General features: G+C 61.0%; 52 protein-coding genes (2 of these 52 cut by a window edge). 23 read left to right on the forward strand and 29 right to left on the reverse strand.

Features of this window, described 5'->3' with window-relative positions:
- A protein-coding gene (gene lnt / locus AC0Z4S_RS18645; protein WP_253496129.1) for an apolipoprotein N-acyltransferase crosses the window boundary here: on the forward strand, positions 1-168 show its 3' portion. 1,356 nt of this gene lie to the left of the window's left edge; 168 of the gene's 1,524 nt are visible here — the last part of the coding sequence; the start codon falls outside the window, past its left edge; it ends in the stop codon at positions 166-168.
- A gap of 87 nt (positions 169-255) precedes the next feature.
- On the opposite strand, the gene AC0Z4S_RS18650 is transcribed toward lnt, so the two are convergent.
- Together AC0Z4S_RS18650 and AC0Z4S_RS18655 are read right to left on the reverse strand one after the other, a co-directional pair.
- The gene (locus AC0Z4S_RS18650) at positions 256-1,017 is read right to left on the reverse strand and encodes a YdcF family protein (RefSeq protein ID WP_485624106.1); all 762 of its coding nucleotides are present in this window, start codon (positions 1,015-1,017) and stop codon (positions 256-258) included.
- A 105-nt stretch (positions 1,018-1,122) separates the two neighbouring features.
- Positions 1,123-1,446, reverse strand: a complete 324-nt coding sequence (locus AC0Z4S_RS18655) for a hypothetical protein (RefSeq protein WP_024014441.1) — start codon at positions 1,444-1,446, stop codon at positions 1,123-1,125.
- A gap of 255 nt (positions 1,447-1,701) precedes the next feature.
- Here AC0Z4S_RS18655 and leuS point away from each other — a divergent pair, with 255 nt between their 5' ends.
- The 5 genes from leuS to AC0Z4S_RS18680 all read left to right on the forward strand — a co-directional run bounded on the left by leuS (position 1,702) and on the right by AC0Z4S_RS18680 (position 7,803).
- The gene (gene leuS / locus AC0Z4S_RS18660; RefSeq protein WP_485624108.1) at positions 1,702-4,308 is read left to right on the forward strand and encodes a leucine--tRNA ligase; all 2,607 of its coding nucleotides are present in this window, start codon (positions 1,702-1,704) and stop codon (positions 4,306-4,308) included.
- A gap of 88 nt (positions 4,309-4,396) precedes the next feature.
- Positions 4,397-5,002, forward strand: a complete 606-nt coding sequence (locus AC0Z4S_RS18665; RefSeq protein WP_485624110.1) for an LPS-assembly lipoprotein LptE — start codon at positions 4,397-4,399, stop codon at positions 5,000-5,002.
- 39 nt (positions 5,003-5,041) lie between these two features.
- On the forward strand, positions 5,042-6,079 hold the full coding sequence (holA, locus tag AC0Z4S_RS18670) for a DNA polymerase III subunit delta (protein WP_485624112.1): 1,038 nt from the start codon (positions 5,042-5,044) through the stop codon (positions 6,077-6,079).
- 175 nt (positions 6,080-6,254) lie between these two features.
- Positions 6,255-6,419, forward strand: coding sequence for an alternative ribosome rescue factor ArfA (arfA, locus tag AC0Z4S_RS18675; protein ID WP_016773035.1), 165 nt, complete (start codon positions 6,255-6,257; stop codon positions 6,417-6,419).
- A gap of 61 nt (positions 6,420-6,480) precedes the next feature.
- On the forward strand, positions 6,481-7,803 hold the full coding sequence (locus AC0Z4S_RS18680; RefSeq protein WP_485624114.1) for a lytic murein transglycosylase: 1,323 nt from the start codon (positions 6,481-6,483) through the stop codon (positions 7,801-7,803).
- A 100-nt stretch (positions 7,804-7,903) separates the two neighbouring features.
- Here the strand turns inward: AC0Z4S_RS18680 and AC0Z4S_RS18685 are convergent, their stop codons facing one another.
- From AC0Z4S_RS18685 to AC0Z4S_RS18745, 13 genes are all read right to left on the reverse strand, one after another.
- On the reverse strand, positions 7,904-8,851 hold the full coding sequence (locus AC0Z4S_RS18685) for a S66 peptidase family protein (protein ID WP_485624116.1): 948 nt from the start codon (positions 8,849-8,851) through the stop codon (positions 7,904-7,906).
- Between the two features lie 171 nt (positions 8,852-9,022).
- Positions 9,023-10,021, reverse strand: a complete 999-nt coding sequence (gene lipA, locus AC0Z4S_RS18690) for a lipoyl synthase (protein ID WP_160768663.1) — start codon at positions 10,019-10,021, stop codon at positions 9,023-9,025.
- A 25-nt stretch (positions 10,022-10,046) separates the two neighbouring features.
- Positions 10,047-10,694, reverse strand: a complete 648-nt coding sequence (lipB, locus tag AC0Z4S_RS18695) for a lipoyl(octanoyl) transferase LipB (protein ID WP_024014445.1) — start codon at positions 10,692-10,694, stop codon at positions 10,047-10,049.
- Positions 10,694-10,969, reverse strand: a complete 276-nt coding sequence (locus tag AC0Z4S_RS18700; protein ID WP_039761816.1) for a DUF493 domain-containing protein — start codon at positions 10,967-10,969, stop codon at positions 10,694-10,696. Before AC0Z4S_RS18700 ends, lipB begins: the two co-directional genes overlap by 1 nt.
- Before the next feature lie 86 nt (positions 10,970-11,055).
- Positions 11,056-12,213: a D-alanyl-D-alanine carboxypeptidase family protein gene (locus AC0Z4S_RS18705; protein ID WP_016773028.1), complete on the reverse strand. Its 1,158-nt coding sequence runs from the start codon at positions 12,211-12,213 to the stop codon at positions 11,056-11,058.
- 187 nt (positions 12,214-12,400) lie between these two features.
- Positions 12,401-13,411, reverse strand: coding sequence for a septal ring lytic transglycosylase RlpA family protein (locus AC0Z4S_RS18710; protein WP_016773027.1), 1,011 nt, complete (start codon positions 13,409-13,411; stop codon positions 12,401-12,403).
- Positions 13,411-14,421, reverse strand: coding sequence for a lytic murein transglycosylase B (mltB, locus tag AC0Z4S_RS18715; RefSeq protein ID WP_253496145.1), 1,011 nt, complete (start codon positions 14,419-14,421; stop codon positions 13,411-13,413). Before mltB ends, AC0Z4S_RS18710 begins: the two co-directional genes overlap by 1 nt.
- A 17-nt stretch (positions 14,422-14,438) precedes the next feature.
- The gene (gene rodA, locus AC0Z4S_RS18720; protein WP_051600793.1) at positions 14,439-15,542 is read right to left on the reverse strand and encodes a rod shape-determining protein RodA; all 1,104 of its coding nucleotides are present in this window, start codon (positions 15,540-15,542) and stop codon (positions 14,439-14,441) included.
- Between the two features lie 31 nt (positions 15,543-15,573).
- The gene (mrdA, locus tag AC0Z4S_RS18725; RefSeq protein ID WP_253496147.1) at positions 15,574-17,469 is read right to left on the reverse strand and encodes a penicillin-binding protein 2; all 1,896 of its coding nucleotides are present in this window, start codon (positions 17,467-17,469) and stop codon (positions 15,574-15,576) included.
- Between the two features lie 10 nt (positions 17,470-17,479).
- Positions 17,480-17,947 carry a 23S rRNA (pseudouridine(1915)-N(3))-methyltransferase RlmH gene (gene rlmH, locus AC0Z4S_RS18730; protein WP_485624119.1) on the reverse strand — a complete coding sequence of 156 codons (468 nt, stop codon included), beginning with the start codon at positions 17,945-17,947 and terminating at the stop codon, positions 17,480-17,482.
- Between the two features lie 9 nt (positions 17,948-17,956).
- A complete protein-coding gene (gene rsfS / locus AC0Z4S_RS18735) occupies positions 17,957-18,451 on the reverse strand; it encodes a ribosome silencing factor (protein WP_016773024.1) in 495 nt (164 codons plus the stop codon).
- Between the two features lie 72 nt (positions 18,452-18,523).
- On the reverse strand, positions 18,524-19,198 hold the full coding sequence (gene nadD, locus AC0Z4S_RS18740; protein ID WP_485624210.1) for a nicotinate-nucleotide adenylyltransferase: 675 nt from the start codon (positions 19,196-19,198) through the stop codon (positions 18,524-18,526).
- A gap of 16 nt (positions 19,199-19,214) precedes the next feature.
- Positions 19,215-20,486 (reverse strand): glutamate-5-semialdehyde dehydrogenase, encoded by a 1,272-nt coding sequence (locus tag AC0Z4S_RS18745; RefSeq protein WP_485624120.1) that lies wholly within the window; start codon positions 20,484-20,486, stop codon positions 19,215-19,217.
- 177 nt (positions 20,487-20,663) lie between these two features.
- On the opposite strand from AC0Z4S_RS18745, the gene AC0Z4S_RS18750 reads away from it, so the two are divergent.
- The 4 genes from AC0Z4S_RS18750 (at position 20,664) to AC0Z4S_RS18765 (ending at position 28,693) form a co-directional block, all read left to right on the forward strand.
- Positions 20,664-21,359, forward strand: coding sequence for a DNA-3-methyladenine glycosylase (locus AC0Z4S_RS18750; protein WP_485624212.1), 696 nt, complete (start codon positions 20,664-20,666; stop codon positions 21,357-21,359).
- Between the two features lie 126 nt (positions 21,360-21,485).
- Positions 21,486-22,802: a bifunctional DedA family/phosphatase PAP2 family protein gene (locus tag AC0Z4S_RS18755; RefSeq protein ID WP_485624122.1), complete on the forward strand. Its 1,317-nt coding sequence runs from the start codon at positions 21,486-21,488 to the stop codon at positions 22,800-22,802.
- A 452-nt stretch (positions 22,803-23,254) separates the two neighbouring features.
- Positions 23,255-25,129 carry a hypothetical protein gene (locus AC0Z4S_RS18760; RefSeq protein WP_485624123.1) on the forward strand — a complete coding sequence of 625 codons (1,875 nt, stop codon included), beginning with the start codon at positions 23,255-23,257 and terminating at the stop codon, positions 25,127-25,129.
- 66 nt (positions 25,130-25,195) lie between these two features.
- On the forward strand, positions 25,196-28,693 hold the full coding sequence (locus AC0Z4S_RS18765; RefSeq protein ID WP_485624125.1) for a calcium-binding protein: 3,498 nt from the start codon (positions 25,196-25,198) through the stop codon (positions 28,691-28,693).
- Between the two features lie 206 nt (positions 28,694-28,899).
- Here AC0Z4S_RS18765 and AC0Z4S_RS18770 read toward each other — a convergent pair whose 3' ends face one another.
- The 5 genes from AC0Z4S_RS18770 to AC0Z4S_RS18790 all read right to left on the reverse strand — a co-directional run bounded on the left by AC0Z4S_RS18770 (position 28,900) and on the right by AC0Z4S_RS18790 (position 31,617).
- A complete protein-coding gene (locus AC0Z4S_RS18770; RefSeq protein WP_485624126.1) occupies positions 28,900-29,472 on the reverse strand; it encodes a hypothetical protein in 573 nt (190 codons plus the stop codon).
- A 58-nt stretch (positions 29,473-29,530) separates the two neighbouring features.
- Positions 29,531-29,794, reverse strand: coding sequence for a hypothetical protein (locus AC0Z4S_RS18775; protein ID WP_485624127.1), 264 nt, complete (start codon positions 29,792-29,794; stop codon positions 29,531-29,533).
- A gap of 143 nt (positions 29,795-29,937) precedes the next feature.
- Positions 29,938-30,528 carry an LON peptidase substrate-binding domain-containing protein gene (locus tag AC0Z4S_RS18780; protein ID WP_253496162.1) on the reverse strand — a complete coding sequence of 197 codons (591 nt, stop codon included), beginning with the start codon at positions 30,526-30,528 and terminating at the stop codon, positions 29,938-29,940.
- 10 nt (positions 30,529-30,538) lie between these two features.
- Positions 30,539-31,255, reverse strand: coding sequence for an LrgB family protein (locus AC0Z4S_RS18785; RefSeq protein WP_016773013.1), 717 nt, complete (start codon positions 31,253-31,255; stop codon positions 30,539-30,541).
- The gene (locus AC0Z4S_RS18790) at positions 31,255-31,617 is read right to left on the reverse strand and encodes a CidA/LrgA family protein (RefSeq protein WP_485624129.1); all 363 of its coding nucleotides are present in this window, start codon (positions 31,615-31,617) and stop codon (positions 31,255-31,257) included. The genes AC0Z4S_RS18785 and AC0Z4S_RS18790 overlap by 1 nt, the downstream gene beginning before the upstream one ends.
- A gap of 193 nt (positions 31,618-31,810) precedes the next feature.
- Here AC0Z4S_RS18790 and AC0Z4S_RS18795 point away from each other — a divergent pair, with 193 nt between their 5' ends.
- From AC0Z4S_RS18795 to AC0Z4S_RS18805, 3 genes are all read left to right on the forward strand, one after another.
- A complete protein-coding gene (locus AC0Z4S_RS18795) occupies positions 31,811-32,266 on the forward strand; it encodes a MaoC family dehydratase (RefSeq protein ID WP_485624131.1) in 456 nt (151 codons plus the stop codon).
- Positions 32,267-32,368: 102 nt separating this feature from the next.
- Positions 32,369-34,096: a C13 family peptidase gene (locus AC0Z4S_RS18800; RefSeq protein WP_485624132.1), complete on the forward strand. Its 1,728-nt coding sequence runs from the start codon at positions 32,369-32,371 to the stop codon at positions 34,094-34,096.
- Between the two features lie 27 nt (positions 34,097-34,123).
- Complete coding sequence (locus tag AC0Z4S_RS18805; protein WP_064364048.1) at positions 34,124-34,765, forward strand: oxidoreductase; 642 nt, start codon at positions 34,124-34,126, stop codon at positions 34,763-34,765.
- A 95-nt stretch (positions 34,766-34,860) separates the two neighbouring features.
- Here the strand turns inward: AC0Z4S_RS18805 and AC0Z4S_RS18810 are convergent, their stop codons facing one another.
- From AC0Z4S_RS18810 to AC0Z4S_RS18825, 4 genes are all read right to left on the reverse strand, one after another.
- On the reverse strand, positions 34,861-35,145 hold the full coding sequence (locus AC0Z4S_RS18810) for a YceK/YidQ family lipoprotein (protein ID WP_485624134.1): 285 nt from the start codon (positions 35,143-35,145) through the stop codon (positions 34,861-34,863).
- The gene (gene ubiX, locus AC0Z4S_RS18815) at positions 35,138-35,785 is read right to left on the reverse strand and encodes a flavin prenyltransferase UbiX (protein WP_024014462.1); all 648 of its coding nucleotides are present in this window, start codon (positions 35,783-35,785) and stop codon (positions 35,138-35,140) included. Before ubiX ends, AC0Z4S_RS18810 begins: the two co-directional genes overlap by 8 nt.
- Positions 35,782-37,131: a UDP-N-acetylmuramate:L-alanyl-gamma-D-glutamyl-meso-diaminopimelate ligase gene (gene mpl / locus AC0Z4S_RS18820; protein ID WP_485624135.1), complete on the reverse strand. Its 1,350-nt coding sequence runs from the start codon at positions 37,129-37,131 to the stop codon at positions 35,782-35,784. Before mpl ends, ubiX begins: the two co-directional genes overlap by 4 nt.
- 266 nt (positions 37,132-37,397) lie before the next feature.
- Positions 37,398-39,299, reverse strand: coding sequence for a sigma-54-dependent Fis family transcriptional regulator (locus tag AC0Z4S_RS18825; protein WP_485624137.1), 1,902 nt, complete (start codon positions 39,297-39,299; stop codon positions 37,398-37,400).
- A 383-nt stretch (positions 39,300-39,682) separates the two neighbouring features.
- Here AC0Z4S_RS18825 and exaC point away from each other — a divergent pair, with 383 nt between their 5' ends.
- From exaC to AC0Z4S_RS18875, 10 genes are all read left to right on the forward strand, one after another.
- Complete coding sequence (gene exaC / locus AC0Z4S_RS18830; RefSeq protein ID WP_024014465.1) at positions 39,683-41,203, forward strand: acetaldehyde dehydrogenase ExaC; 1,521 nt, start codon at positions 39,683-39,685, stop codon at positions 41,201-41,203.
- A gap of 233 nt (positions 41,204-41,436) precedes the next feature.
- Entirely contained in the window at positions 41,437-42,885 is a 1,449-nt protein-coding gene (gene eat, locus AC0Z4S_RS18835; protein WP_485624138.1) for an ethanolamine permease, read from the forward strand.
- Between the two features lie 52 nt (positions 42,886-42,937).
- A complete protein-coding gene (locus AC0Z4S_RS18840) occupies positions 42,938-44,332 on the forward strand; it encodes an ethanolamine ammonia-lyase subunit EutB (RefSeq protein WP_485624139.1) in 1,395 nt (464 codons plus the stop codon).
- A 5-nt stretch (positions 44,333-44,337) separates the two neighbouring features.
- On the forward strand, positions 44,338-45,162 hold the full coding sequence (eutC, locus tag AC0Z4S_RS18845) for an ethanolamine ammonia-lyase subunit EutC (protein ID WP_485624140.1): 825 nt from the start codon (positions 44,338-44,340) through the stop codon (positions 45,160-45,162).
- A 115-nt stretch (positions 45,163-45,277) separates the two neighbouring features.
- A complete protein-coding gene (locus AC0Z4S_RS18850) occupies positions 45,278-45,739 on the forward strand; it encodes a GNAT family N-acetyltransferase (RefSeq protein WP_485624141.1) in 462 nt (153 codons plus the stop codon).
- A 226-nt stretch (positions 45,740-45,965) separates the two neighbouring features.
- Entirely contained in the window at positions 45,966-46,616 is a 651-nt protein-coding gene (locus tag AC0Z4S_RS18855) for a DedA family protein (RefSeq protein ID WP_253496188.1), read from the forward strand.
- Positions 46,617-46,620: 4 nt separating this feature from the next.
- The gene (locus tag AC0Z4S_RS18860; RefSeq protein ID WP_485624142.1) at positions 46,621-47,433 is read left to right on the forward strand and encodes a M90 family metallopeptidase; all 813 of its coding nucleotides are present in this window, start codon (positions 46,621-46,623) and stop codon (positions 47,431-47,433) included.
- 112 nt (positions 47,434-47,545) lie between these two features.
- Positions 47,546-48,073, forward strand: coding sequence for an inorganic diphosphatase (gene ppa, locus AC0Z4S_RS18865; protein WP_003205933.1), 528 nt, complete (start codon positions 47,546-47,548; stop codon positions 48,071-48,073).
- A 320-nt stretch (positions 48,074-48,393) separates the two neighbouring features.
- A complete protein-coding gene (locus AC0Z4S_RS18870; protein WP_471878779.1) occupies positions 48,394-49,140 on the forward strand; it encodes a S24 family peptidase in 747 nt (248 codons plus the stop codon).
- Between the two features lie 436 nt (positions 49,141-49,576).
- Positions 49,577-49,747, forward strand: a complete 171-nt coding sequence (locus AC0Z4S_RS18875) for a hypothetical protein (protein WP_485624143.1) — start codon at positions 49,577-49,579, stop codon at positions 49,745-49,747.
- A 74-nt stretch (positions 49,748-49,821) separates the two neighbouring features.
- Here the strand turns inward: AC0Z4S_RS18875 and AC0Z4S_RS18880 are convergent, their stop codons facing one another.
- The 5 genes in view from AC0Z4S_RS18880 to AC0Z4S_RS18900 are tightly spaced (at most 3 nt apart) and all read right to left on the reverse strand, a layout consistent with a single transcriptional unit that may run on beyond the window.
- On the reverse strand, positions 49,822-50,634 hold the full coding sequence (locus AC0Z4S_RS18880; protein WP_485624144.1) for a YfaP family protein: 813 nt from the start codon (positions 50,632-50,634) through the stop codon (positions 49,822-49,824).
- Positions 50,635-50,637: 3 nt separating this feature from the next.
- The gene (locus AC0Z4S_RS18885; protein ID WP_485624146.1) at positions 50,638-52,257 is read right to left on the reverse strand and encodes a DUF2300 domain-containing protein; all 1,620 of its coding nucleotides are present in this window, start codon (positions 52,255-52,257) and stop codon (positions 50,638-50,640) included.
- Position 52,258: 1 nt separating this feature from the next.
- A complete protein-coding gene (locus AC0Z4S_RS18890; protein ID WP_485624147.1) occupies positions 52,259-56,833 on the reverse strand; it encodes an alpha-2-macroglobulin family protein in 4,575 nt (1,524 codons plus the stop codon).
- Entirely contained in the window at positions 56,830-57,480 is a 651-nt protein-coding gene (locus AC0Z4S_RS18895; protein WP_485624214.1) for a DUF1175 domain-containing protein, read from the reverse strand. Before AC0Z4S_RS18895 ends, AC0Z4S_RS18890 begins: the two co-directional genes overlap by 4 nt.
- A protein-coding gene (locus tag AC0Z4S_RS18900) for a DUF2138 domain-containing protein (protein ID WP_485624148.1) crosses the window boundary here: on the reverse strand, positions 57,465-57,671 show its 3' end. Its footprint extends 1,506 nt past the window's final position; only the last 207 of its 1,713 coding nucleotides appear in the window; its start codon lies beyond the right edge, outside the window; the stop codon is at positions 57,465-57,467. Before AC0Z4S_RS18900 ends, AC0Z4S_RS18895 begins: the two co-directional genes overlap by 16 nt.

Below are 57,671 nucleotides of genomic sequence, written 5' to 3' on the forward strand. Positions count from 1 at the left end.
ATCACCGCGCAGATTCCGCAGTTCGAACAGGGCGTGCTGTACGGCGAAGTGGTGCCGATGCATGACCTGACGCCTTATCTGCAATGGCGTTCGTGGCCGCTGATCGTGTTGTGCCTGCTGCTGTTTGGCTGGGCGCTGATGGCCAACCGCATGTCGAAGACTCTTTAAAGCAAAAGATCGCAGCCTTCGGCAGCTCCTACAGGGAAAACGCAAATCCCCTTGTAGGAGCTGCCGCAGGCTGCGATCTTTTGATCTTCAGCGGTAAAACAACGAATACCCCACCTGCCCCACCGCCTCATTGAGCAATTGCCCGCTCTGCCAGATCGACTTGAATTCCGGCAGCCAGCCGCCAAACGGTCTTGCGTTATCGGTACCGAGAAACCCGACCGGTGCCGGCACCACCTCAAATCCCGCCTGCTCAAAGCTCCACACCGCCCGCGGCATGTGCCACGCCTGCGTCACCACGACGACCCGCTTGATCCCCTGCGGCAAGAGAATATCCGCCGTCATCTTCGCGTTCTCCCACGTGGTGCGGCTCGCCCCTTCCTGCCACCGTACCGTCACGTCGAAGTCATCGCGCAATGAATCCGCCATCAACTTCGCCTCGGTCGGGGGCGTGCCGTAATGCAGGCCGCCACTGGTCAGGATCGGTAACCCGGAGGCCTTGGCCAAGCGCGCCGCGTAACGTTGACGCTCGAGCCCGACGCCGGTTGGCTGGTCTTCGCCCCAGGCCAGATCACCGCGCTCGCGACCCGAGCCCAACACCACAATGGCATCGGCGCGTTGCGCCAGCGTCGCCCATTCCTGCCGGGCCAGCGGCGGCTCGCGTTCCAGTGCCTTGGCGCCCCACTGCACCACCACCGGCAGGCTCATCAGCCACATACCGCCGAAGCCAAGGGCAAAGCACACGCCAGCCAAGCGCGGTCGCGAGCGGCGCAGCCACCAGGCGGCCAGCAACAGCAGCAAGAGAATGCCGGGCGGCAAGAGCAGTTGTTTGATGAAGTATCGAAAGGGCATCGGGCATCTCCAAAAGATGCCCGAAGCCTAAGAGTGTTAATCAAGGGTTACAACCAATAGGCGGGATCCTGTTGCAAAAGATCCGTTTACCGACCTGCCATGCGCTTACTTGGCCTGTACAGAGCGAACCTTGCCGGTGTCTCTGCGCGGCGCCTTGTCCTTGAGCCAGATGACCTTGGCCGAATGTGCTGCATCGAGCTGCTTCACTGCTTGAGACAGGCATCCCTGCGTTTCACGTTCACTGCGATCCAGATAGGCCTTGACCAGTTTGAACTCGGCGGGGCTCAAGCCACGCAATTCCAGTTCCAGGGGGCGCTCGTCGCGCAGCCGGTCAGCGGTTTTCACGGCGTCCAGCGCCATGCCCAGACGATCGATCAACCTTTCGTACAACTCGGGTTTCGTTACGTTTTTTTTCCGTTGCTCCACCATCCCTCACCTCATTGAAGATAAGACTCACTCCCCAGTTAGAGCTTAGCTTCGCTGCACGAACCGGCTACACGCCGCGACCAACGGCCCTCGCCACCTGAACCCTCAGGCATTCAGCTGTAATCAGGGTTTCCCTCGGCCAAGCGCGGTCATGTATGCTACGGCGCTTCCTGTCATTCCACTTCCAGCGCACCCGGGCCATCCCGGATGCCGCCGTCGAAGCGGACTAGGCCACCCCTATCCAGTACAAAAGTAGCCATGCACGAACAATATCAGCCCCGTGAGATCGAAGCCGCCGCCCAGTCGTTCTGGGATGAGCAAAAGTCCTTTGAAGTCAGTGAACAGCCAGGCAAGGAAACCTACTACTGCCTGTCGATGTTCCCTTACCCCAGCGGCAAGCTGCACATGGGCCACGTGCGCAACTACACCATCGGCGACGTGATCTCGCGCTACCAGCGCATGCAGGGCAAGAACGTTCTGCAGCCAATGGGTTGGGATGCGTTCGGCATGCCGGCGGAAAACGCCGCAATGAAAAACAACGTAGCGCCCGCCAAGTGGACCTACGAAAACATCGCCTACATGAAGTCGCAGCTACGCAGCCTCGGCCTGGCGGTTGACTGGTCACGTGAAGTGACCACCTGCAAGCCGGACTACTACCGCTGGGAACAATGGCTGTTCACGCGCCTGTTCGAAAAAGGCGTGATCTACCGCAAGAACGGCACCGTCAACTGGGACCCGGTCGACCAGACCGTGCTGGCCAACGAGCAAGTTATCGACGGACGCGGCTGGCGCTCCGGCGCGCTGATCGAAAAGCGCGAAATCCCGATGTACTACTTCAAGATCACCGCCTACGCCGACGAGCTGCTGGAAAGCCTCGACGAGCTGACTGGCTGGCCGGAACAGGTCAAGACCATGCAGCGCAACTGGATCGGCAAGTCCCGCGGCATGGAAGTGCAGTTTCCGTACAACGTCGACTCGATCGGCGAAGCCGGCACTCTGAAAGTCTTTACCACCCGTCCGGACACCCTGATGGGCGCGACCTACGTCGCCGTGGCTGCCGAGCACCCGCTGGCGACCCTGGCCGCGCAGAACAACCCTGAGCTGCAAGCGTTCATTGCTGAATGCAAGGGCGGCAGCGTCGCTGAAGCCGACGTCGCCACCCAGGAAAAGAAAGGCCTGCCGACCGGCCTCTTCGTCGAGCATCCGCTGACCGGCGAGAAACTGCCGGTGTGGGTCGCCAACTACGTGCTGATGCACTACGGCGACGGCGCAGTCATGGCGGTGCCGGCGCACGACGAGCGCGATTTCGAATTCGCCCACAAGTACAACCTGCCGGTGAAATCGGTGGTGCGCACCAGCTCCGGTGACAGCAACCCGGCGCCGTGGCAGGACGCCTATGGCGAGCACGGCACGCTGATCAACTCCGGTGAATTCGACGGCCTCGACTTCGCTGGCGCGTTCGACGCCATGGAAGTGGCCCTGATCAAGAAAGAGCTGGGCGCCTCGCGCACCCAGTTCCGCCTGCGCGACTGGGGCATCAGCCGCCAGCGCTACTGGGGCTGCCCGATCCCGATCATCCACTGCGCCGCCTGCGGTGACGTACCGGTGCCGGAAGATCAACTACCTGTCGTTCTGCCGGAAGACGTGGTGCCGGACGGCGCCGGTTCGCCGCTGGCGCGCATGCCCGAGTTCTACGAGTGCAATTGCCCGAAATGCGGCGCGCCGGCCAAGCGTGAAACCGACACCATGGACACCTTTGTCGAGTCCTCCTGGTACTACGCGCGTTACGCCTCGCCGCACTTCGAAGGTGGTCTGGTCGAGAAGTCCGCGGCCGATCACTGGCTGCCGGTGGATCAGTACATCGGTGGTATCGAACACGCCATTCTTCACCTGCTTTATGCGCGCTTCTTCCACAAACTGATGCGCGACGAAGGTCTGGTCAGCTCCAACGAGCCGTTCAAGAACCTGCTGACCCAGGGCATGGTGATCGCCGAGACTTACTATCGTCGCGAAGCCAACGGCGCTTACACGTGGTTCAACCCGGCCGACGTAGAACTCGAACGCGACAGCAAGGCCAAAGTCATCAGCGCCAAACTGAAATCCGACGGCCTGCCGGTGGAAATCGGCGGTACCGAGAAGATGGCCAAGTCGAAGAACAACGGCGTCGACCCACAGTCGATGATCGACCAGTTCGGCGCCGACACCTGCCGCCTGTTCATGATGTTCGCTTCGCCGCCTGACATGAGCGCGGAATGGTCCGACTCCGGCGTTGAAGGTTCGCACCGTTTCCTCAAGCGCGTCTGGCGTCTGGCGCAAGCCCACGTCACCCAGGGCTTGCCGGGCAAACTGGATATCGCCGCGCTGAGCGACGAGCAGAAAACCGTACGTCGTGCGATTCACCTGGCGATCAAGCAGGCCAGCCATGACGTCGGCCAGAACCACAAATTCAACACTGCCATCGCCCAAGTGATGACGCTGATGAACGTGCTGGAAAAAGCCGCGCAAGCCACCGAACAGGACCGCGCACTGCTGCACGAAGGTCTGGAAGCGGTGACCCTGCTGCTGGCGCCGATCACCCCGCACATCAGCCACGAACTGTGGAAGCAGTTGGGTCACGCCGATGCGGTGATCGATGCAGGCTGGCCGGCGGTGGACGAAAGTGCACTGGTGCAGGACAGCCTGACCCTGGTCATTCAGGTCAACGGCAAGCTGCGCGGGCAGATCGAAATGCCGGCCAGCGCCACCCGCGAAGAGATCGAAGCCGCCGCGCGCATCAACGAAAACGTGCTGCGCTTCGTCGACGGCCTGACCATTCGCAAAGTGATCGTGGTACCGGGCAAACTGGTCAACATCGTCGCCAGCTAAATTGGATCGGCTGTCAGGCTCGCCTGGCAGCCAGTAAAACCTTTCGGGCCGCAGAGTCGGCTCACCTGGTTTCAAGGGGAGCAACACAATGATCAAACGCAATCTGCTGGTGATGGGCCTCGCCGTTCTGCTGGGCGCCTGCGGTTTCCAGTTGCGTGGTACCGGCACCAACGAACTGTCGATCAAGGAAATCGACCTGAGCGCGCGCAACGCGTACGGCGAAACCGTGACACAGCTGCGTCAGACGCTGGAATCCAGCGGCGTCAAGGTTTACAGCGGCGCGCCTTACAAGCTGTACCTGGCTGACGAGCAGGAAAGCCAGCGCATCCTCAGCTATGCCGGTGCCGGCCGCACAGGCGAGTATCAGGTCAATACCGTGCTGAGTTATGACATCCGCGGCGAGAAGAACCTGTCCCTGCTTAGCGACAAACTTGAAGTACAGAAGGTGTTCATTCACGACGGCAACAACCTCGTCGGTTCCGACCAGGAAGCCAATGATGCCCGTCATGAAATTCGCCGCGAGCTGGTCCAGCGCATGATGCTGCGCCTGTCGCAACTGACTCCGAGCCAGTTGCAGCAACTGCAGCAAACCGCCAATGACCGCGCCAAGGCTGAAGCCGATGCGCTGGAAGCGGCGCAAAAGGCTGAGGCGGAAACGCCGCGTCAGTCTCCGCTCGAAATCCCGCAGCAGTAAGCCGGCCGGGGCGCTCAGGCGCCCCGCTCGCCCTTCCTTATGAAGCTCGCTCCCGCGCAACTCGGCAAACACCTGCAAGGCGCCCTCGCGCCGGTCTACATCATCAGCGGCGATGACCCGCTGCTGTGTCAGGAAGCCGCCGACGCCATCCGCACCGCTGCTCGTCAGCAAGGTTTCGACGAACGCCAGGTATTCGCCGCCGACGCCAATTTCGATTGGGGTACGTTGCTGCAGGCCGGTGCGAGCATGTCGCTGTTCGCCGAAAAACGCCTGCTGGAACTGCGCCTGCCCTCAGGCAAGCCCGGCGACAAAGGTGCTGCGGCGCTGATCGAATATTGCTCGCGCCCCGCCGAGGACACGCTGCTGCTGATCAGCCTGCCCAAGCTCGATGGCAGTGCGCAGAAAACCAAGTGGGGCAAGGCGCTGGTCGAAGGCCAGCAAACCCAGTTCGTGCAGATCTGGCCGGTGGATGCCAATCAGCTGCCGAGCTGGATCCGTCAACGTCTGTCGCAGGCCGGCCTGTCGGCCAGTCAGGACGCGGTCGAGTTGATTGCCGCGCGTGTCGAAGGCAACCTGCTCGCCGCCGCCCAGGAAATCGAAAAGCTCAAGTTGATGGCCGAAGGTGGGCAGATCACCGTCGAAACCGTGCAGGCCGCCGTGGCCGACAGTGCGCGGTTCGACGTGTTCGGCCTGACTGACGCGGTACTCAACGGCGAACCGGCCCACGCCTTGCGCATGCTTGAGGGTTTGCGCGGCGAAGGCGTCGAGCCGCCGGTGATTCTCTGGGCACTGGCGCGGGAGTTGCGCCTGCTGGCCAACATCTCCCTGCAATACAGCCAGGGCGCTCCGCTGGACAAGTGCTTCAGCCAGTCGAAACCGCCGGTCTGGGACAAGCGCAAGCCGCTGATGAGCAAGGCTCTGCAACGCTACTCGGCGCCACGCTGGGCGCAATTGTTGCTTGAAGCCCAGCGCATCGATGCGCAGATCAAGGGCCAGGCGGCGGGTTCGCCGTGGATGAGCCTGAGTCGTCTGGCTTTATTGATGTCAGGCCAGCGACTGACTTTGCCTGCCGAATAAGATCAAAAGATCGCAGCCTTCGGCAGCTCCTACACCGACCCCTGTAGGAGCTGCGGCACGCTGCGATCTTTTGATCTTGTTTTCCTACAAACACTGCCCATATTTGTCTTATAGACAGATGCCCGACATCGGCAGATTATTCCCCCCGCAAAACTCACCTCACCGAGAGAAGCTCATGAGCAAAAAGCCAGCAAAGCATGGCCCCAACAAGGCCAAATCCATCGTCGCCCAGCCCTTGTTCCGCAGTCGTCAGGAACGACCAGCCAAGGGCAAAGGCAGCTACCGCCGCGAAGCCTTCCGGTCTGACAACCGGGAGGCTTTTTACTTTCTGGCTGCCTGAAGCGCACCACCCCCCGCTCATGTTAAGGTCTGCACCTGATTCGTTTCCCCTGGAACTGTGCATGCCCCCAAGTCTTTCCCGTCGTTGGCCCGTGCGCCAATTGATCGCTGCCTCCAGCTTCATTCTGCTTGTCGCCTGCGCGGAAAAACCCACCGCCGCCGATGCACAACCGCTTCAAGCCGCTCCCGTGCCTACGGCCCCAGCGATTATCCCGCCGGTAGTGCCGTCCGCCGATCCGCTCGATATTCAACCGACCCAGACTTTTGCCGAATGGCAGGCGGGTTTTCGCAAGGACGCCCTCGCCGCCGGGGTTCGCCCTGAGCTGTTCGATCAGGCATTTGCCAATGTCAGCTTCGACGCCAGCGTGATTCGTGCCGATCGCAGTCAGCCGGAGTTCTCGCGGCCAGTATGGGAATACCTCGATGGCGCGCTGTCGCCGCTGCGCGTGCGCAAAGGCCAGGCATTGATCAATCAGTACGCCGACATTCTGCAAAGTATTGAGCAACGGTACGGCGTTGATCGCCAGGCACTGGTGTCGGTGTGGGGCATGGAAAGCAATTTCGGCCAGTTCCAGGGCAGCAAGTCGGTGATCAACTCGCTGGCCACCCTCGCCTACGAAGGGCGTCGCCCGGGCTTTGCTCACGCGCAATTGATCGCTGCCCTGCAGATTCTGCAACAGGGCGATATCACTCCGGAAAAAATGCTCGGCTCCTGGGCCGGGGCAATGGGCCAGACCCAGTTCATCCCGACTACTTACAACACCCACGCCGTGGATTTCGACGGTGATGGTCGCCGCGATATCTGGGGCAGCCCCGCCGATGCCCTGGCCTCGACCGCACATTATCTGCAAAGCTCAGGCTGGCAGCGTGGTCAGCCGTGGGGTTTCGAAGTGCAACTGCCGAGCAGCTTCAACTACACCCTGGCGGATGGCACGATTCGTAAAAGTGTTGCTGAATGGCGGCAACTGGGCGTGAGCCTGCCCAATGGTGCGCAGGTGCCAGCCGGTTCCGAGCAACTGTCCGCTGCCCTGCTCTTGCCAGCCGGTTATCGTGGCCCGGCGTTTCTGGTCCTCGATAACTTCCGGGCGATCCTCAAGTACAACAATTCGTCATCGTATGCGTTGGCGGTGAGTCTGTTGTCGGAGCGATTCGAAGGAGCAGGCCTGATCAATGGCAACTGGCCGAAAGACGATCTGCCGCTAAGCCGCACCGAGCGCATCGAACTGCAAACGCTGTTGAGCGCGCGTAACTACGATGCCGGCACGGCTGACGGGATTATTGGCGCCAACACCCGCAAAGCGATTCGCAGCGCGCAGCAGGCGCTGGGGTGGCCGGCGGATGGTTATCCGACGCACAAGTTGCTTGAGAGCCTGCGTAGCCAATAGAACAAATCAAAAGATCGCAGCCTTCGGCAGCTCCTACATGGGATTGACGAGCGTCCTGTAGGAGCTGCCGAAGGCTGCGATCTTTTGAGCCTCACCCGAATTATCGGATGACCACATCCTGCTCCAGCAGCAACTCCTGCTTCCCCGCATCCAGGCGCACCAGCGCGCCCAACGGCAGCGTCAGGTTCGGGTCGCAATGACCACTGCGCCAGCCCGACAACACTGGGATCCGCAACGGCTCAAACGTCTGCTTGAGCAAGCGATTCAACGCGTCGACATCCACCCCGGCGATATCACCGACCAGCACACCGCGCAGCCTGGCCAGCTTGCCGGCCAGACGCATCTGAGTCAGCAGGCGGTCGATACGGTACAGCGGCTCGTTGATGTCCTCGATAAACAAAATCGCCCCTTCGACATCAATCTCGTAGGGCGTGCCGAGAGTTGCAGCGATCATCGCCAGATTGCCGCCAAGCAACCGCCCGTGAGCAATGCCCGGTTCGACGGTTGATAGCGGATACGCCGCGGGATGGCTGAGCACACTGCCTGTTTTCAATTGCCCGCGCAGCATGGCGAAAAATGACGTAACGGTCGGCGGTTCCTTGTCGCCCAGCAGGTCGGCATTGAGTAGCGGGCCGTGAAAGGTCACAAACCCAGCATAGCGGCTGATGGCCAGATGCAGCGCGGTGATGTCGCTGTAGCCGACAAAGGGTTTGGCATGACGGCTGAGCAGGTCGTAATCGATTCGGTCCAGCAGGCGCGGCGTGCCGTAGCCGCCGCGCAGGCAAATAATGGCGTCGACTTGGGGATCAGCGAACGCCGCGTGCAGATCGCGCAGACGCACGTCATCACTGCCGGCCAGATAGCCGTCCTTCTCGTAGACGCCCGGAAACACCTTCAGCCCATAGCCGCGGGCGCGCATCCATTGCAGCGCCTTATCGGTGTCCAGAGCACCCGGGCCGGCCGGTGCAATGACGCCGATCAGCCCTTCCGAGGGCAATGCGGGCACGGCCTTGTGCGGGCAGAGTGTATGGGTCGGTCGAATGGTCATCCTTGGATCTCCCTGTGAATTGATGCTCACACATTAGTCAGGAACGTGAACAAACAGAAGAGGATCAGCCACGCCGTGCATTGAAGGAAAAATCAGCAGCGAATGTAAGTCGGGCAAAAAAATGCCCGCCGGGCTATCAGACCTCGGCGGGCATTTTTCCTCGGCGCTGAATCAGGATCCCAGCAGCTCGGCCTTGACCAGCTTCGCCTGCTCGTCGGCGTGGTACGAGGAACGTACCAGCGGGCCCGACGCAACGTTCTTGAAGCCCATCTTGTAACCTTCTTCGGCGAACCAGGCGAAGGTGTCCGGGTGCACGAAACGCTGCACCGGCAAGTGGCTGCGCGACGGTTGCAGGTATTGGCCGAGGGTCAGCATGTCGATGTCATGTTCGCGCATGCGCTTCATGACTTCGATGACTTCCTCGTCGGTCTCGCCCAGACCCAGCATCAGGCCGGACTTGGTCGGGATATGCGGCATCATCTGCTTGAAGCGTTGCAGCAGGGTCAGCGACCACTGGTAATCCGAACCCGGGCGCGCAGCCTTGTACAGGCGCGGCACGGTTTCCAGGTTGTGGTTGAACACATCCGGCGGCTCGGCGGCGGTGATTTCCAGGGCGATGTCCATGCGGCCACGGTAGTCCGGGACCAGGGTTTCGAGCTGCACGTTCGGCGACAGTTTGCGGATTTCGCGGATGCAGTCGGCGAAGTGCTGGGCACCGCCGTCACGCAGGTCATCGCGGTCAACCGAAGTAATCACTACGTACTTGAGCTTGAGGTCGGCGATGGCGATGGCCAGGCTTTCCGGCTCGTTGACGTCCAGTGGCTTCGGACGACCGTGGCCAACGTCGCAGAACGGGCAGCGACGGGTGCAGATGTCGCCCATGATCATGAACGTGGCGGTGCCGCCGGAGAAGCATTCGCCGAGGTTCGGGCAGGACGCTTCTTCGCAGACGCTGTGCAGCTTGTGCTTGCGCAGCAGGCTCTTGATGCGGTCGACTTCCGGCGAAACCGGGATGCGCACGCGGATCCAGTCGGGTTTCTTCGGCAGTTCGGTGGTCGGGATGATCTTGACCGGGATGCGTGCAACCTTCTCGGCGCCGCGCAGCTTGACGCCGGCTTCGACCTTGGGACGCGGGGCCGGGCGCTCGGTCACGTCGAGCGTCGGGATCATGGTTTGCACTGCATCAGTAGTCATATCAGTCGATTCCGCCCGTGAGGGTCGTCTGCTCAGCATAGTCGAGGTGTTTGACGAGCTGCGCGCGCAGCCGGGCACTTACCTCGGCAAATTCAATCGATCCTGCGTGATCGCTCAGCTGGGTCATGGCCAGCCCGGCGTAGCCGCAGGGATTAATCCGTCGAAACGGTTCCAGGTTCATATCCACGTTCAGGGCCAGGCCATGAAAGGAACAACCGTGGCGAATGCGCAAACCCAGAGAAGCGATTTTCGCTCCATCGACATACACGCCGGGAGCATCTGGCTTGGCCGCGGCGGTGACGCCGTAGCTGGCCAGCAGTTCGATCAGGCAGGCTTCCATGCGGCTGACCAGATCACGCACGCCGAAACCCAGCTTGCGCACATCCAGTAACAGATAGGCCACCAGCTGCCCGGGGCCATGATAAGTCACTTGGCCGCCACGATCGACCTGCACCACCGGAATATCTCCCGGCAGCAACAGGTGTTCAGCCTTGCCGGCCTGGCCCTGGGTGAACACCGGCGGGTGTTCGACGAGCCAGATTTCGTCGGCGGCAGCATTGCCGCGTTCGTTGGTAAAGCGTTGCATGGCATGCCAGACCGGCTCGTAAGCCATCTGGCCCAGCTCGCGAAAGCCCAGCGTGCCGTGCATCACAACACCATGTGCACGAAGCCGGTCGCCCGCAGTTCGCTGTTGATGTTGTACAGCTGATCCTGATCGGTGGCGACGATGTGCAACTGAATGGTGGTGTATTTGCCGTTGGTGCTTTGACGCTCGTCGATGCGCTCATCATTGATGGTCGCGTGTTTCTTGACGATGTCGATGATCTTGTCTTTGTTGCCTACACCGGTATCGCTGATCACCTTGACGGGATAGTCCGTGACAGGGAATTCGATCTTTGGCGCCTTTACTTCGGTATCGGTCATGGCGTAACGGCCTCTAGAGTGCAAGCCGTGGTAACGCACATGGCCCCGCACCGGTTCGGGGCGGGGCCATGCAGGTCAACACTGAATCAGTTGAACAAGCCGTAGAAGAATAGACGGATGCTATCCCACATGCGGCGGAAGATACCACCCTCCTCGACGCCATCCAGAGCGATCAGGTCGGCGCTGTGCACCACCTTGTCTTCCAGTTTGACTTCGACTTTACCGATTACGTCGCCCTTGGCGATTGGCGCAACCAGTTGCGGGTTCATGGTCATGCTGGCAGCGAGCTTCTTCAGCTGGCCTTTTGGCAGAGTCATGGTCAGGTCCTGCGCCAGGCCGGCCTTGACCTGGCTGGTGGTGCCTTTCCACACCGGCGCCTGCGCCAGTTCAGTGCCCTTCTGGTAGAAGGTCTGGGTTTCGAAGAAGCGGAAACCGTAGGTCAGCAGCTTCTGGGTTTCAGCGGCGCGAGCCACTTCGCTGTTGGTGCCGAACACCACGGCGATCAGGCGCTGGCCGTCACGTACCGCCGAGGACACCATGCAGTAGCCGGCTTCATCGGTGTGGCCGGTTTTCAGACCGTCAACGGTCTTGTCGCGCCACAGCAGCAGGTTGCGGTTAGGCTGCTTGATGCCGTTCCAGAAGAACTCTTTCTGCGAGTAGATCGCATAGTGAGCCGGGTCTTCGTGGATGATCGCACGGGCCAGAATCGCCATGTCGTGCGCCGACGAGTAGTGCTCAGGGTTTGGCAGACCGGTCGGGTTCATGAAGTGGGTATTGGTCATGCCCAGTTCGGTGACGGTCTTGTTCATCAGATCGGCGAAGGCGTCTTCGCTGCCGGCGATGTGCTCGGCCAGGGCGACGCTGGCGTCGTTACCGGACTGGATGATGATGCCGTGCAGCAGGTCGCTGACAGTAACCTGCGAACCGACCTTGATGAACATCCGCGAACCGCCGGTGCGCCAGGCGTTTTCGCTGACGGTCACCGGATCGTTTTCACCGATCTGACCGCGACGGATTTCCAGGGTCGCGATGTACGCGGTCATCAGCTTGGTCAGGCTGGCCGGTGGCAGACGCTGGTCGCCGTTGTTTTCGACCAGCACGTTGCCGCTGCTGGCATCCATCAGAACGTAGGCCTTGGCGGCCAGTTGTGGTGGCGACGGCATCATCTCGGCCGCGAAGGCGGCTGGCGAGAGGAGCAGCGGGACTAGCAGACACAGGCGTTTGGCAAAGGTGGTGATGTTCATCCGTCTCTCGAAATCGCTAATGGAAACTTGCCCGAAGGCAAAACTTGTTCAGACAGCCTTCTAACGGGCCATCGCGTGTTCAGTTGCTCACTCCAGTCACCCTTGCCGGGCTTTTGTTCTTCGACGAGCCAGCAACCTGGTTCACCCCCCGAATACCGCAAGTGAACCGTCAATCAAGGTCTACGTGTTACTCGGTGACCACGCTGGGCGAACCCAGATTGGCCAGCCGCACACTGTTCTGCACCTGGGCGATTTCACCCGGCGAGCCGATCGGCCCCAGGCGCACCCGATGCAGGGTCTGCTGATTGCGCACGATCGAGCTGATGAACACCGGCGCGCTCACCATCCCGCTGAGCTTCGACCTCAGCAGTTCGGCAGCGTCCGGGTTGGCGAACGCGCCCACCTGCAGATACTGGCCAGACGCTGGTGCAGAAGCGTTTTTTTTTGCATCGATCTGCACGGGCACCACGGCCGCGGCGTGCTGCTGCGGCGGCGGCGTCCATTGCTCGACGGTGCCAGCCGAAGCCGTAATCACTGGCGCGCTATTCTGCGCCACTTGCGGCTCGTTGAGCATCAGCGGCGCCGGACGGCCCTTGGCCGCCCACCACTGCTGCGGATCGATGCCTTCGACCTTGACCCGTGCGGTACCGGTTTCGGCATAGCCGAGTTTCTTCGCCGCCGCGTAGGACAAATCGATGATGCGATCGGAGTAGAACGGCCCACGGTCGTTGACACGCAGGATCACGGTCTTGTTGTTGTCCAGGTTGGTCACCCGAACGTAACTTGGCAGTGGCAAAGTCTTGTGCGCGGCACTCATGCCGTACAGGTCATACACTTCGCCATTGGCGGTGTTCTGGCCATGGAATTTGGTGCCGTACCAGGACGCCGTGCCCGAGGCCACGTAGGTCTTGGATTCCTGCAAAGGAAAATAGGTCTTGCCCAGCACGGTGTACGGGTTGGCCTTGTACGGGCCGGTGTGCAGCGTCGGTGTCGCATCAGGAATGCGCGAGACATCGACATCCCACCACGGCGCGCCGTCTTTGTGCGCGCGGTTGATGTCCAGGCCCGGTTGGGCGCGGACCGCGGTGGACGGGGTTTTCTGCGTCGGCGTGCGGCTGGTCGTGCAACTGGCGACCAGGACTGCCAACGCAGCGAAAGCCACCAGCTTCAGGGGTTTATTGTTAGGCAATGCCTGCATTACTTGACGCCCCGTGCTTGTACCAGCTGTTCAGACAGTTGATGTACGGCCATGGCGTACATCACGCTGCGGTTATAACGCGTGATCGCGTAGAAATTCTGCAGGCCCATCCAGTATTCAGGGCCGCTGTCGCCTTCGAGTCGAAATGCGGTAACCGGCATATCATCGCGCAGCGCATCATGACTTGACCAGCCCAGCGCCCGCAACTCTGCGACCGTTTTCACCGGTTCGATCCCAGTGGTCAGGCCTTCATCGACCTGCTCGCCGCGCACATCGGCGCGGCTGACCACCGGCTCACCAGCGACCCAGCCATGACGCTTGAAATAGCTGGCGACGCTGCCAATGGCATCGTCCGGGTTGTTCCAGATATTGATGTGGCCGTCCCCGTCGAAATCCACCGCGTAGGCGCGAAAGCTGCTCGGCATGAACTGCGGCAGGCCCATGGCCCCGGCGTACGAGCCTTTCAGGGTCAGTGGATCGACCTGTTCTTCGCGGGACAGCAGGAGGAACTCACGCAGTTCCTTGCGGAAAAATTCGGCACGGGGAGGATAGTCGAAGCCGAGGGTCGATAAAGCATCGATCACGCGGAAATTGCCGGTATTGCGTCCGAAAAAGGTCTCGACGCCGATGATCGACACGATGACTTGTGCCGGCACGCCGTATTCCTGCTCGGCGCGGGCCAGGGTCGCCTCGTGCTGACGCCAGAAGTCCACACCACGTGCAATGCGCGCGTCGGTGATGAACATCGGGCGATATTCGTTCCACTGCTTGACCCGTTCGGCGGGTTTGGAGATAGCGTCGAGAATCGACTGCTTGCGTTGCGCCTCGCGGAACACACCCATCAGTTGTTCACCGGCGAAACCGTAGTCGCGGGTCATTTCGCCGACGAATTCGGCCACCTGCGGCGAGCCTTCATAGTCGCCGGCCAGCGCTTCCTGCACGCTCCCCAGCAGGCCCATCAGGCCAACCAGCGGCGCGCATCGAGTCGCCCAGCCACGCATTGCTTGCATTGCACTCTTCACCTTATTCAAACCTGTGCGATCCACTTGCGATGGGTATGGATCGACATCAAAACCCCAAACGCTGACAGCAGCGTCACCAGCGAAGTTCCTCCGTAGCTAATGAACGGCAACGGCACCCCCACAACCGGCAGCAGGCCACTGACCATACCGATGTTGACGAAAACGTAAACAAAAAAAGTCATGGTCAACGCGCCGGCGAGCAATTTGCCGAACAGCGTTTGCGCCTGGGCGGTGATTACCAGCCCGCGACCGATCAACAGCAGATAGATCAGCAGCAGCGCACAAATCCCCACCAGACCGAACTCTTCGCCAAGCACGGCGATGATGAAGTCGGTATGGCTTTCCGGCAGAAAGTCGAGGTGCGACTGGGTGCCGAGCAGCCAGCCTTTGCCGAATACGCCGCCGGAACCGATCGCCGCCTTCGACTGAATGATGTTCCAGCCGGTGCCGAGCGGATCGCTTTCCGGGTCAAGGAAAGTCAGTACGCGCTGCTTCTGATAGTCGTGCATGACGAAAAACCACATCGCCACCGACACTGGCACCGCTGCGGCCAATACGCTGAGAATCCAGCGCCAGCGCAGACCGCCCATGAACAGTACGAATGCGCCACCGGCCAGAATCAGCAGTGAGGTACCGAGATCCGGCTGGCGCACGATCAGAATGAACGGCACGCCAATCAGCATCAGGCTGATGCCGACGTGCTTGAGCTGCGGCGGCAAGGTGCGTTTGGACAGATACCAGGCGATGGTAGCCGGCATCAGGATCTTCATGAATTCCGAGGGCTGGAAGCGGATCACCCCGGGGATGTTGATCCAGCGCGTGGCGCCCATGGCGTTGTGGCCCATGATGTCGACGACAATGAGCAAGACAACACCGATCACGTAACCGAGCGGTACCCACCGAGCCATGAAACGCGGCTCGAACTGGGCGATGACGATCATCGCCACCAGACCGATGCCGAACGACGTGGCCTGCTTGCCGAGCAGGTCCCAGCTCTTGCCACTGGCCGAATACAGCACGAACAGACTGCCGGCGGCGAGGATCAGCAACAGGATCAACAGCGGGCCATCGATATGCAATCTTTGCAGCAACGTCGCGCGGCGACGCATCACATCCTCGCTGGAGAGCATGCGATCAAAGTTATTCATCACGGGCCGTGGCCTCCGCAGTGATTGGGCTGGCGTACTCGGCTTTCAGATGGCCATCCTTGTCGAGCAACCAGGCATCCATGACCTGGCGCACCACGGGCGCGGCAACGCCGGAGCCGGATTCACCGTTCTCGACCATCACCGAGACGACGATCTTCGGATCATCGGCCGGGGCGAAGCCGACGAACAGGGCGTGGTCGCGGTGGCGCTCCTGGACCTTGGAGCGGTCGTATTTCTCGCCCTGCTTGATCGCCACCACCTGCGCGGTACCGGACTTGCCGGCGATACGGTATTGCGCGCCGATCGCCGCTTTGCGCGCGGTACCACGGGCACCGTGCATCACCTGCTGCATGCCGTGGTTGACCTTGTTCCAGTCGGACGGGTCGCGCAGGACGATATTCGGCATCGGATTGTCATCAACCGGTTTGACTCCGTCGAGGGACTTGGCCAGGTGCGGACGGTTCCAGATACCCTTGTTGGCCACCAGCGCTGTGGCCTGGGCCAGTTGCAGCGGTGTCGACTGCATGTAGCCCTGGCCGATCCCGAGAATCAGGGTTTCGCCGGGGAACCACGCCTGTTTGCGCGTCGCCCGCTTCCATTCGCGGGAGGGCATCAGGCCCGGAGATTCTTCGAACATGTCCAGCGAGACCTTCTGGCCGATGCCGAACTTGTTCATGTAGGTCGACAGCCGATCGATGCCGAGCTTGTGCGCCAGGTCATAAAAGTAGGTGTCGTTGGACCGCATGATCGCCGTGTCGAGGTCGACGAAGCCGTCCCCGGTACGGTTCCAGTTGCGGTACTTGTGATCGTAGTTGGGCAGCATGTAGTAGCCCGGGTCGAACACCCGACTGGAAGCCGTGACCACGCCAGCGTCGAGACCGGCAATTGCCACCGCCGGTTTGATCGTCGAGCCCGGCGGATACAGACCACGCAGCACGCGGTTGAACAGCGGCCGATCGATGGAATCACGCAACTCGGCGTAGGCCTTGAAACTGATGCCGGTGACGAACAGGTTGGGGTCGAAACTCGGCTGACTGACCATCGCCAGCACTTCGCCGGTTTTCGGATCGAGCGCCACCACCGCGCCACGTCGCCCGCCCAGTGCGGCCTCGGCGGCTTCCTGCAATTTGATGTCGAGGCTCAGGACGATGTCCTTGCCGGGAATCGGATCGGTGCGCTTGAGCACGCGCAACACGCGGCCCCGGGCGTTGGTCTCGACTTCCTCGTAACCGACCTGACCGTGCAATTCCGGCTCGTAGAAACGCTCGATGCCGGTTTTGCCGATGTGGTGGGTGCCGCTGTAGTTGACCGGATCGAGGCTTTTCAGCTCTTTCTCGTTGATCCGCCCCATGTAGCCCACCGAGTGGGCAAAATGCGCACCCTGCGGGTAATGCCGGACCAGTTGCGCGACCACTTCCACCCCGGGCAGGCGGAACTGGTTCACCGCGATCCGGGCGATCTGTTCTTCGGTCAGCTCGAACAGGATCGGCACCGGCTCGAACGGCCTGCGCCCCTGACGCATGCGCTTCTCGAAGATCACCCGGTCCTCGGGCGTCAGCTCCAGCACCTCGACAATGACGTCGAGCACCTGTTGCCAGTCGCCGGAGCGCTCGCGGGTCATGCTCAGGCTGAAACTTGGCCGGTTGTCGGCCACGACCACGCCGTTGCGGTCGAAAATCAGTCCGCGCGTCGGCGGAATCGGCTGCACATGGACGCGGTTGTTTTCCGACAGGGTCGAGTGGTACTCGTACTGGATCACCTGCAGGTAATACAAGCGCGCGATCAGCACACAGATCAGCGACACGATCACGATCGCACCGAACACGACACGGCTGCGCACCAGACGGGCGTCCTTTTCGTGGTCCTTGATGCGGATCGGCTGAGACATGAGGGCAGGCTTACTTGTGGTAAGGGTGGCCGGACAACACGGTCCAGGCACGGTACAACTGTTCGCCGATCAGAATCCGCACCAACGGGTGCGGCAAGGTCAGCGGCGATAACGACCAGCGCTGGTCGGCGCGGGCACAGACTTCCGGTGCCAGCCCTTCCGGGCCGCCGACCATGAAGTTGACCGTGCGCGAATCCAGGCGCCAGCGATCGAGTTCGACCGACAGTTGCTCGGTGCTCCAGGGCTTGCCGTGAACCTCCAGCGTGACGATCCGCTCGTTGTGCCCGACCTTGGCCAGCATGGCTTCGCCTTCCTGGCGGATGAAACGGGCCACGTCGGCATTCTTGCCACGGGTGTTGAGCGGAATTTCCACCAGTTCCAGCGCCAGCTCGGACGGAAGACGCTTGGCATATTCATGCCAGCCTTCTTCCACCCACTTGGGCATGCGTGAACCGACGGCGATCAGGCGCAGTCGCACAGCAATCCCTTAGAACTGGTCTTTGTTGAGCTTGGTGAAATGCTCGTGGGTGTTCTCCGGGCTGTGATGCTTGGCATCGGCCGCACGGCTTTGCTCGGCACCGGCCCACAGGCGCTCCAGGTCGTAGAACTGACGCGCCGAGGCGGTCATCATGTGCACGATCACCAGATCGAGGTCGAGCAGCACCCAGTCGCTGTCGCCCTTGCCTTCTTCGCCCAGCGGCTTGGCGCCCTGCTTCTTCACTTCCTCGCGGACCTTGTCGAGCATCGCGTTGATCTGGCGATTGGAGGTACCGGTGGCGATGATCATGTAGTCAGTGATGCTCTGCTTGTCGCGCACATCAATGATCTGGATGTCCTGGGCCTTGACGTCTTCCAGCGCAGCGACGGCAATCTTGACCAGTTCGTCGCCCTTGAGCGGTTCATTGGTGTTGACGGCTTCCGGCAGTGGCGCGCTCTTGAACGTGCCTTTGCGCTTTACTTTCGGTAGATCTTTATCAGTCATATGAAACTCGTTTTGCTCATGTATTCGGCGACTTGGGGATACGGTGATCCGTATCAGTGAAGCACGCCTTGTTCAGTTCGACGCACGGTACAGACCGTGCGCATCGATGTAGGCCAGGACCGCGTCGGGCACCAGGAAACGTACCGACTTACCGCTGGCCAGCAGTTGACGGATCTGGGTGGCGGAAACCGCGAGCGGTGTCTGCCAGACGAATGCAATCTGTCCGCTCGGCCCTTTCAGGGCCAGCGGGTCGCTCACCGAACGCGCTGCCAGCAGGTTGCGCAAGGCATCCGGCGGTTCGCTGTCGGCGTCCGGGCGCTGTAGCACCAGGATGTGGCAATGCTGGAGCAACTCTTCCCAGCGGTGCCAAGTGGGCAGGCCGCAAAATGCGTCCCAGCCCAAAAGCAGAAAAACCTGGGTCTCGGCGGGCATCTCTGCGCGCAGCGACTCCAGGGTATCGATGGTCCAGGACGGTTTGTCCCGCTGCAATTCGCGGGCGTCCACCACCAGCGGCGGCAATCCGGCCACCGCGCACTGGACCATCGCCAGCCGATCCTGCGCCGACACCTGCGGCGTACCGCGATGTGGCGGCCGCGCGTTCGGCATCAGGCGCAACTCGTCCAGCGCCAGCGCTTCGACGACTTCCAGCGCGCCACGCAAATGGCCGATGTGCACCGGGTCGAACGTACCGCCCAGTACGCCAATGCGTTGCGGGCGCGACTCGCTGCCGGTGTGCGGCGCTGTCAGGTCGAGGTCGGTCAAGTCAGACCGTCGCCTGGCCGCGCAACTGGCCGTCGCCGACCACGATGTACTTCTCGCAGGTCAGCCCCTCAAGCCCTACCGGCCCGCGGGCGTGCAGCTTATCAGTAGAAATGCCGATCTCGGCACCCAATCCGTATTCAAATCCATCGGCAAAGCAGGTCGGCGTGTTGATCATTACCGAGGCCGAGTCGACTTCCGCTACGAACCGGCGGGTGTCGGCGAGGTTTTCGCTGACGATCGAGTCAGTGTGATGGGAGCCGTAATGGTTAATATGTTCGATCGCCTGCTCCAGACCGTCGACTACGCGGATCGACAGAATCGGCGCCAGATACTCTGTGTGCCAATCGTGCTCGGTGGCCGCTACAGCCTCGATGATCGCCCGGGTACGTTCGCAACCACGCAGCTCGACGCCTTTTTCGCGGAACTGCGCGGCCATTGCTGGCAGAAAGTCATTGGCAACAGCCTGATCGACCAGCAGGGTTTCCATCGCGCCGCAGATGCCATAACGGTAAGTCTTGGCATTGAAGGCGATGCGCTGGGCTTTGGCCAGATCGGCGTGTGCGCTGACATAGACGTGGCAGATGCCGTCCAGGTGCTTGATCACCGGAACGCGGGCATCGCGACTGATGCGTTCGATCAGGCCACGGCCGCCCCGCGGGACGATGACGTCGACGTATTCAGGCATGCTGATCATCGCGCCGACCGCGGCACGATCAGTGGTTTCGACCACTTGCACCACGGCGGCGGGCAATTCGGCCTCGGCCAGACCGCGCTGGATGCACGCGGCAATCGCCCGGTTGGAGTGAATCGCCTCGGAGCCACCGCGCAGAATTGTCGCGTTGCCGGACTTCAGGCACAGGCTGGCGGCATCGATGGTCACGTTCGGACGGGATTCGTAGATGATCCCGATCACGCCCAGCGGTACGCGCATCTTGCCGACCTGAATCCCCGACGGACGGAAGCTCATGTCGCGGATCGCGCCGACCGGATCCGCCAGTGCCGCGACCTGGCGCAAGCCGACGATCATGCCGTCGATACGTGCCGGGGTCAGTTCCAGACGCTCCAGCAATGCCGGTTCCAGACTATTGGCGCGGCCAGCAGCCAGATCCAGCTCATTGGCTGCGGCAAGCTCGGCACGCGCAGCGTCCAAGGCATTGGCGGCAGCCTGCAAGGCGCGGTTTTTCTGCGCGGTGCTGGCGCGACCGATGACCCGGGAGGCAGCGCGGGCGGCGCGACCCAATCGGGTCATGTAGTCAAGAACGGACTCAGTCATGGTCTGCTGGGGTCTTGGCAAAGAGGAAAGCGGCAGATTATAGCTGCCGCGTCCCGGGACTAACAGCGGTGACGGGCGGATGGTCGAAATGAGCTGCGTTTGCCCGTCGTTCAGACGTAATTAAGCTCAGCATTGCTATCATCACGGCCTCTTGAGCCTGGATAAACCTTGCCCATCATGACCACCGTGCCCCTTTGTCCCGAGTCCGCGCGCCTGCCCGTGGGCCTGCCGGACAGTTTTTTCGACCGCGACGCCCAGGTGCTGGCGCAGGCGCTGCTCGGCAAAGTCATCCGTCACCGCGTCGGCGACCTGTGGCTGAGTGCGCGGATCATCGAGACCGAAGCGTATTACTTTGCGGAAAAAGGCAGCCATTCTTCATTGGGCTACACAGAAAAACGTAAGGCTTTGTTTCTGGATGGCGGGCACATCTATATGTACTACGCCCGCGGCGGTGATTCGCTGAACTTCAGCGCGCAGGGTCCGGGCAATGCGGTGCTGATCAAATCCGCCTATCCGTGGGTCGATGAGGTGAGCGGGCCGGCGAGTCTGGCGCAAATGTTGCTGAACAATCCCGATGCCCAAGGCCGGCCGCGTCCGACGCAGAAGCTGTGCGCCGGGCAGACGTTGCTGTGTAAGGCGCTGGGTTTGAAGGTGCCGATGTGGGACGCCAAGCGTTTCGATCATGAATTGTTGCTGGTCGAGGACGCGGGGCCGGCGCCTGCACACATTATCCAAACCACCCGACTGGGCATTCCGCTGGGCCGCGACGAGCATCTGATGTATCGCTTCGTGGACGCCGCGTATGCGCAATGGTGCACGCGGAACCCGCTGCGGCGGGGTCAGGTCGAAGGCCGGGATTATTTCCTGCTGTAAACGCTTACCCCTGTAGGAGTTGCCGCAGGCTGCGATCTTTTGATTCTGCTTTAAAGAAACAAGATCAAAAGATCGCAGCCTGCGGCAGCTCCTACCGGGATCATCAATAGTCTGGAGTTTTTCTGTATGGGCCCATGGCTCGATAGCATCACCGGATGGCTCGGCGCCAATCCACAGTGGCTGGCCGCAGCGGTGTTCATCGTTGCGTGCGTGGAATGTCTGGCGATTGCCGGGCTGATCGTGCCGGGCACGGTGTTGCTGTTTGCCGTGGCGGTACTGGCCGGCAGCGGCGCGCTGTCATTGAGCGAAACGCTGCTGCTGGGCTTCCTCGGCGGCATCCTTGGCGACCTGATTTCCTATTTCCTCGGTCGCCATTTCCACCAGGACATCCGCCGCCTCCCCGGGCTGCGCCATCACCCGGAATGGATGGCGGGTGCCGAGTCGTACTTCCAGCGCTATGGCATCGCCAGCCTGCTGGTCGGGCGTTTCATTGGTCCGTTGCGGCCAATGCTGCCGATGGTCGCGGGGATGTGCGACATGCCGTTCCCGCGTTTCTTCGCTGTCAGCCTGCTAGCCGCCGCCGGGTGGAGCCTGGCCTATCTGTTGCCGGGCTGGGCCACGGGCGCGGCGTTCCGCCTGCCATTGCCGGAAGGTTTCTGGCTGCAAGCAGGTATCGTCGCCGCCAGCATCGCGGTGATGGTCGGCCTGAGCGTCAACAGCAGCATGCGTCGCCATCGTCGCGCGACGATCTGGATCGGCAGCATGGGCCTGTTGATCCTGATCGGTCTGTTTATCGGCTACCCGTACTTGACCGCGCTCGACAATGGCGTGATGACCCTGGTGCAGGAGCATCGCCAGCCAGCCCTGGACGAAATCGCGGTGACGCTGACCCTGATCGGCGAATTCCGCAACATGCTGCTTTTCAGCGCCCTGCTCGTGGTGCTGCTGTTGCTGTGCAAGCAGTGGCGCCAGGCGGTTTTCGCCGGTTCCACCATGCTCATCACTGCGATGGCCAACACCGGAACCAAATACTTTTTCGCCCGGGTGCGCCCCGAAGTGCTCAGCGATCCGCTGACGACCTACAGCATGCCCAGCGGCCACGCCTCCGGCGCGTTTGCCCTGTTTCTGACGCTGGGCGTGCTCGCCGGTCGCGGTCAACCGCCGCGCATGCGCCTGACCTGGCTGTTGATCGCTTGCATCCCGGCACTGGCCATTGCGTTGTCGAGGGTCTATCTGGGCGCGCATTGGCCGACCGACATCCTGGCCGGCGCCATGCTCGCCAGTTGCGTCTGCGCTGGCATGCTGTGGCTGAGCCAGCGGCAGACATCGCTCAATCCGATGCCATTCAGGATCTGGTGGCTGATCCTGCCGTCGATGATTGCCCTGTTCGGCTTCTTCGTGTTGCGCCACTTGCCACATACGCTATTGCGTTACGCCTACTAAGGCAGACAACTTACAAGCATTTTTTATCGCGCGCCGCTCTTAGGGAATATTCCGACAAGAGCGGCGTTAATTACCTACACTTCATTACGATTAGCCGGTTAACTTTCTTAGTTAAAACCAGACAATTCCCTATCCGAAACAACTACAAAACTGGAGTTACATAATTAACTCCCGCCTTGAGCAAAACAGAACTTCTGGCCGATGAAAAACAGTTAGATTGGCTCACGCAAATTACAACGCTATCGCCATTCAAACCATTACATCCAGCGAAGTATGGAAACTTCCGGGTAATGTTTTTCACTTTTATTAGTTCAGAGCACTTCATGAGTCCCAGATTACCTCGCAAGATCCCCGCAACCTCTTCACATCAGCCCGAATCGAATGGCCCTCGACCAGACCGCCCGCACAATCCATTCGATGCCGATATCCCCAATGTTTTCCGCAGCCCCGGAATGGACGATCTGACGCCAGCGCACAGCGCTCCGGGCCTGCAACTGGCCGGAGAGTCGCCACGGACCTCTGCCGTAGAAATCGTCCAGATGCCGACACACAACGCCGGTATGCCGCAGATCGCCAGTCCGGTGAATGAATACTGGTTGTCCGAGGCATTCCTGCGCGGCATGAAGCCTGCGGATGCCGAAGGATTTCGTTGGGTTGTCGGCAGAAAGTTCGTCGACGTCGAACTCGAAGGCAGCGTTAAAACCACCCACGCCGACCTCGACGAGCACGGCGTCTTGCGCATCAAACGTATGACCGAACGAGCCCCCTCAGGCCCGCGCCTGTATAAAAACGCCGATCGCCCAACCTGGCGTCTGACGGAGCAGCCTGCGCCAAAACGCCCTGCGGAGACCGCACAGCCCGACTCGCCGCCAGCGGCCAAACGCCCTCGCCCGGCCCCCGTGGTGACACCCATCGAATCAGGCTACACCCCTTCGTGGCGTTCGCCGGATGCCCAGGGTTATTACGAAATGCGGCCATATCTGGCATCGAACGAAGCCGACACGCGCTATGCGTTCAGAGACATGTTCGGCAATTTGATGCGCGTAGACCCACCCGTGGGCGGCTTCGATGCGCAACCGACGCACCTCACGCACTGGACCGATCATGAGATCTGGCAGCTGTACGGCATGCACGGCGAAGACATCGCGCGGTTTCGCGTCGAAGCGCAAACCAGCGGCAAGCCACCACAGTGGGCTGAACCTGTGACCACGGACAATCCGGTCACCGATTTGCTGCGTGATTCCCTGCGCTGGTTGCATCCCACCTTGACCTTGAAGGAGCGCGAGGCGTTTCTGCAGTCCTGCAACCTGCTGCCCGATCAACTGACGCGTCTGCAGCAGGACATGAGAAACGAGCTGGCGATACCGGCCTGGGTGCAGGCGCACAAGCGCCTTCTCGATGACGTCAGCAACCCGCAACGCCTCGAACAGTTCGCCAGGGACGCGGTCGAACAGCTCAACCTCAAGCGCAATGCCCGCCACGACTGGTATTACGCCGAGGGCAGTCTGACCCCGGAGGTACGCGAAGCGCTGGTGAAGCGACTCGGCTATCTGCGCAACAAGAACAACTGCCTGTACCGCACCGATATTCCGGGTCTGTTTCGCGGTGACGAGCGCACGCCTTTCGAACTGGCAAACGACGGGACAATGATGCCCCGCTACCACCACACCCCCGGCACCACCTCGCACAAACCGATCAGCGCAACCTTCAGCCTCAATGAAGGCCGGATGTATGCCAGCGCACCCGATCCCGAGTACCTGCGTTTCAACAGTCAGACCCACAAATATCCCGGGCGTGACCCCGGCGACACGCACTCGGACAGTGGCACAAGCGACACGAGTGAGTCACCGAGCGATTCGTCCTCCGGCTGGTCCGAGCCGGACAGCCCCATAGCATGGGATCACGAGCGCGACTACCCATCGGTTCGCACCCGCCAGACGCAGATGTTCCTTTATGCCCTGGACACCCGCCACCTGGAAGTCGTCCCCCATGAAGAAAACATGATGTTCAACGCCAGCGCCCGCGACACGCCGCCGACCCGATTTCCCTCCGACGACTTCGAGGGGCTGATATCGGTCACCCGCAGCGGACTGAGTGCCGAGCGCATCTGGCTGTTGAACAGCGACCGGACCAAAGGCGCCAGGGTGGCGGACATCAGGGACATGGCGGGGGACAACGCTGCACGCATCGAAGCGGTCACCCATGCCGGGCGTGCCAACCACTTCGAATATGACCTGCTGATTGACAGGGTCGAGGCGGCGGCGTTGCCGATACTCAGGCTATCGGGCAACGGGAACGAGTTCGGCCATGACCTCGTCTGGCCCTGATACACAGAATTGCCAGCAACACCGGTAAGGAAGCCGGTTCCACAAATACTATTAAAGGATTAATACGTGTCAAAACTCATCGCTCCCTCCTCGCATGTTGCCAACGCGCCAGTGCTTCAGGTCACGCTTATTGATGCCTCGGCCAATGTCCATGCGCCAGCCACGAGCGATCTCCATCACTTGCCTTCGCCAGGCATCACACACGACGCTGACGCGTCCGCGAAGCAGACACTCAAGTCTCTCGACAAGCACTTCGGGCCGTTGCGCATGGGTGAGGTCATGGCCTCTCGCGTCGAGTTGCAGGCATTGGGCGCGACGGTGAACGGTCAGCCCCTCAGTCCGCTGAACGCCGACCTGAAAGCTGCGGACCAAAGCTTCATCGATGCGCTCAATTTTGACTCGGCGAAGGTCGAAGCCCGTTTGAAGTCGGTCGATATCCCCGACAGTGGTGTAGCGGCGATGCTGTTCTATGAAATTGCCTGCAAGCGCTCCATCGATGCCGGGCCACTGTTCGTCAGCGACTCACCGATAGAAACCGGCAGCGCCATGGACCGTCTCAATCAATTGGGCAAGGCCGCGCAGAAACTGGATATCCATCGCATCGACTCGTTCGAAAATGCGCCGGGCTGGGTCAACAAGCACAAGAGCTATTTGATGAGCGGCGCCGGCGTTGGCCTGCAGGCTTTCGGAATTTACAGCGGCTACATGGCGATGACCGACGCGATCAGGAAAGGCGACAAACTGGAGGCGATCTTTCAAGGAGGATCCATTGCGGCCGAACTGGGCTCACTGGTCATTGAACAAGGATTGACCAAAACCGGCCAGGCGATGCTCACCAACGGCGGCCATCTCTTCAAATACTTCCCCCTGACCTCGGTCGGCAAATACATGAGCCGGGGCGCCGGCATGTTCGCCAGCGCGATCACCCTGCCGTTCGACGTCATTGATGCGGTCAAATCGTTCAACGCTGCCGCCGCTGCCACCGGCAAGGAGGCGCAGGATCATTACGTCAGTGGCGCCCTGAGTGTGGCGGGCGCGGGCATCAGTCTGGTGCTGGGCGTCGCCGCACTGGCCGGTTTCGGCAGTGTCGCCGGGCCGGTGGGTCTCGCGGCGGCGGCAATCCTGATCGCCGGCTCGATGATTTATCAGGCTGCGCGGGTCGTTGACGATATCGATGACTACATCGAGCTGACCGCCCTGGAACGCCTGCGCTCAGGCTGGTTCGCTTTCACCGGTCAGGAGCTTGATACTCAGGTGATGGATCGCTTCAAGCTGAGCAAAGGCTATAGCGATCATGAGAAACGGCTCGAGCTGTCGGCGAAGGACATGCTTGAAGGCGCCTACAAGAATTCCATCGAACACGTGGTCAACGGTGCCTTCCGCACCGAGCTGCAGTCCGTCGAGTTGTGGCGCTACGTCTGGGACGAAGGCGCCGGGCAGAAGCCGTTCAAACTTGACACCCAGGCGGTGGTCGTCGGCGCAGACGATGTGATCGATGCCAGCAATGGCTTGCCGGCAGACCTCAAAAAAGTCAGCGGCAGCGCCGGCGAAGGCAAAGGGGTTTTCTGGCGTCTGGGCGATGGCAATGATCGGGTCATTGGCGTCAAGGCCCAGGCCAACCTGTTCACCTATCGCGAAGGGCACAAAGCATTGACCGGTGGTGACCAGAACGATGCCTTCTATCACGAAATCACGGCTGAGGAACTGAATCGCGCGGCCAAGCCTGCCCATATCAACCTGCTGGATGGCGGCGCCGGCACCGATACGGTGGCGTTCGAAGGCAGTCGTCCGACCAGCGACACCCGCTACGTTGGCCATGACATCGATCTGCAGACCGGCAAAGTCGCGCTGCGCAGTCTGGATCCGGTGGCCCAAGGCATCGAAGTTGCACATCTGACTTCGTTCGAGAACGTTTCGACGCTGCGCAAAGGCACCAGCCACGTCATCGGCACTGACGCGGCCAACCAGATTTCCGCCAATGGCTACGACCGCATCAGCGCCGGTGGCGGCAACGACACCATTGCCATATTCGGCACCGAATGCGAAGTGAATGGCGGCGGCGGTGAAGACCGTTATTACATCGCCAATACCAACGCCCGCGCGACGATCATCGAAGACGGTGAGCACTCGAGCCGCGTCGAGTTCGGCTGGCCAAGAGCGCTCATTCAACGCTGGCAAGTCACCGGCACTTCACTGGTGATCACCTCGTTGCGCGGCAAGGATGGCAGCGATCCCGATCATGTGCTGACCCTGGAAAACGTCTACCAGACGATCGACGGCCAGCGCCATCTGAAGAATGCACAGTGGCTGTTCCGCACCCAGGACGGTTATGAACTGCTGGCACTGCTGCCCAATCAGCCAGGTCAAGTGCTGAGTCAGGATATCGAGGTCGCCGTCACCGTCAACGGTCGCCCGGCCCAGGCCCCGGCGATAGTGAATGGCGGCACGCTAGCGCTGGACGCTCAGACACTGTCTGGACACTTCGTGGCACGCACGCCGCAGAGGGTCGAATTCGTTGTCGGGCGCAGCGTCGCTGCTACTGAAAACAGTGTTTACCTGGATTTCAAAGACAGTGAAATCGTCGACTCCGTGATCAGTTATGACGTCGAAGTTCGTCAGGGGGTGTCGGGCAATACGCACCTGACCTACAAGGATATCTGCCTGACGATACTGCTGCCGTCCAAAGTGATTGCGTTCAAGGGCCTGATCCGGACGATCGCCGCTGCTACCGGTTACGGCGGCCGAAACAGTCTGAAGGTGACCACGCCGCTGCTGGCGCAGGATCTGGTGCTGGTCATGCAGGACGAAGTCTCATACCGCCTGCAGGTGCCGCAGCTTGATTATGAAGCCGACGCGCAAGCCCCCGGCACCCGACTGGTCAGTAGCAAAAGCTGGCTGAAACGGCGCAATGGCGCGTACCCGTTCACCCGCCCACTGGTCAGCGAAAAACCGCAGCTGACCGAGCGGCCCAGCAAAGTGGTAATCGAATCCAGGCCACACACAGGGATTTATCTGCTTGAAGGCAAAAGCTCTACCTACGACGTTCATCTTGCGAGCAACTGCATCGTGCGTCTTTCTACCCCGGGGGCGGCGGCGAAAACCTCCAATGCGTCCACCTGGAATCTGTTCACCCGAACGCTGGCCGAAACCGTCACGCGCAGCGATATCCAGCTCGACGGCAACCTCCTGCGCATTGCCAGCGTCACCGTCGAGCTGCCGGATATCGAGGATGACACGCCTGTGGAATCCATCAGCGTGGTGACTTCCGCCGGCCATATCTATGAAGTCTCATTGCTGTTCGAGATGTTGCAGTTGTATATCATCGATGCCCGCCGCTTCGCCAGTGTCGCGGCCCTGCAGGCCGACATCGAACAACACCGCCAGCGCAACGAACTGGCGGCACGGATTTACGTGACCCACATCGGTTACAAGCCCGATACCGTCGGTACGGTGGTTTACCACTCGGTGCGTCAGTACTGGGGACTGACTGGCGATCCGCAGGCGCGAATCAATCCGCAGGATTTGAGCATCCCCGCCCAGGGGACACCGCTGCAGGTCGGGTGAAGAGGCTGATACGTCATGGAACCAACGCCCATGGTCGACTTGAAATAACCCGCTCCGGTGGCGTCGTGCTGACGCTGCCCAAGGGCTCCGGCACCAACTCCAACGATGTAACCTGGCCTGTAGCCGAACACTACCGCCCCTGAAAAAAAGGGTGCCATTCATTGAAATATGAATGGCACCCTTTTTATGAATCAGTCAGCTGTACGTTACTTGACTACTTTGATCACGAATTTCGCTGGCCCATTGTTGAAAGCGTTATGTCCCGTCACGTTAGGGTCGGCATCCAGAAACGTGCTCATGCCACTGCTCACCAGACGATACAGAGGTTTGTCATTCGGCTCGCTGTTCAACTCGATATGAGCCGGGCCCGACGCGATATCGTTAAGCGAAGCCTTCGGCACACCGTACGTACTGATTGAGAAGTACTGAGCCGGGGCGCTGGTGCTGGCCAACAAGTTGTGAGTCTTGTCCTCGATGAATAACCGCGCACCGTCAAACGCGCCCGGCTGTACCAGATGGATCGCGTAATCGTCACCCTGAGGAATGAACTTCAACAGCAGCGGGCTATCGTCCTCATGATCAGCCAGCGTGACGGAACTGGAAACGCGCTGGATCGCCAGGCCCACTTCGGCTTCCAGTTTTTCGCTTTGGGTTATTCGCTTATCGAGCAACGCTTGTTGCAAGCGTTGTTGATTAAGCACCACCGGACGACCATCCAGATACAGATTCGCCGTGAAGGCCTTCTTGTTTATTTGTGCTAAAGACATAGAGTTACCCATTGATAAACGTCCTGCCGTTACTCAACGGCAACGGCAGGCAAATGCGCAAAGAAATCAATCAGACAACGGTTACGGCTGAAACGGTTGTGGCTGTTGTGGCCGATGCCAACATCCGCGTAACTTCGCCGTCAGGGACCTTTGCAGATTTTCGCTTTCGCCGGGCTATCACCATGCGATCTGCGTAACTGGATGCCGCCTCGATAACGAAGCTGACGTTATGATCAGTATCCGCATGTTTCAAAATATACTTGCCAGCGATATCGTCCCAGAATGCCCATTCATCTTCATATACAGTCATGTTTTCATCCTTATTCTTGTTCAAGTTGCCCGCTTCCTGCGGACCTCCTGAAATTAAGATAAAGACCAAAGCAAGACAATGCTGGCAAGTGCCCCGAGTTAATTCAGAGTGCAACCAGGGGGCGTTCTCGATTGGTTTCCCGCGGTGGGGAAAACCATTGAGAACTCCTAGGCAAACAACTCACCCTGCAATTCATCCAGCAACGCCTGGATTGCGTCGAGCCGCTGCTGCGGGTCGTCGAGTTGCAGCAGGTCGAGCTTGTCTTCTTCGGCAAAAGGCAACAGATAGGCAAGTTGATTGGCCAGTGACTGCTGCCCAACGGCTTCGATGCCCATGTCCAGCGCTTCGACCATCGGGTGCTCGGCCAGCGCCTTGAGCAGCGCCACCAGATCGGCGTCCTCATCCTGCAACGGTTGCTCGGGCTCGTCGTCGAGCCACTCGACATCGGCGAGAATCAACTGATCGCGCTGCACTTCGGTGCGCAGCACATTGAAGCGTCGCCCGCCCTGCACGCGGATGCCGAGCAGACCGTTGTCCTGCTGCTGGAAATCGGTGATCCGCGCCTCGCATCCCACCATCGCGAACCCCTCCGGCGCCACGCCGACTTCACTGCCTTCAAGAATGCACACCACCCCGAAGCCGACACCCTGCTTCATGCAGCGGCCGATCATGTCGAGGTAGCGCGCCTCGAAAATCTGCAAGTCGAGGTTGCAGCCGGGGAACAGCACCGTGTTCAGCGGAAAAAGCGGCAGACTCATAGACATTTCCTTACACCACCATCGACACCGCCAACGGCAGGAACACCGCCGTGGCCACGCCCATCAGACTCATCGCCAGCGCGGCGAAGGCGCCGCACTCATCGTTTTCCTGCATCGCCACCGCCGTGCCGACCGCATGGGCGGTCATGCCCAGGGCCATGCCACGCGCCTCGGGGCTGTGCACGCCGAGCCGGGTCAGCAATGCCGGGCCGAAGATTGCGCCGATCACCCCGGTGATCAGCACGAACACCGCGGCCAGGGCCGCCACACCGCCGATCTGCTCGGCGACCAGCATGGCGATCGGCGAAGTCACCGACTTCGGCGCCATTGTCATCAGGATCATGTGATCGGCGCCGAACCACCAGCCCAGCGCCACACCCATGCCCGTTGCCACTACTCCGCCTATCACCAGCGTAGTAAAAATCGGCCAGAACAATTGGCGGATGCGGCGCAGATTCAAGTACAGCGGCACCGCCAGCGCGACGGTTGCCGGTCCGAGCAGAATGCTGAGGATCTCGGTGCTCTTGCGGTACTCCGCGTAAGTCAGGCCGCAGCCGACCAGCACACCGATCACCAACAACATGGAGACCAGCACCGGTTGCAGAAAGATCCAGCGGGTTTTCTCGAACGCCGCCAGCACCAGTTGATAGGCGCCAAGGGTGATGCCGATGCCGAACAACGGATGATGGATCACCGAGGCCCACGCGCCTTGCCAGTCGAACAGCATCAGGACTCCTCCGCCGGCGGCGCGTGACGTTTGACCAGTCGTTGCATGAGCACGCCGGCAAAGGCCATCGACACGATCAATGAGACCACCAGCGCGCCGACGATCGCCCAGAAATCTGCGGCAATCGCCGTGGCATAGACCATCACGCCCACCGCCGGCGGCACCAGCAGCAACGGCAGATAGCGCAGCAGACTGCCCGCCGCCTGATTCAACGGCTCGCCCACCTCACCGCGAATGATCAGGAACACCAGCAACAGCAGCAGCCCGATGATCGGCCCCGGCAATATCGGCAACAGCAAGTGATTGAGCGCCGTGCCGAGCAATTGAAACAACACCAGCATGGTCAGGCCACGTAGCAACATCTGACATCTCCGTCTGACTTTCCAACCCGCAAATCGCCCGCATTATAAGCACGCCTGCGCTATGGACCGGCATTCGCCAAAAGCATGGTCGGTTGACCTGAGCAAATCGCCATGATGATCTACAGTGGTTCGCAGGCCGGTCAAATCCGCCCCCTGAAAAACTATAAAACCGATGAACCCAAGGAGAGTCTCAATGCCCTATGTTCCCGTTGCAGAGCTCAAAGATTATGTCGGCAAGGAACTTGGACGTTCCCAATGGCTCACCATCGATCAGGAGCGCATCAACCTGTTCGCCGAAGCCACCGGTGATTTTCAGTTCATTCACGTCGATCCGGTCAAGGCCGCGAAAACGCCATTCGGCAGCACGATTGCCCACGGTTTTCTGTCGCTGTCGCTGATGCCGAAACTGATGGAAGACATCCTCGTACTGCCCGAAGGCGTGAAGATGGTCGTCAACTACGGCCTGGACAGCGTGCGTTTCATCCAGCCGGTCAAGGTCGATTCGAAAGTCCGATTGAAGGTCGACATGGTCGAAGTCACCGAGAAAAAACCCGGCCAGTGGCTGCTGAAAGCGACCGCGACACTGGAGATAGAGGGCTCGGACAAACCGGCCTATATCGCCGAGCCGCTGTCGCTCTGCTTCGTCTGATCATCCCGGATGCGAAGCAGCGCACGCTGTTTCGCGTCACGTCTGTATATATGCGATGCATAGCTGCGGCATACTCGGTCGCCTAATTGCCCGGATCCCGCTATGCGCTCAATCGCTCGACTTGCACCCCTTGCCCTGACCCTGATGCTCACCGCTTGCGGCGACGGCGAATCGCTGTTGCCGCCGGATGCGCGCCTGCCCGATGGCGGTCGCTACCGCGGTGAACTGGTCGACGGCTTGCTGCAAGGTCAGGGCCGGGTCGACTACCCCAACGGCAGCTGGTACGCCGGGGAGTTCGACAAAGGTCAGTGGCACGGGCAAGGCGAATGGCACGGCAGCAATGGCGAGGTTTATCGCGGCCAGTTCCAGCAAGGTCTGTTCGACGGCCAGGGCAGCCTGAGTACCAATGCCAGCAGCTACACCGGCGGCTTCAAGCAGGGCCGGCGCGATGGCGAAGGCACGCTGAAAGAAAACGGCATGACCTATCGCGGTGAATTCAAGGCTGACCAGTATTCCGGCCTCGGTCGTCTGGAAATGGACGACGGCAGCTCCTATCAAGGCCAGTTCGCCCACGGCAAACCCAACGGTGAAGGTCAGCGCGGCGATGCCAGCGGTAATTCGTTCACGGGTCATTTCGTCAACGGTCAACTGGAAGGCAACGGCACTTACAACAGTGCCGACGGCGATATCTACGTCGGTGGATTCAAGAATAATCAACTGCACGGCAAGGGCCGCTACGAGAATGCGGACGGCGACGTCTGGCTCGGCCAGTTCAAGGAAGGCGCGCTGACCGGCAAGGGCGAACTGATCGGCGCTGACGGCAGCCATTACATCGGTGTGTTCAACGACTGGCGTTTCACCGGGCAGGGCCGTTTGAACCTGGCCGATGGCAGCTTCTACGTCGGCGGTTTCGACAACGACAGCTATTCCGGCCGCGGTACTCTGGTGCTGACCGATGGCAGCGTGCTCAGCGGCACCTGGATCAATGGCCAGCGTGTGCGCGATGCTGACGGCAAATTGCTGCCCGACACCCTCGAACTCGGTTTGCTCGCCCAGGGTCGTCTGCTCGACGAGGCGCTGGCGGCGATTCCCGCCTCGACCCCGGCAGTCGAGCTGTACACCCTGACCCTCGGTGGCGACGGCAAGCAGAGCGTGTTCCTGCGCGAGTCCGACTACGTCGCCAACATGCTCAACACACGCTTCGGCGCTTTCGGCCAGATCCGCTTGGTCAACCATCGCGATCATCTCGGCGACCGGCCGATGGCCACCCGCGAGAACCTGCGCCGTGCCGCGCAAGCCCTCGCCGAACGCAGTGGGCCGGAAGATCTGCTGTTCATCTATCTGACCAGCCATGGCACCGCCGAGCATGAACTGGTGCTCGATCAGCCGCGCATGGAACTGGCTGACCTGCCAGCCGATGAGCTCGCCGCCGTGCTCGCGCCGCTGAAGCATCGCGACAAGGTCATCGTGATCTCCTCGTGCTATTCCGGCGGTTTCATCCCGGCGCTGAAAGACGAACGCACGCTGATCATGACCGCCTCCCGCGCGGATAGGGTGTCGTTCGGCTGTTCGGAAGAAGCCAACTTCACCTACTTCGGCGATGCGCTGTTCGCCCAGGCGCTGAACCAGACCGACGATCTGGAACAGGCTTTCAAACTGGCCAAAGCCACCGTCGCCGAACGCGAACTGGCCGACGGCTTCGAAGCCTCGGAGCCGCAGATCTGGGCGCCGAAAACCGTGCTTTCGCACTGGCAACTGCTGCGAAAACAGCAAGCGCGCAAAGCTTTGCACAGCAGCGCATTGAACGACGCGGCGAAAAAAGGCAACTAAGCTGAACAGTATCAAGGGAGAGACACTATGTACTTGACGCCTCAGCACGTATTGCTTGCCGGAGCCACCGGATTGACCGGTGAACATCTGCTCGACCGTTTGCTCAACGAGCCAACGATAACCCGTGTCCTCGCCCCTTCACGCCGGCCGCTGGCCGAGCATCCGCATCTGGAAAACCCGGTTGGCGATCCACAAACCTTTCTGCCGCAACTCAGTGGCCGGGTCGATATCGCCTACTGCTGCCTCGGCACCACGATCAAGCAGGCCGGCTCCGAAGAAGCCTTTCGCGCTGTGGATCTGGACATGGTCGTGGCGTTCGCCAAACGCGCGCGGGAGATGGGCGCGCGGCACCTGATCGTGATTAGCGCAATCGGCGCCGATCCGAATTCCTCGGTGTTCTACAACCGCGTCAAAGGCGAGATGGAACAGGCCCTGCGCGCGCAGGACTGGCCACAATTGACCATCTGCCGACCTTCGCTGTTGCTGGGCGAGCGCATTGAACCGCGTCTGGCCGAGCAACTGGCCGGGCCGTTGTCGAAGCTGATTCCGGGGAAATACCACGGCATCGAGGCATGCCAGTTGGCACGGGCGATGTGGCGCCTGGCGCTGGAAGAACAGGATGGGGTGCGGGTGATCGAGTCGGATGAATTGAGGAAGCTCGGCAAATAAGCACTTACAAAAACAAAAGATCGCAGCCTTCGGCAGCTCCTACAGAGGAATGCGATCTCCTGTAGGAGCTGCCGAAGGCTGCGATCTTTTGATCTTTACAATCCGCCAGTCGCCTGGAACCCCACGCCAATTACCGTTAACAACGACAACGGCAACAACAGCGTATCGAGCAACGCGCTGGCCGGTAGATCCACTCCCGGATAACTCGGCGCCTCGGCACCGAACCTGTCTTTCGCACAGCAGCCGCCATTCAACGCATACAAATCCAGCCGCGTCCCGGCATACACCACCGGTGCGCCGGGTTTCGCCGCATCCAGCGTGCGCGCGGTGGCACACCCGCCCAGCTGCAGCGCCAACACGATGACCAGCAGCTTATTCATCGCTGCTCAGATGATGCTCGCCCCAACGCGGCAGCATGTCCTGCGGGATGCCGAGCAGATTGAGAATCCGCGCCACGACGAAGTCGATCAAGTCGTCGATGGTCTGCGGTTGGTGATAGAAACCCGGCGACGCCGGCAAAATGGTCACGCCCAGGTTCGACAGCTTGAGCATGTGCTCCAGATGAATGCTCGAGTACGGCGCCTCCCGCGGCACCAGAATCAACTGACGGCGCTCTTTCAGCGTAACGTCCGCTGCGCGCTCGATGAGGTTGTTGCAGGCGCCGGTGGCAATCGCCGACAGCGTCCCGGTCGAACACGGCACCACCACCATCGCCGCCGGCGCACCGGAGCCGGAGGCCACCGGCGACATCCAGTCTTCCTTGCCATACACCCGAATCTGTCCGGCGGCGGCGCCGGTGTATTCGGTGAGAAAGGCCTGCATCATCTGCGGCTTGTTCGGCAGGGACACGTCGGTCTCGGTGGCCATCACCAATTGCGCAGCCTTGGAGATCAGGAAGTGCACTTCGCGATCTTCGCGCACCAGGCAATCAAGCAGGCGCAAACCGTACTGCGCGCCCGAGGCGCCGGTCATCGCCAGGGTAATGCGTTCCGGGCCGCCGGCCTGGGAAAAAGTGTTCATTGCAGCGCCTCGGCGAGTTTGCCGTGCAGGCCGCCGAAGCCGCCGTTGCTCATGATCACCACGTGAGTACCGGGCTGCGCCTGGCTCTTCACGCGTTCGATGATGCCTTCCAGCGAATCACTGACGATTGACGGCACCGTGCATAACGCTGCGGTGGCGCCGAGGTCCCAGCCGAGGTTGGCCGGGGCGTACCAGATCACCTGATCGGCATCGACCACGCTGTCCGGCAAACCGTCACGGTGGGCGCCGAGCTTCATCGAATTGGAGCGCGGCTCGATGATCGCGATCAGTGGCGCGTCGCCGATGCGTTTGCGCAGGCCATCAAGCGTGGTGGCGATGGCGGTCGGGTGGTGAGCGAAGTCGTCGTAAATGGTGATGCCGCGCACCTCGGCGACTTTCTCCATGCGCCGTTTGACGTTTTTGAACGCGCTCAAACCGGCGATACCCATCGATGGCACCACGCCAACATGCCGCGCCGCAGCCAGGGCAGCCAAGGCGTTGGCGACGTTGTGCTGACCGGTCAATTCCCACTCGACGGTGCCTTGCGACACGCCTTCGAACATCACTTCGAACGCCGAACCGTCCTCGCTCAGTAGTTTGACCTGCCACTGACCGCCGGCGCCGGTGGTTTGCACCGGGGTCCAGCAGCCCATTTCAATCACGCGCTGCAAGGCCGGCTCGGTAGTCGGGTGGATGACCAGGCCTTCGCTCGGAATGGTGCGGACCAAGTGGTGGAACTGGCGCTCGATCGCCGGCAAATCGGGGAAGATGTCGGCGTGATCGAATTCAAGGTTGTTGAGGATTGCGGTGCGCGGACGGTAGTGGACGAATTTCGAGCGCTTGTCGAAAAAAGCGCTGTCGTATTCGTCAGCCTCGATGACAAAGAACGACGTGTCGCCCAGGCGCGCCGACACCGAGAAATTCTGCGGCACGCCGCCAATCAGGAAACCCGGGCTCATGCCGGCGTGTTCCAGCACCCAGGCGAGCATGCTGCTGGTGGTGGTCTTGCCGTGCGTTCCGGCCACGGCCAATACCCAGCGACCTTGCAGCACGTGGTCAGCCAGCCACTGCGGGCCGGAGACGTACGGCAGGCCTTTGTTCAACACATATTCCACCGCCGGGTTGCCACGGGACATGGCATTGCCGATCACCACCAGATCCGGCGCCGGATCGAGTTGCGCCGGGTCATAACCCTGCGTCAGCTGAATGCCCTGGGCCTCGAGCTGCGTGCTCATCGGCGGATAGACGTTGGCGTCGGAGCCGGTGACGTGATGGCCCAGCTCTTTGGCCAATACCGCCATCGAGCCCATGAAAGTCCCGCAGATACCCAGAATATGAATGTGCATAGTCGACCTCGTAAAACATGGCCGCAGGTTAGCGTAGGGAGGGGGAAATGGCACTCTTTAGCTGAAGGATGGAGACGGGTTGGCGGCTACATCTGCGCACGGCTTCAGACCGCAGCCCCTCACCCCAGCCCTCTCCCGAGGGAGAGGGAGCCGATCTCGGTCGCCTTCAAATCCTGAGTTCGGCTCGATATTTCAGGTCGGCGTAAATACCGCAAGCAACGCGGTCAGTCCCCTCTCCCTCCGGGAGAGGGTTAGGGTGAGGGCGTTCAGCTGACACGCCGCTCAATCCCATGTTTACGCAGTTTTCTATAAAGGGTGTTGCGGCTTACGCCCAGTTGCTGCGCTGTATGGGTCATGTGCCAGCGCGTCTGCTCCAGCGCATTGAGCAAGGCCAGTCGTTCGGCATCTTCCAATGGCTGCGCCGCCACAACCGCCGGCCGCGCCTGCCGGATCATCACTGGCAAATCCTCAATCCCGATCCGCCCTTCATCACACAATGCAGCCAATGTACGCAGCACATTGCGCAACTGCCGCACATTGCCCGGCCAGTTGAACGCCAGCAACGCCTGCCGCGCCGGTTCATCGATCAGGATCGTTTCGCCTCCCGCCTCCTCGGCCAACAGAAAATCCAGCAACTGCGATTTATCACTACGCTCACGCAATGCCGGCAACGCCACTTCCAGCCCGTTCAAGCGGTAATACAGATCCTCGCGAAAACTGCCGTCCTCGACCCGTTCCAGCAGATTGCGGTGCGTCGCACTGATGATCCGCACGTCCACCGCTTGCGGTTCGCCGCCAATCGGCACCACTTGCCGATCTTCCAGCACACGCAGCAAGCGCGTCTGCAAGGCCAGCGGCATGTCGCCGATTTCGTCGAGGAACAATGTGCCGCCGTCGGCCTGCTGCAGCTTTCCGCGCATGCCATCCTTGCGTGCGCCGGTGAAGCTGCCGCCGCGATAGCCGAACAGTTCGCTCTCGATCAGGCTTTCCGGAATGGCCGCGCAATTGAGTGCGACGAAGGCATTGCCGCAGCGCAGGCTGGCCTGGTGCACAGCCTTGGCGAACGCCTCTTTGCCCGAGCCGGTTTCGCCGTTGATCAGCAACGGCACGTCGCGTTCGAACACGCGCAGGGCTTTGCGAAACTCCGCCTGCAACGCTTCATCGCCGAGACAGATGCCTGACAGGCGTGGGGCGGGCGCGGCGATAGGCGTTGGAACAATGGCTGTCGGCTTGCGCGCTTCGCCGCGCAACACGGCAAACAGATGCCGGCCATCACGGGTGCGCAGCGGCCAACTGGCGCTGGCATTGGCACTCGCGCGGCCAAGCAATTCGTCCAGCGAACAATCGAAAAACGCTTCCACCGGTTGCCCGAGCAACCCACCGCGAATATGCCCGAGCAGGTTCAGCGCGCTCTGGTTGACCGCACTGATCCGCCCTTCGCCGTCGAACGCCAGCAGGCCTTCGCTGAACAAGCCGACGGACTCGGCTTGCAGGTGAAAGCGCAGCAACCACTGATTGTCGAAACAGCGCAGGAAGTAGCAGCTCTCGATCATTTTCGCCGACAGGTTGACCAGCGCCATGGTGTGGAACTGGCTCTGGCGCGACACGTCCGGCCGCGCCGAGGAGACGTCGAGTACCGCCAGCAGCTCACCCTGCGGATCGAACACCGGGCTCGCTGAACAGGTCAGCCCGGTGTGGCGGCCGCGAAAGTGTTCGTCCTGATGAATAGTCAGCGCTTGGCGCTCAACGAGGCAGGTGCCGATACCGTTGGTGCCCTCGCAGGCTTCGCTCCAGTCGGCGCCAAGCCAGAGCCCGGCACGCTCGAAAATCTTGCGTTCGGCCGGTGCGGTGACGCAATTGAGGATCACCCCACGCGCGTCGGTCAGCAGCACCGCGTGGCCGGCGCCGGAGAGTTGTTGATGCAGGCTGCTCATTTCGGTGCCGGCGATCTGCAGCACTTGTTGCAGACGTTCGCGACTTTCCAGCACCCGGCCATGCTCGAGCACGGTCGGCGCCATGCTCACAGAAGGATCGAGGTGATAGTCCTCAAGGCAACGCAGCCACGAACGCGCGATCGACGGATCGGCGCCGGGGCCGTGCAGGTGCGGTTTGCCCTGGGTAACGGTGAGAACCTGGCGGGCATGGCGACTCAAATGGTTGTCGTGCATTTCTTATTGTTCTCCCCGAGAGGTCGACGCAATCCCGTGTAGGAGCTGCCGAAGGCTGCGATCTTTTGATCTTGAAAAACAAAATCAAAAGATCGCAGCCTTCGGCAGCTCCTACCGGATTTCTGTTGGCTGAGGATCCTCCAGCGGCTGCGGCATTGCAATGCTGGCAAGACCGCCCGGTCACAGGCTGTGCCGCAAGCGGTACAAATTGTCACGCGCGCTGTACCGAAACCGTCACAGCACCGGTCCATTCGTCCGAGACAAACCGGCCAAGCCCTTGATTTGCCTGACCTGCACGGCAGTGGCCCGAGCCTTGCTCTACGCTTATAGCAAGCGCACTTGCGCGTTTCTCTAATAAGTACAAAGCCAAGGAGAACATCATCATGCGTTACGCCCACCCCGGTACTGACGGCGCCAAAGTCTCGTTCAAGAGCAAGTACGGTAACTACATCGGCGGCGAGTTCGTCGCGCCGGTCAAAGGTCAGTACTTCACCAACACCTCGCCAGTGAATGGCCAGCCCATCGCCGAATTCCCCCGCTCCACCGCCGAAGACATCGACAAGGCGCTGGACGCTGCCCATGCCGCCGCCGATGCGTGGGGCGCCACTTCCGTGCAGGCGCGCTCACTGATCCTGCTGAAAATCGCCGACCGCATCGAAGAGAACCTCGAACTGCTGGCGATCACTGAAACCTGGGACAACGGCAAAGCCATCCGCGAAACCCTCAACGCCGATATCCCGCTGGCCGCCGACCACTTCCGCTACTTCGCCGGCTGCTTGCGCGCCCAGGAAGGCAGCGCCGCGGAAATCGACGGCAATACCGTGGCCTATCACATTCATGAACCGCTGGGCGTGGTCGGCCAGATCATCCCGTGGAACTTCCCGCTGCTGATGGCCGCGTGGAAACTCGCGCCAGCGCTGGCCGCCGGTAACTGCGTGGTGCTCAAGCCTGCCGAGCAAACCCCGCTGGGCATCTGCGTGCTGATGGAACTGATCGGCGACCTGCTGCCGCCGGGCGTGCTCAACGTCGTGCAAGGTTTCGGTAAAGAGGCCGGCGAAGCCTTGGCGACCAGCAAGCGCATCGCCAAGATCGCCTTCACCGGTTCGACCCCGGTCGGTTCGCACATCATGAAATGCGCGGCGGAAAACATCATTCCGTCCACCGTGGAGCTGGGCGGCAAGTCGCCGAACATTTTCTTCGAAGACATCATGCAGGCCGAACCGAGCTTCATCGAAAAAGCCGCAGAAGGCTTGGTGCTGGCGTTCTTCAACCAGGGCGAAGTGTGCACCTGCCCGTCCCGCGCACTGGTGCAGGAATCGATCTACGACGAATTCATGCAGGCCGTGATGAAGAAAGTCAGCCAGATCAAACGCGGCGACCCGCTCGACACCGACACCATGGTCGGCGCCCAGGCGTCGGAGCAGCAATTCGACAAGATCCTCTCGTACCTGGAAATCGCCAAGGGCGAAGGCGCGGAGTTGCTGACTGGCGGCAAGGTGGAGAAACTCGAGGGCAGCCTGGCCACCGGTTATTACATCCAGCCGACCCTGCTCAAGGGCACCAACAAAATGCGCGTGTTCCAGGAAGAAATCTTCGGCCCGGTGGTGAGCATCACCACCTTCAAGGACGAAGCCGAAGCCCTGGCGATTGCCAACGATACCGAGTTCGGCCTCGGCGCCGGTCTGTGGACCCGCGACATCAACCGCGCCTACCGCATGGGCCGGGCGATCAAGGCCGGTCGCGTGTGGACCAACTGCTACCACCTGTACCCGGCACATGCCGCGTTTGGTGGCTACAAGAAATCCGGCGTCGGGCGTGAAACCCACAAAATGATGCTCGACCATTACCAGCAGACCAAGAACCTGCTGGTGAGCTACGACATCAATCCGTTGGGGTTCTTCTAATCCAGACGGGGTGAGGCAGGTGTTCCTGCTTCGCCCTTTGGATTGTCTTCGCGAGCAAGCTCGCTCCCACAGGTTTTTTGGAACATACATATCAGCGTTCGCAACAGATCCACTGTGGGAGCGAGCTTGCTCGCGAAGGCGGCTGCACATCCAGCAAAGCTTTAGCTGACTTACCGCTCCATCAGCACGCCCGCCTTCACCGGGCCAAAAACAATAAAAACAGGTAACTGCTTATGCCAAGCGATCACGTAAATCCGCAACCGGCAACCTCCTCCGTCGACTTCGAAAAAGTCGGCTCCGACTATTTCCAACAACGCGAACTGAAAAAAGGCGCCGCCGGCTGGGTCCTGTTGGTCGGCCTCGGCGTTGCCTACGTGATTTCCGGCGACTACGCCGGCTGGAACTTCGGCCTTGCCCAAGGTGGCTGGGGCGGTATGTTTCTCGCCACGCTGTTGATGGCGACCATGTACCTGTGCATGTGCTTTTCCCTGGCCGAGCTGTCGTCGATGATCCCCACTGCCGGCGGCGGCTACGGTTTCGCCCGCAGCGCGTTCGGACCGTGGGGCGGGTTTCTTACCGGCACGGCGATCCTCATCGAGTACGCCATCGCCCCCGCCGCCATCGCGGTATTTATCGGTGCCTACTGCGAGTCGTTGTTCGGCATTGGCGGCTGGGTGATTTATCTGGCGTTCTACATCATCTTCATCGCCATCCATATTTTCGGGGTGGGCGAAGCGCTCAAGCTGATGTTCATCATCACCGCCGTCGCCGCGTTGGCGCTGGGGGTGTTTCTGGTGGCGATGGTGCCGCATTTCGACGTCGCCAATCTGCTCGACATCCCGGTGACCACTGCGGTCGGTGCCAGTCCATTCCTGCCGTTCGGCTACGTCGGCGTATGGGCGGCGATTCCCTATGCGATCTGGTTTTTCCTCGCTGTCGAAGGCGTACCGCTGGCCGCCGAAGAAACCAAAAATCCCAAGCGCGACCTGCCGCGCGGTCTGATCGGGGCGATGCTGGTTTTGCTGATGTTCGCTCTGCTGATCCTGATCGTCGGCCCCGGCGGCGCGGGCGCCAACTCGTTGCTGACCTCCGGCAACCCGCTGGTCGAAGCGCTGAGCAAGGCCTACGGCGGCTCGACCTGGATGGGCAGCTTCGTCAACCTTGTCGGTCTGGCCGGGCTGATCGCCAGTTTCTTCTCGATCATCTACGCCTACTCGCGGCAGATCTTCGCGCTGTCGCGGGCCGGTTACCTGCCGCGCAAACTGTCGCAGACCAACAAGAGCAAGGCGCCGGTGCTGGCGCTGGTGATTCCCGGGATCATCGGCTTCGGTCTGTCGCTGACCGGTCAGGGCGACTTGCTGATTCTGGTCGCGGTATTCGGCGCTACCATTTCCTATGTGCTGATGATGGCCGCGCACATTACCCTGCGCATTCGTCGCCCCAAAATGGACCGGCCGTACCGCACGCCGGGCGGCATTTTCACATCCGGTGTGGCGCTGGTGCTGGCCTGCATCGCCGTGGTGGCGGGGTTCCTCGTCGATCCACGGGTGGTGATCGGCGCGGCGATCATCTATGGAGTGTTAATTGCTTACTTTGCTTTCTACAGTCGGCATCACTTGGTAGCAGGCACGCCGGAAGAAGAATTCGCGGCGATTCAAAAAGCTGAACAAGCCTTGCACTGATTGTCGAAAACCACGGCGCAGAGCTGTTCTGCGCCGTCACGGAGAACGCTGAATGGCCAGTTTTGCTCACACGGTCGCCGCGCAGACCTACCGCTTCGACAGCCTCAAAGACGTCATGGCCAAGGCCAGCCCGGCACGCTCGGGAGACTTTCTCGCCGAGATCGCGGCGCTCAACGACGGCGAACGGGTGGCCGCGCAAATGGCCCTGGCGGACATCCCGCTCACGCACTTCCTGCAGGAAGCGCTGATCCCCTATGAGTCCGATGAAGTCACCCGGCTGATCATCGACACCCACGACAAACAAGCCTTCGCCGTGGTCAGCCATCTCACCGTCGGCGGCTTTCGCGACTGGCTGCTCAGTGACGCAGCGGACGAAACCAGTTTGCGCGACCTCGCCCCCGGCCTGACCCCGGAAATGGTCGCCGCCGTGTCGAAAATCATGCGCGTGCAGGATCTGGTGCTGGTCGCGCAGAAAATCCGCGTGGTGACAAAATTTCGCGGCACCCTCGGTTTGCGCGGGCGCTTGTCGACCCGTCTGCAACCCAACCACCCGACTGACGAGCCGTCCGGCATCGCCGCGAGCATTCTCGACGGCCTGCTCTACGGCAACGGCGATGCGATGATCGGCGTCAACCCGGCCACCGACAGCATCGCTTCGATCTGCGCGATGCTGGAGATGCTCGACGCGATCATCCAGCGCTACGACATCCCGACCCAGGCCTGCGTGCTGACCCACGTCACCACTTCGATCGAGGCGATCAACCGTGGCGTGCCGCTGGATCTGGTGTTCCAGTCGATTGCCGGTACCGAGGCCGCCAATGCCAGTTTCGGCATCAACCTCAACGTGTTGCAGGAAGGCTACGACGCCGGGCTCAGTCTCAAGCGCGGCACCCTCGGGCAGAACCTGATGTATTTCGAAACCGGTCAAGGCAGCGCGCTGTCGGCCAACGCCCACCACGGCGTCGATCAACAGACTTGCGAGACAAGGGCCTACGCCGTGGCGCGACATTTCAAGCCATTTCTGGTGAACACCGTCGTAGGATTTATCGGCCCGGAATACCTCTACAACGGCAAGCAGATCATCCGCGCCGGCCTTGAAGATCATTTCTGTGGCAAGTTGCTCGGCGTGCCGATGGGCTGCGACATCTGCTACACCAACCACGCCGAAGCCGATCAGGACGACATGGACACTCTGCTGACGTTGCTCGGCGTCGCCGGGATCAACTTCATCATGGGCATCCCCGGCTCCGATGACATCATGCTCAATTACCAGACCACTTCGTTTCATGACGCCTTGTACGCCCGCCAGACCCTGGGCCTGAAACCGGCGCCGGAGTTCGAGCAATGGCTGGCCAACATGGGCATCTTCACCCAGGCGGACGGCAAGGTTCGCTTCGGCAACAACCTGCCGCCGGCCTTCCGCCAGGCCTTGGCGCACTTGGGATGAGTCTTATGGAAAAACCACCGGTCGATCCGCAAAACCCGTGGCTGGAACTGCGCCGCCTGACCCCGGCGCGGATTGCCCTGGGCCGCACCGGCACCAGCCTGCCGACGCGGGCGCAGCTGGATTTTCAGTTTGCCCACGCGCAGGCCCGCGATGCCGTGCATCTGGCCTTCGATCATGGCGAGATCAGCAGCCAGCTCAGCGAGCGCGGCCGGGAAACGCTGCTGCTGCACAGTGCCGCGCCGGATCGGCACAACTACCTGCAACGCCCGGACCTGGGGCGCAAGCTCAGCGATGAATCGGCGCAGACCTTGCGCGATTACGCCAGCGCACATCAAGGCGGGATCGATCTGGTGATCGTGGTCGCTGATGGCCTGTCGGCATTGGCGGTGCATCGGCATACGCTGCCATTTCTGACGCGCCTGGAAGAGCAGATGAGCGGCGACGGCTGGTCCGTGGCGCCGGTGGTGCTGGTCGAACAGGGGCGCGTGGCCATCGGTGACGAAATCGGCCAACTGCTCGGGGCGAAAATGGTGGTGATGCTGATCGGCGAGCGTCCCGGTTTGAGTTCGCCGGACAGCCTTGGGCTGTATTTCACCTACGCGCCGAAGGTCGGCCTGACTGACGCCTATCGCAATTGCATTTCCAATGTACGGCTGGAAGGCTTGAGCTACGGAATGGCGGCGCATCGTTTGCTGTATCTGATGCGTGAAGCCTGCCGTCGGCAGCTGTCGGGGGTCAATCTGAAGGACGAAGCTCAGCTTCACACATTGGAGTCGGACGACGCTGTCGACATGAAAGGCAATTTCCTACTCGATCCGCCCCCAGCCTGAACCGTTTCCGCATTGCCATTCTGCGCTGCTTTCAGGCAGGATCGACGCACGGCCGCCCGGGTTTCCCATCGCCGTCAGAGCAGTTGAAGACAGCCACTTGAAGACGAGACCTATCATGCGGATTATTCAAGCGACCCTCGAACATCTGGATTTGCTGACTCCTTTGTTCGTCAAATATCGCGAGTTCTACGGCTCCCTGCCTTACCCGGATTCCTCCCGGGCGTTTCTCGAAAAACGCCTGCGTCGCAAAGAGTCGGTGATCTATCTGGCGCTGGCCGACGATGACGACAGGAAGCTCATGGGCTTCTGCCAGCTCTATCCGAGCTTCTCTTCGTTGTCGCTCAAGCGCGTGTGGATCCTCAACGATATCTACGTCGCCGAAGATGCGCGGCGGCAGCTGGTCGCGGACAACCTGATCCGCACCGCAAAGAAAATGGCCAAGGAAACCCAGGCTGTGCGCATGCGTGTGTCCACCAGCGCAAACAACGAAGTGGCACAGAAAACCTACGAATCGATCGGTTTCAAGGAAGACACCGAGTTCAAGAACTACGTGCTGCCGATCAGCGAAGAGCTCTGACTGCAAGCTTCAGTGATGAGGGAGTGCGCTCCCTCGTCACGGCAAACTGCTTCCTGACAATTGCTCACTTCGCGACACTCCCCGCTACAAAACCGACGCGCTTTTCGGCGGTCAGACCGTATAATCCCGATCTTTCCGGCTTGTAAGAAAAACTACACCCCGCTGTAGGCTTACACGAAGTCATCCGCACAGGCCTGCCGAGTCGGGCCGTCATACAGGTGCCCCCATGGATTTCAACCCGCTCGACCTTATCCTGCATCTCGATGTGTACCTCGATTTGCTGGTGAACAACTATGGGCCATGGATCTACGCCATCCTGTTTCTGGTGATCTTCTGTGAAACCGGCCTGGTGGTGATGCCGTTCCTGCCGGGTGACTCGCTGCTGTTCATCGCTGGCGCGGTGGCGGCCGGCGGTGGCATGGATCCGGTGCTGCTCGGCGGCCTGCTGATGCTGGCGGCGATCATGGGCGACAGCACCAACTATGTGATCGGACGCACGGCCGGGGAGAAGCTGTTCAGCAACCCCAATTCGAAAATCTTCCGTCGCGATTACCTGCAAAAGACCCACGACTTCTACGACAAGCACGGCGGCAAGACCGTGACCATGGCGCGTTTCCTGCCGATCATCCGCACCTTCGCGCCGTTCGTCGCCGGTGTGGCGCGGATGCCGTACCCGCGCTTCTTCGGCTTCAGCGTGCTTGGCACCGTCCTCTGGGTTGGTGGTCTGGTCACCCTGGGTTACTTCTTTGGCAACGTGCCGTTCATCAAGAAAAACCTGTCGTTGCTGGTGGTGGCAATCATCCTGCTGTCGCTGGTGCCGATGATCATCGGCGTGGTGCGCAGCCGTTTCGGCGGCACCAAAGTGCAATCGCACTGATCCGATGTGGTCACTGAGCGCCTGGCGTCGCCGGCGCATTCTGGCGAAACACCCGATTGCCGACGACCTGTGGCAACGGGTGCGCCATCAGCTCTCCTTTCTCGACGGCATCAGCGCTGCTGAAGACCAGTGGTTGCGCGAAGCCTGCGTGCTGTTTCTCGACGACAAACGCCTGACCGCCCTGCCCGGTGTCGAACTGCATCAGGAGCAACGCCTGCTGCTCGCCGCCCAGGCGCAATTGCCGCTGCTGCATCTCGGTGAACTGAACTGGTATCAGGGTTTTCACGAAATCGTCCTGTACCCCGATGATTTCCTCAGCCCGCAACGCCATCGCGATGCCAGCGGCGTCGAACACGAGTGGGACGGCGAACACAGCGGTGAGGCGTGGCAGCAGGGGCCGGTGATTCTCGCCTGGCCCGGCGTACAGGCCAGCGGTGGCTGGGAAGGCTACAACCTGGTGATCCACGAACTGGCGCACAAGCTCGACATGCTCAACGGCGATGCCAATGGCCTGCCACCGCTGCACGCGGACATGCGCGTCGGCGATTGGGCTGCGGTAATGCAGGCCGCCTACGACGACCTCAACCGCCAGCTCGACCACGATCCCGACGCCGAAACCGCCATCGACCCCTACGCCGCCGAGAACCCGGCGGAGTTCTTCGCCGTCACCAGCGAATACTTCTTCAGCGCCCCGGATCTGCTGCACGAGGCTTATCCACAGGTCTACTTGCAACTGCAGCTTTTCTACCGGCAGGATCCGTTGGGCAGACTGCGGCAACTTCAGGCCACAGACCCGGTCTATCAGGCGCACGACTAAGCTCTGCACGACTTCTGGTACGTGGCGTCGACGTAGGAATGTGCCTATAATCGCCGCCACTTTTTGGTCAATCCGGCCAAGTGTTTTTGGTCAACTACGGGGGCAACGCCCAATGAGCTACAGCAAGATTCCGGCTGGCAAAGACCTGCCGAACGACATCTACGTCGCGATCGAGATCCCGGCCAACCACGCGCCGATCAAATACGAAATCGACAAAGACAGCGATTGCCTGTTCGTTGACCGTTTCATGGCCACCCCAATGTTCTACCCGGCCAACTACGGTTACATCCCGAACACCCTGGCCGACGACGGTGATCCCCTCGACGTGCTGGTCGTGACTCCTTACCCGGTAGCGCCAGGCTCGGTAATCCGCGCGCGTCCGGTCGGCATCCTGAACATGACCGACGACGGCGGCGGCGATGCCAAAGTCATCGCCGTGCCACACGACAAGCTGTCGCAGCTGTACGTCGACGTGAAGGAATACACTGACCTGCCACCCCTGCTGATCCAGCAGATCGAGCACTTCTTCGCGAACTACAAAGATCTCGAAAAAGGCAAATGGGTCAAGATCGAAGGCTGGGCGGGCGCAGACGCCGCCCGCGAAGCGATCACCAAGTCGGTTGCCGCCTACAAGGGCTAAGCCATTGCGCTTTGCGTGAAGCTTGGAAAAAACCCCGGACTTCCGGGGTTTTTTGTTATTGGCGTCTGCATAATCGACTCGGCTCTTCAAGTCGATGTAACTCGAAATACACCCTGGCCGGCCCCCTCTCCCTCCGGGAGAGGGCTGGGGTGAGGGGCTCTTGAAAAAGCCCGACTAAACAAACCGTTTAAATTCCTACATGCAGTTTTAATCTGTTTAATTTCCCACAAGCGCGTCTTACATCCCGTCGCAAAATACAGGCTTTTTTTGAACGCCCGGTTTATTCAAACCGCTCTAGTCCGGCCGTAGACTCCGTGTTTATGAGAAAGAACACTAGCGGTCCACGATTCAAGGCACTCCTGGAAGCAGCGAACATCAGCACCACGGATTTCGCAAGGTTCTGGGGCACGGAAGCCCAAAACGTTCATAACTGGTACACCCGGGGCGTCCCGGCGTATCGCATGGAAGAAGTCTCACGCCTGTTGTCGGTCAATAGTGAATGGCTGAAAACCGGGGAAGGCGTCAAGGAGGTCCCGCGCCTGCACCCACCCGCCAGCAATGGCGACACGTTCGATGCCCAGTCCATCTGCGGCGTCTACACCGTCATCAACCCCAGCGACATCGACCTGGCTTTCTTCAAGGAAACCCCGATTGCCAACGGCGATGGCAAAACCCACGTCATCCTCGACCCCGACCAATCCCTGCGCCTGCCCCGCGCCCACCTCGATCAACTCGACATACAGCACGCTAACGCGATTTGCGCGCACATGATCGGCAACAGCATGGCCGAACGCATCGAAGACGGCTCCATCGTCGCCATCGATCGCGGCCTGACTCAGGTCGTCGACGGCGAGATCTACGCCGTGGAGCACGACGGCATGCTGCGCATCAAATACCTGCACCGCATGCCCGGCAACGGCCTGCGCATGCGCAGCCACAACAGCGCCGAATACCCCGACGAGGTTTTCCGGCCGGCGCAGATCGAGGAGCAGCGGATTCACATTCTGGGCTGGGTATTCTGGTGGTCCACACTGGGCAAGCGCAGGCCGGTGGTGCCGTTTCTGTGATGCGTGCGCCGATCTCGATTTTTACGCAGCACCTGTGGGAGCGAGCCTGCTCGCGAAGAGGGCCCTGATAACCGGTACACATCCCTGATTTGTACCGCTTCAGTCGCTCTAAACCGCACTCGAGGCTGGGAATCCAAAGCAAAACTCAGTATCCTGCGCCCCACATTCGCGCATCGACCCGCCCAGCGGCTCGGATGACGCCCGACGCGGCAGACCAACGTCTGACCAAGTCCCACAGCCGGACGCAGATCCGGATGTACGTTTTGAAGGCTGGCGCGGTTTACCAAAAATAAACCAAGCCAGTCCCCGAGAAGCCGGCCACAAGCCGGCTTTTTAATGCCTGCAACAAAGCATATCCATTGCTGAAATTGCATTTCCCGCTTGCATAGCGCCCAATGCACTGGTTACCGCCCCGCCAAATATCGCAGGGAACATAATGCCCAGAATCTCATCCCTCGTTGAGGACGCGCTGAAGCGCGCCGCCGAACTAGGCGAGCTGCCTGCCGAAGACAAGTTGGCCAGTGAAGAGGATGACGAACTTGCCGCCATCGTTCACGAGCGCCTCGCCGCTCCTCAGCGAATGCAGGTCAGTCTGGCTGATCTGTAAGTCGGGCCTGAATATGAATTGAGCGCCCCGCTACAGCCCCTGAATTGTCCAACGACTTGTTGGACAAATTCCCCTCACGGATAACTGAACGACTTCACCAACGTCAATTCCCCCGCCGTCCGCATCGGCACTACAAACGTTTCCATCTTCTCGCTCGGCGTGCCTTCTTCAGTAATCACCGTCACCTGCGCGGTCGTCAGCGCCTGCACTGCTTCATCCCCGCCCTCGTCATCCCCGCGATAGCCGCCGCCGTAATAATTCACATAGACCAGATATTGCCCCTTGATCGGCGCGGGCATGGCGGCGATTTCCGGGCCGTAGCCGGTGGTGACGTCGACATCGAGGGCGGCGCCATTGGCGGCAGTGCGATTGCCGTACCAGATATGGGCGCCGTCGGGGGTGATCAGGTGCAGGTCAAGGTCGGTGCCGTCGCTGTCCCAGGCCAGCAGGACGCGCAGTTTGGCCGGGGTGGCGCCGCCGCGGGCGTTGAGGAATTGCGTGCGGTGGCGTTGCTGGCCGTCGGCGCTGCGGACTTCGACGCTGTTGCTGCCGTTGGGGAAGGAAAAGGGGCGATCGAAGCCGCCGGTTGGGTCGATTTTCAGTGGCATGCTGACGCCGTTGACGATCAGGCGGCCGGGTTCGTTGTTCTTCGGCACGGCTTTGATCTGGCCGCTGATTCTGGCGGTGTTGGCCTGGCCAAGTGGTGTGTTGACCGACGAGGCCGGGTAGTTGACGGTCTGGCGGAAGCTTTCGCCCTCGCCTTGCGGTGCGCCGCTGCGCCAGCCGCCCACCGGGGTGTCGAGTTTGACGCCATCGGCGGCGAATGCTTGCGGCAGCACGTTGAGGGCACAGAGCAGCAGCAAGACCTGTGGATAACGGAGTGTCATGGTCTATTCCAGCAAAAGGTGACGGGCGAGCCCTTCGATGTAGGTTTCATCCTGGCCGTTGGGATGTGCTTCGAAAGCCAGGTGCAGATATTCGTGGGTCAGGTCGAGGCGATCCTGCAGGCTCAGCACGCCGCGCACATAAATGCGCTGACGCTCGCGGTCGACGAAGGGCCGGCCGAAGGCGAGTTTGCATACGGCGAAAGTGCTGACTTCGTTGTAGCCGGTTTCGCTTTCGAGCCTCGGACGCCAGCCGCGTCGCTGCTTTTGCAGCCAGTCTTGCGCGGCGGGTAATGCTTCGCAGGAGGCGACCGGGTTGTCCCAGCGGCTGAGGCTGGCGCGTGGATAGGCGTGCAGCAGAATCGCGTCGTAGCGCTGGCCGGCGTTCGCTTGCTCGACGGCTTGCTGCCAGGCCAGTTTGTCCGGGCCGGGCTGGTCGGAGTGATAGGTGACGGTGCTGCCGGCCAGTACCAGATCCGCCGTCCACACCGCGATGTTGCGTGACTCGGCAGAAGCTGGGCGCGGGGCGACGCGCTGGCGATTGCTGCTGTCATCGATGCTCAGGCAATCACCGTTGCGCGTGGCGTTTTGCAGCAGATAAGTGCGGATCGCTACGGCCAGCGCCTTGGCGGCTTCGGCAGGTTCCGGTCTGGCTTCGCGCTCAAGAACGCGAGCGACATATTCTTCGCGATCAAGCCTTGCGACGAGTTTGTCATTGAGCAGAAATAGTTCGCCGTGGCTGTGGATATCCAGTGCGTTGCCGTTGGCAAATTCGACGCGATAGTCGCCGCGCATTGGCCCGGACGTGGCGACACGGTCACCGGACAAAACTTTGGAAACTGGATATTTCGAGAACAGCCTGACTTCCACGCAACGCCCCGCGTCCACCGGCCAAGCCGTCGGCAATACGCTGGCCAACGCTTGGCCGTAGTGACGCAGGACGATCTGACTGGTGCCGCGCCCGCCCGCCCAGATCGGTGCGCCATCGGTGGTCCAGCCAGCGAATCCGCCTTGTCGCGATTGCGCATCTTGGTCGCCGAGCCAGCTCCAGGTTTTCACCCGCAAACGCCCGCCCAACTCGCCGACTACATTGCCGTCCGCCGCGTTCAGCACGACATCGAGCAACACGCGACGCAGCTGATCCTGCGCTGGCAGCAACGCCAGAACACCCAATAATTCAGCGATCGAGACTCTTGTTGCCGGTTGCACGGCTGGCAAATCCAGCAACCATGACGGCGCCTGCCGCGCCTGCCAATACTCACGCCAAGTCGCCGCTGCAATGCCCAACCGCGCGGGGTCGAAATACAACCCGCAGGATTTCACCAAGGCCTGATCCCGCTCGATCCTGCCGCCAGCCGCGCAGCAATAAACCTCTTCCTTCGATTGCCCGCGACATTCATACGCCGGTTCCCGCGCACCGGTGTCCACCAGCCACGCGTAGACGAACAATTTCCACAGACTGCCCAGCGGCGCATCCAGCGATGACGGCAACGGTTCACGGGCGATCAGTTGCGTCTGACTCAGCGACAACAACTCGCCCTTGTACGCCACGCGCAATGGCTCGTCCTGCGCTGTCGCCAGCGCAGGCATCAAACACATCAACAGCCACAGCAGCGGCCGGCGCATGTCAGTTGACCGTGACCTGACCGAGGGCGGCTTTCGCTTCCTGGGCCTGATACTGCGGCGCATAGACTTGCTTGAAGCGTACCGGCGGCAGGTTGAACTGGCCTTTCTGCGAGAAGCGCACCAGATGGCGCAGGCGCAATTCGCCACTCAGCGCATCGACCGGCACCGCATAAGCCAACTGACCCGGTTCGAAACGTGCCTTCTCCAGCGCGGTCGGCTCGGTGCCGTCCTTGCCCTGCAACTTGATGCCCCACGTCGTACGCTCGACATCCGCGCCCGGTGGCAGCGGCACTTCAAGCATGCCGTAGCGCAGCGGTTTCGGTGCCTTGCTGGTGAGGATCACCTCGTCCAGGTACAGGCTGTCGCTGGACAACGGTTTAGTACCGACCGGCTCGAGTTTGAAGGTGAACGCTTCGTCGCCCGGCACCAGCCTCGACAGGCGCCGGGTGATGGTCACGGCCATCGGATCGATGTGCGGCTGCTGAGTCTGAAAGCTCAGCGCGGCACGCAACGGCCGCTCTTGCGTGCCGGACACGCTCAGCACGCTCGGCAGTGGCGTCGCGCCTTGCCATGTCCAGTACATCTCGCCGCTGGCGCCGTAGTCTTTCTTCCAGCCTTCACCGGGCATCAGCGCGATGGTCGGTGACGCCTGGGCGATGCTGCGTTGCAGCCAGGTCAGTGCAAGCGCACGTTCCAGCGTCGATTGCTGCGGCAGCAGACGTTGCAGCAACGCCGTCGCACGGGCCTGATCGAAAGGTTGCAGCGACAGGTTCAACGCTTCGACAAATGGCTGCGAACTGACCGCCAGACGCTGTTGCGCTGCGCCCAGTTGACGATTGAACGCCTCCGGCAACGCAACTTTCGCCTGCGTGGCCAACGATGCAGTGAGTACCCGCGCCGCTGCCAGACCCAGCGCCGAATCCGGATCGCTCATCACCAGACTGTCCTGGCCGTCGTCGAGCAAGGTTTCGGCACCGCCTTCATCTGCCCTGGCCAGATCCTCGATCAGACCGCTGAGCAGCGTGTTCACTGGCAACTGCATCTGTTTGGCGAACGACAGAATCAGCGCCCGTTGCAGCAACGGCGTGTTCGGTGCCTGCTTGGCGTAAACCTCAAGTATGCGCTGCCAGTGCTCCGGCGGCAGGGTCAGATCGAGTACGCGGCTGGCATTCCAGTCGGCGTAATAGGCATAGGCGGTAAGGAATGCATCCGGCTCGCCGTCATAGCCCCACCAGGTGAAGCTCGCAGAAGGACCGGCCATCTGCACCAGACGCAGACGGCTGTTCTGCATGATCAGACGCAAGCGATCGCGAGTCTGCGGGTTCGAGGCCAGCGATGGATAAGCGATGCTCAGCGGCAGCAAGCGACTGGCCGTCTGCTCGACGCCGCCGTACGGGTAGCTGAGCAGGTCGTCGAGGGCTGAGCGGAACAGTGCTTGCGGGCTGTCATCCAGACGCAGGCGAATGTCCGTGGCATCGGTGGGTAAACTCAACGGAGTGTCACCGCTGACCACATCGAGGCTTTGCGTCTGGGTGACCTGCCAGCCTTCACCGGTTGCACTCAGTCGAACCGCCAGCGCATCGGCGACTTTGCCGTCCTGTACCAGCTCCGCCGTCCACTCGCCAGAGGCCAGGGCAAACGCCGGCAGCGGCAAATAATTGATGCCGCTGTTCAGGGTCACCGGCATGCGCTGTTCGGCGCCGGCATAGTGCGTGACCAATTCGGTCTTGACCGGTTTCTCCGCCTGACTGAACGCAAACACGCCCAGTTGCGGCTGATCGCCCTTGCGGAATTTGCTCGGCCCGCTCCACTTCAGGTACAGCGGTTTTTCCGAACGGACAAACTGCTTCCTCTGCCCGACCTGACCGTCATCAGCGATGGCGCGGGCGGTGATGCGCCAGCGGGTCAGGGAGTCCGGCATCTTGAAGGTGAAACGGGTTTTGCCGTCGGCGCCGGTCAACAGCTCCGGTTGCCACGCTGCAGTATCAACGTCTTCACGGCGTGGACGCTCCAGCACTTTCACGCCGCGTTCGCTGCGGTTGGCCTTGCCCGGTGCGCCGGGGCTGCCCGGCAACGCCACGTCATAGCTGATGAATGACAGGCTGGCACTGGTGCGCACGTTGTTGCGCCGTGGGTGATAGAAGAACTGGTCGATGCTCGGCGCGACTTCCGGTTGCAGCGCGTAGACCATTTCGTCGACCACGCTGACCGTCAAGTGTGCCGGGACGGCTTTGCCGGCGAACTGCGTGGTCAGGTCGACCGTGACCGTATCGCCCGGCAGGTACACCGCTTTGTCGGTGCTGATCGCAACGTCGATTTGCGGCGCGACCACTTTGATCCCGGCGTTCTGGAAGCTGTACTGACCGCCCTTGGTGTAGAGCACGGAGAAGGTCAGGTTCGGCGCAAAATTTTCCTTAACCGCAATGCGCGCGCGGTATTGGGTGTCGCTGAGTTTTTCCAGTTTCAGCCAGTCACCGCCCTTGGCCAGCAGCGCGGTGGCTTCGACCTTGTCGCGCTCCAGCGACAGCAGTGCATCACTGACCGGCTCAGGAAAAGTGATCAGCGCCAGCGCTTCTTCGCCCGCCTTGTACTCAGGCTTGTCGAGGACGATTTCCACCGTGCCCGGCACCGCTTTGACACCGTCGCCAGTGACCGAATGGCCGGTGGCACCGAGGACGCGACCGTGTTGATCCTTGAGCGTCAGGTTGTAAGTGCCCGGACGCTCGAAAGCGAGGCTGAAACCTTTGTCGGTTGCAGCGAGTTTGCCTTCGCCGATGCTCTGGTCTTCCAGGCGCACCCAGGCGTAGCTGCTCGGCGTGACTGCTTTGCTCTGCTCAGTGCCGCCTTCGTTGGCGTAGGTAAACGCGACCTTGTCACCGACCGCGCTGAAACGCTGCGGCGCGCTCAAGCGAAAAGTTGCCGCGCCGCGGTCGATGAGGATTTCCTTGGTGGTCTTGACCCGATACGCCGCACCATCGCTGGCAAACACCGTGAGCATATAGCGGCTGGGCTTGTCGGCGGCTGGCAGGTCGAGAGTTGCGTTGCCCTTGCTGTCAGTGGTCAGTTCGGTGCTGGTCAATTCCACCGGGAATTGACCGAGGTATTGCAGCTCGTTGTCGACCATCGACAGTTGCTGGGCGCGCAGGCTCAGGCTCAATTTGGCGTTCGCCACCGGTTTACCGTCCGGGTAGAGCAGCACCAGACTGCCTTTGACCGGCTCACCGGTGCGGTAGTCCTGCTTGGCCAGATTCAGCGAGATTTCGAAGTGCGGTTTGATGTATTCAGCCACACGGAAGGCGCTGCTGTAGGCCTGATCCTTGTAGTTGAAACGGATCTCGTAGCCGCCGGCGACGGCGTTGTCCGGCAACTGGAAGCGGCCCTGGGTTCCGGCCTTGGAATCCAGTTTCAGGTCGAGGGTCTGCAGTTCGGTACCCGTGGCATCGAGCACGCTGACGCTGACATCCGCCGCGCCCGGCAGCACCGAGTCCCGTGCATTCTTGAACTCGCGGCCGACGATCTTCAGCGACACCCAGTCCCCCGGACGATAAAGCGGCCGGTCGGTAAAGGCATAAAGTTTGGTGTCGTAGATTTCGCTGTCGTAGTAGAAGTTTTCCGAGACGAATACGCCGCCCTCTTCGTCCTCGCCGATAACGAACGAACGCTCCGGGCTGACGTGTTTCAGACGCAGCAAACCGTCAGCATCGGTGGCGCCGCTGCTCATCACGCCGAGGCCGTCGGTCCACAACACATTGACCTTCGCCACCGAGCTGCCTTCATGCTTGCGCGCGGCCCAGACCAGCAGTTCATCGCCGGCAATCTTGCTCACCGCGACGGTGTTGGAGACGAACACCATGGTGGTCGCACGGTACTTGCCGATCAACGCTTCGACCAGATACAGCCCGGGCTTCAGATTACCCAGCGGAATGTAGACGTTGCCCGGTGCGACGCTGACGAAGTCGCTGGACGAGCCGGCCAGATTGACCCCGGCCGGCGGCTGAATTGGCTTGGCCTGCCACAGCGGATAACGGAACTGGCTGACCACCGGCAGACCCGGGATCAGCGCAAATTGCGGCTGCGCGTCATACGGCGTCGGCGCAACCATGGCCTCGCCCATCTTCAGCTCCGGCACTTCTTCGGTGACCTGTTTGCGCGACTCGTAAGAGAACGCACGCTGCATCACCCGCCGGGATTTGCGATACCAGTTGTCCCACAGATACGCGAGGGTGTTGGACAGCCCCTCGCCCTTGAACTGGCCGTCACTGACGACGCGGTGCAGGTTCTTCTGACGCTTGAGGAAGTCCAGCGGCTTGTCGATGCGATACACGCGAATGTCGGCGCCGCCGTATGGCTCCATGCGAAAGCGCCGGTAGTCACGACCCGGTGCTTCGAGACGAACCATCGCCTGCTCGTCGCTGGCAAAACTGCTGTCGGCGAGCAGGAAGAAGCTCTCACCTGCGACTTGCGTGTAATTACTCGGCTCGACCGAGTCTTCGGCGTTGACACTGGTCAACTGCAGCAGCAACGCCAACAGCAGAGAAATTCGCGAACAGATACGCAACATGCGGGCACCGGTCATTGGGAGAGAAAGTTCAGTCGATAGACGCCGATGAAGTTGGGGTTGGCTGCGTCGGGTATCCATCGGGTGTCCTTCCATGTCATGAGTTGCTGCAGGCTTGCCGAACGCATGCCGTTGTCAGTGGGGGTGGTGGTGCCGGTGTGATAGGCGATGTAGCGGCCCATCCAGATCATCAGGTGCTGGTCGTCGCCCTGATCGAAAAACATCAGATCACCGGGCCGGGCCTGCGACACATCGCGGCTGACCAGGTGGCTGTTGAACTGAATCAGTTTGATCGCGTTGACGTACGGCCCGACCTTGCCGCCGCCCTGCTGCCACTGTTGCGCGAGCTTGCGCTGCTCGTCGCTCAGCGCCAGCTCCGGCGGTAGATAGCGATTGGACAGACCATTGCTGCGCAGCCATTTGTCATCGTGGACTTTCAGCGCTTCGTTGGCGGCAAAGCGCACCAGGCCGGCGCAGTCTTGCTGATACCAGCGCGGGCTCGGGCCTTTGCTCAATTGCTCTTGAGCAATACGCACAAACCAGGCGCGAAACACCTGGGATTGCGCCGGGTCGAGCGTCGGCGCCTCAACCGCGCGGGCGCCTGCACTCAGCAGCATCGCGAGCAGGCCAAGGCTGCGGATCAGTGCGGTCACAGCGCTTTCCATTCCAGCGGCAGCCATTGCCAGTGGCCGTCAGGCTCGCTGCCTTCGGGCAGGGTCAGGGCATATTTGCCGTAGCCGCCGAGGGTGCGCAGTTTCGGCATCAGGTAGGTTTGCGCAGCGTTGTAGAACACCGGCTCCATGTCCTGCGGCAGGCTGTCGAGGGTTTCGCGCTGCATCAGTTGCGCCATCGCGTC

It is taken from the genome of Pseudomonas sp. 1L-B-1-E-C1 (assembly GCF_057291835.1).

Bases quoted from the DNA above. Each gene is read 5' to 3' on its own strand.
- eat (WP_485624138.1), top strand. From the start codon at position 41,437: ATGCCAAGCGATCACGTAAATCCGCAACCGGCAACCTCCTCCGTCGAC.
- AC0Z4S_RS18795 (WP_485624131.1), top strand. From the start codon at position 31,811: ATGCCCTATGTTCCCGTTGCAGAGCTCAAAGATTATGTCGGCAAGGAA.
- AC0Z4S_RS18745 (WP_485624120.1), bottom strand. From the start codon at position 20,486: ATGACTGAGTCCGTTCTTGACTACATGACCCGATTGGGTCGCGCCGCC.
- rsfS (WP_016773024.1), bottom strand. From the start codon at position 18,451: ATGACTGATAAAGATCTACCGAAAGTAAAGCGCAAAGGCACGTTCAAG.
- ubiX (WP_024014462.1), bottom strand. From the start codon at position 35,785: ATGAACACTTTTTCCCAGGCCGGCGGCCCGGAACGCATTACCCTGGCG.
- mpl (WP_485624135.1), bottom strand. From the start codon at position 37,131: ATGCACATTCATATTCTGGGTATCTGCGGGACTTTCATGGGCTCGATG.
- mltB (WP_253496145.1), bottom strand. From the start codon at position 14,421: ATGCAAGCAATGCGTGGCTGGGCGACTCGATGCGCGCCGCTGGTTGGC.
- AC0Z4S_RS18790 (WP_485624129.1), bottom strand. From the start codon at position 31,617: ATGTTGCTACGTGGCCTGACCATGCTGGTGTTGTTTCAATTGCTCGGC.
- rodA (WP_051600793.1), bottom strand. From the start codon at position 15,542: ATGCGTCGCCGCGCGACGTTGCTGCAAAGATTGCATATCGATGGCCCG.
- AC0Z4S_RS18875 (WP_485624143.1), top strand. From the start codon at position 49,577: ATGCCCAGAATCTCATCCCTCGTTGAGGACGCGCTGAAGCGCGCCGCC.
- AC0Z4S_RS18805 (WP_064364048.1), top strand. From the start codon at position 34,124: ATGTACTTGACGCCTCAGCACGTATTGCTTGCCGGAGCCACCGGATTG.
- AC0Z4S_RS18885 (WP_485624146.1), bottom strand. From the start codon at position 52,257: ATGCGCCGGCCGCTGCTGTGGCTGTTGATGTGTTTGATGCCTGCGCTG.
- AC0Z4S_RS18860 (WP_485624142.1), top strand. From the start codon at position 46,621: ATGTGGTCACTGAGCGCCTGGCGTCGCCGGCGCATTCTGGCGAAACAC.
- AC0Z4S_RS18705 (WP_016773028.1), bottom strand. From the start codon at position 12,213: ATGAACATCACCACCTTTGCCAAACGCCTGTGTCTGCTAGTCCCGCTG.
- holA (WP_485624112.1), top strand. From the start codon at position 5,042: ATGAAGCTCGCTCCCGCGCAACTCGGCAAACACCTGCAAGGCGCCCTC.
- arfA (WP_016773035.1), top strand. From the start codon at position 6,255: ATGAGCAAAAAGCCAGCAAAGCATGGCCCCAACAAGGCCAAATCCATC.
- AC0Z4S_RS18760 (WP_485624123.1), top strand. From the start codon at position 23,255: ATGGACGATCTGACGCCAGCGCACAGCGCTCCGGGCCTGCAACTGGCC.
- AC0Z4S_RS18680 (WP_485624114.1), top strand. From the start codon at position 6,481: ATGCCCCCAAGTCTTTCCCGTCGTTGGCCCGTGCGCCAATTGATCGCT.
- AC0Z4S_RS18655 (WP_024014441.1), bottom strand. From the start codon at position 1,446: ATGGTGGAGCAACGGAAAAAAAACGTAACGAAACCCGAGTTGTACGAA.
- AC0Z4S_RS18870 (WP_471878779.1), top strand. From the start codon at position 48,394: ATGAGAAAGAACACTAGCGGTCCACGATTCAAGGCACTCCTGGAAGCA.
- AC0Z4S_RS18850 (WP_485624141.1), top strand. From the start codon at position 45,278: ATGCGGATTATTCAAGCGACCCTCGAACATCTGGATTTGCTGACTCCT.
- AC0Z4S_RS18770 (WP_485624126.1), bottom strand. From the start codon at position 29,472: ATGGGTAACTCTATGTCTTTAGCACAAATAAACAAGAAGGCCTTCACG.
- AC0Z4S_RS18855 (WP_253496188.1), top strand. From the start codon at position 45,966: ATGGATTTCAACCCGCTCGACCTTATCCTGCATCTCGATGTGTACCTC.
- AC0Z4S_RS18880 (WP_485624144.1), bottom strand. From the start codon at position 50,634: ATGACACTCCGTTATCCACAGGTCTTGCTGCTGCTCTGTGCCCTCAAC.
- AC0Z4S_RS18785 (WP_016773013.1), bottom strand. From the start codon at position 31,255: ATGCTGTTCGACTGGCAAGGCGCGTGGGCCTCGGTGATCCATCATCCG.
- AC0Z4S_RS18825 (WP_485624137.1), bottom strand. From the start codon at position 39,299: ATGCACGACAACCATTTGAGTCGCCATGCCCGCCAGGTTCTCACCGTT.
- mrdA (WP_253496147.1), bottom strand. From the start codon at position 17,469: ATGTCTCAGCCGATCCGCATCAAGGACCACGAAAAGGACGCCCGTCTG.
- AC0Z4S_RS18895 (WP_485624214.1), bottom strand. From the start codon at position 57,480: ATGGAAAGCGCTGTGACCGCACTGATCCGCAGCCTTGGCCTGCTCGCG.
- lipB (WP_024014445.1), bottom strand. From the start codon at position 10,694: ATGCACGGCACGCTGGGCTTTCGCGAGCTGGGCCAGATGGCTTACGAG.
- ppa (WP_003205933.1), top strand. From the start codon at position 47,546: ATGAGCTACAGCAAGATTCCGGCTGGCAAAGACCTGCCGAACGACATC.
- AC0Z4S_RS18665 (WP_485624110.1), top strand. From the start codon at position 4,397: ATGATCAAACGCAATCTGCTGGTGATGGGCCTCGCCGTTCTGCTGGGC.
- AC0Z4S_RS18750 (WP_485624212.1), top strand. From the start codon at position 20,664: ATGACCACCGTGCCCCTTTGTCCCGAGTCCGCGCGCCTGCCCGTGGGC.
- AC0Z4S_RS18755 (WP_485624122.1), top strand. From the start codon at position 21,486: ATGGGCCCATGGCTCGATAGCATCACCGGATGGCTCGGCGCCAATCCA.
- AC0Z4S_RS18780 (WP_253496162.1), bottom strand. From the start codon at position 30,528: ATGAGTCTGCCGCTTTTTCCGCTGAACACGGTGCTGTTCCCCGGCTGC.
- exaC (WP_024014465.1), top strand. From the start codon at position 39,683: ATGCGTTACGCCCACCCCGGTACTGACGGCGCCAAAGTCTCGTTCAAG.
- lipA (WP_160768663.1), bottom strand. From the start codon at position 10,021: ATGATCCCGACGCTCGACGTGACCGAGCGCCCGGCCCCGCGTCCCAAG.
- AC0Z4S_RS18810 (WP_485624134.1), bottom strand. From the start codon at position 35,145: ATGAATAAGCTGCTGGTCATCGTGTTGGCGCTGCAGCTGGGCGGGTGT.
- AC0Z4S_RS18650 (WP_485624106.1), bottom strand. From the start codon at position 1,017: ATGCCCTTTCGATACTTCATCAAACAACTGCTCTTGCCGCCCGGCATT.
- eutC (WP_485624140.1), top strand. From the start codon at position 44,338: ATGGAAAAACCACCGGTCGATCCGCAAAACCCGTGGCTGGAACTGCGC.
- leuS (WP_485624108.1), top strand. From the start codon at position 1,702: ATGCACGAACAATATCAGCCCCGTGAGATCGAAGCCGCCGCCCAGTCG.
- AC0Z4S_RS18890 (WP_485624147.1), bottom strand. From the start codon at position 56,833: ATGACCGGTGCCCGCATGTTGCGTATCTGTTCGCGAATTTCTCTGCTG.
- AC0Z4S_RS18840 (WP_485624139.1), top strand. From the start codon at position 42,938: ATGGCCAGTTTTGCTCACACGGTCGCCGCGCAGACCTACCGCTTCGAC.
- AC0Z4S_RS18800 (WP_485624132.1), top strand. From the start codon at position 32,369: ATGCGCTCAATCGCTCGACTTGCACCCCTTGCCCTGACCCTGATGCTC.
- AC0Z4S_RS18685 (WP_485624116.1), bottom strand. From the start codon at position 8,851: ATGACCATTCGACCGACCCATACACTCTGCCCGCACAAGGCCGTGCCC.
- AC0Z4S_RS18710 (WP_016773027.1), bottom strand. From the start codon at position 13,411: ATGCAGGCATTGCCTAACAATAAACCCCTGAAGCTGGTGGCTTTCGCT.
- AC0Z4S_RS18700 (WP_039761816.1), bottom strand. From the start codon at position 10,969: ATGACCGATACCGAAGTAAAGGCGCCAAAGATCGAATTCCCTGTCACG.